43 protein-coding genes and 3 tRNA genes are annotated in these 50,802 nt (G+C 52.9%); 25 read left to right on the forward strand and 21 right to left on the reverse strand.

Features of this window, described 5'->3' with window-relative positions; all coding sequences use genetic code 11:
* The 3 genes from ACESNI_RS03555 to ACESNI_RS03565 form a co-directional block, all read right to left on the reverse strand.
* On the reverse strand, window positions 1-140 hold a 140-nt coding region (locus ACESNI_RS03555; RefSeq protein WP_373085128.1), incomplete at its 3' end, for a GTP-binding protein.
* A gap of 113 nt (window positions 141-253) precedes the next feature.
* A tRNA-Gly gene (locus ACESNI_RS03560) sits at window positions 254-327 on the reverse strand.
* A 56-nt stretch (window positions 328-383) separates the two neighbouring features.
* Window positions 384-468 (reverse strand) — tRNA-Tyr (locus ACESNI_RS03565).
* 167 nt (window positions 469-635) lie between these two features.
* On the opposite strand from ACESNI_RS03565, the gene rlmB reads away from it, so the two are divergent.
* The 6 genes from rlmB (at window position 636) to ACESNI_RS03595 (ending at window position 16,402) form a co-directional block, all read left to right on the forward strand.
* Window positions 636-1,490: a 23S rRNA (guanosine(2251)-2'-O)-methyltransferase RlmB gene (rlmB, locus tag ACESNI_RS03570; protein ID WP_373085086.1), complete on the forward strand. Its 855-nt coding sequence runs from the start codon at window positions 636-638 to the stop codon at window positions 1,488-1,490.
* A gap of 87 nt (window positions 1,491-1,577) precedes the next feature.
* A tRNA-Thr gene (locus tag ACESNI_RS03575) sits at window positions 1,578-1,653 on the forward strand.
* 422 nt (window positions 1,654-2,075) lie between these two features.
* Window positions 2,076-2,489 (forward strand): universal stress protein, encoded by a 414-nt coding sequence (locus ACESNI_RS03580; RefSeq protein ID WP_373085087.1) that lies wholly within the window; start codon window positions 2,076-2,078, stop codon window positions 2,487-2,489.
* 34 nt (window positions 2,490-2,523) lie between these two features.
* Window positions 2,524-4,164: a BCCT family transporter gene (locus tag ACESNI_RS03585; RefSeq protein ID WP_373085088.1), complete on the forward strand. Its 1,641-nt coding sequence runs from the start codon at window positions 2,524-2,526 to the stop codon at window positions 4,162-4,164.
* A 928-nt stretch (window positions 4,165-5,092) separates the two neighbouring features.
* A complete protein-coding gene (locus tag ACESNI_RS03590) occupies window positions 5,093-15,499 on the forward strand; it encodes an amino acid adenylation domain-containing protein (RefSeq protein WP_373085089.1) in 10,407 nt (3,468 codons plus the stop codon).
* A gap of 63 nt (window positions 15,500-15,562) precedes the next feature.
* Window positions 15,563-16,402, forward strand: coding sequence for a class I SAM-dependent methyltransferase (locus ACESNI_RS03595; protein WP_373085090.1), 840 nt, complete (start codon window positions 15,563-15,565; stop codon window positions 16,400-16,402).
* Between the two features lie 24 nt (window positions 16,403-16,426).
* Here ACESNI_RS03595 and ACESNI_RS03600 read toward each other — a convergent pair whose 3' ends face one another.
* A complete protein-coding gene (locus ACESNI_RS03600; protein WP_373085091.1) occupies window positions 16,427-17,227 on the reverse strand; it encodes a type II CAAX prenyl endopeptidase Rce1 family protein in 801 nt (266 codons plus the stop codon).
* 220 nt (window positions 17,228-17,447) lie between these two features.
* On the opposite strand from ACESNI_RS03600, the gene ACESNI_RS03605 reads away from it, so the two are divergent.
* The 6 genes from ACESNI_RS03605 (at window position 17,448) to ACESNI_RS03630 (ending at window position 22,623) form a co-directional block, all read left to right on the forward strand.
* Window positions 17,448-17,978 (forward strand): phytanoyl-CoA dioxygenase family protein, encoded by a 531-nt coding sequence (locus ACESNI_RS03605; protein ID WP_373085092.1) that lies wholly within the window; start codon window positions 17,448-17,450, stop codon window positions 17,976-17,978.
* Between the two features lie 110 nt (window positions 17,979-18,088).
* Window positions 18,089-18,862 carry a glucose-1-phosphate cytidylyltransferase gene (gene rfbF, locus ACESNI_RS03610; RefSeq protein WP_373085093.1) on the forward strand — a complete coding sequence of 258 codons (774 nt, stop codon included), beginning with the start codon at window positions 18,089-18,091 and terminating at the stop codon, window positions 18,860-18,862.
* A gap of 9 nt (window positions 18,863-18,871) precedes the next feature.
* Complete coding sequence (gene rfbG, locus ACESNI_RS03615) at window positions 18,872-19,948, forward strand: CDP-glucose 4,6-dehydratase (protein WP_373085094.1); 1,077 nt, start codon at window positions 18,872-18,874, stop codon at window positions 19,946-19,948.
* Entirely contained in the window at window positions 19,945-21,189 is a 1,245-nt protein-coding gene (locus ACESNI_RS03620; protein WP_373085095.1) for a methyltransferase domain-containing protein, read from the forward strand. Before rfbG ends, ACESNI_RS03620 begins: the two co-directional genes overlap by 4 nt.
* Complete coding sequence (rfbC, locus tag ACESNI_RS03625) at window positions 21,180-21,707, forward strand: dTDP-4-dehydrorhamnose 3,5-epimerase (RefSeq protein WP_373085097.1); 528 nt, start codon at window positions 21,180-21,182, stop codon at window positions 21,705-21,707. Before ACESNI_RS03620 ends, rfbC begins: the two co-directional genes overlap by 10 nt.
* 28 nt (window positions 21,708-21,735) lie before the next feature.
* The gene (locus tag ACESNI_RS03630) at window positions 21,736-22,623 is read left to right on the forward strand and encodes an NAD-dependent epimerase/dehydratase family protein (RefSeq protein WP_373085098.1); all 888 of its coding nucleotides are present in this window, start codon (window positions 21,736-21,738) and stop codon (window positions 22,621-22,623) included.
* Between the two features lie 21 nt (window positions 22,624-22,644).
* Here ACESNI_RS03630 and ACESNI_RS03635 read toward each other — a convergent pair whose 3' ends face one another.
* The 5 genes from ACESNI_RS03635 to ACESNI_RS03655 all read right to left on the reverse strand — a co-directional run bounded on the left by ACESNI_RS03635 (window position 22,645) and on the right by ACESNI_RS03655 (window position 27,463).
* Entirely contained in the window at window positions 22,645-23,427 is a 783-nt protein-coding gene (locus ACESNI_RS03635; protein ID WP_373085099.1) for a hypothetical protein, read from the reverse strand.
* The gene (locus tag ACESNI_RS03640; protein WP_373085100.1) at window positions 23,424-24,668 is read right to left on the reverse strand and encodes a glycosyltransferase family 2 protein; all 1,245 of its coding nucleotides are present in this window, start codon (window positions 24,666-24,668) and stop codon (window positions 23,424-23,426) included. Before ACESNI_RS03640 ends, ACESNI_RS03635 begins: the two co-directional genes overlap by 4 nt.
* An 8-nt stretch (window positions 24,669-24,676) precedes the next feature.
* Window positions 24,677-25,528 carry a cephalosporin hydroxylase family protein gene (locus ACESNI_RS03645; protein WP_373085129.1) on the reverse strand — a complete coding sequence of 284 codons (852 nt, stop codon included), beginning with the start codon at window positions 25,526-25,528 and terminating at the stop codon, window positions 24,677-24,679.
* A 158-nt stretch (window positions 25,529-25,686) separates the two neighbouring features.
* The gene (locus ACESNI_RS03650) at window positions 25,687-26,643 is read right to left on the reverse strand and encodes a GlxA family transcriptional regulator (RefSeq protein WP_373085101.1); all 957 of its coding nucleotides are present in this window, start codon (window positions 26,641-26,643) and stop codon (window positions 25,687-25,689) included.
* Window positions 26,644-26,797: 154 nt separating this feature from the next.
* Window positions 26,798-27,463, reverse strand: coding sequence for a 2OG-Fe(II) oxygenase (locus ACESNI_RS03655; RefSeq protein ID WP_373085102.1), 666 nt, complete (start codon window positions 27,461-27,463; stop codon window positions 26,798-26,800).
* A 164-nt stretch (window positions 27,464-27,627) separates the two neighbouring features.
* Between ACESNI_RS03655 and ACESNI_RS03660 the strand changes: the two genes are divergently transcribed.
* Both ACESNI_RS03660 and ACESNI_RS03665 read left to right on the forward strand, forming a co-directional pair.
* Window positions 27,628-28,659 (forward strand): NAD-dependent epimerase/dehydratase family protein, encoded by a 1,032-nt coding sequence (locus tag ACESNI_RS03660; protein ID WP_373085103.1) that lies wholly within the window; start codon window positions 27,628-27,630, stop codon window positions 28,657-28,659.
* Window positions 28,660-28,696: 37 nt separating this feature from the next.
* Entirely contained in the window at window positions 28,697-29,575 is an 879-nt protein-coding gene (locus ACESNI_RS03665) for a DMT family transporter (protein ID WP_373085104.1), read from the forward strand.
* Window positions 29,576-29,585: 10 nt separating this feature from the next.
* On the opposite strand, the gene ACESNI_RS03670 is transcribed toward ACESNI_RS03665, so the two are convergent.
* Complete coding sequence (locus ACESNI_RS03670) at window positions 29,586-30,305, reverse strand: cell wall hydrolase (RefSeq protein ID WP_373085105.1); 720 nt, start codon at window positions 30,303-30,305, stop codon at window positions 29,586-29,588.
* A gap of 799 nt (window positions 30,306-31,104) precedes the next feature.
* Between ACESNI_RS03670 and ACESNI_RS03675 the strand changes: the two genes are divergently transcribed.
* Window positions 31,105-31,368 (forward strand): ArsR/SmtB family transcription factor, encoded by a 264-nt coding sequence (locus ACESNI_RS03675; RefSeq protein WP_373085130.1) that lies wholly within the window; start codon window positions 31,105-31,107, stop codon window positions 31,366-31,368.
* A 55-nt stretch (window positions 31,369-31,423) separates the two neighbouring features.
* Here ACESNI_RS03675 and ACESNI_RS03680 read toward each other — a convergent pair whose 3' ends face one another.
* On the reverse strand, window positions 31,424-32,419 hold the full coding sequence (locus ACESNI_RS03680) for an NADPH:quinone oxidoreductase family protein (protein WP_373085106.1): 996 nt from the start codon (window positions 32,417-32,419) through the stop codon (window positions 31,424-31,426).
* A gap of 150 nt (window positions 32,420-32,569) precedes the next feature.
* Between ACESNI_RS03680 and ACESNI_RS03685 the strand changes: the two genes are divergently transcribed.
* On the forward strand, window positions 32,570-33,322 hold the full coding sequence (locus ACESNI_RS03685) for a cytochrome c biogenesis CcdA family protein (RefSeq protein ID WP_373085108.1): 753 nt from the start codon (window positions 32,570-32,572) through the stop codon (window positions 33,320-33,322).
* A gap of 397 nt (window positions 33,323-33,719) precedes the next feature.
* Here the strand turns inward: ACESNI_RS03685 and ACESNI_RS03690 are convergent, their stop codons facing one another.
* The gene (locus tag ACESNI_RS03690; RefSeq protein ID WP_373085131.1) at window positions 33,720-34,580 is read right to left on the reverse strand and encodes an RNA polymerase factor sigma-32; all 861 of its coding nucleotides are present in this window, start codon (window positions 34,578-34,580) and stop codon (window positions 33,720-33,722) included.
* Window positions 34,581-34,761: 181 nt separating this feature from the next.
* On the reverse strand, window positions 34,762-36,009 hold the full coding sequence (locus ACESNI_RS03695; RefSeq protein ID WP_373085109.1) for an MFS transporter: 1,248 nt from the start codon (window positions 36,007-36,009) through the stop codon (window positions 34,762-34,764).
* A gap of 211 nt (window positions 36,010-36,220) precedes the next feature.
* Here ACESNI_RS03695 and ACESNI_RS03700 point away from each other — a divergent pair, with 211 nt between their 5' ends.
* The 3 genes from ACESNI_RS03700 (at window position 36,221) to ACESNI_RS03710 (ending at window position 39,041) form a co-directional block, all read left to right on the forward strand.
* A complete protein-coding gene (locus tag ACESNI_RS03700; RefSeq protein ID WP_373085110.1) occupies window positions 36,221-36,898 on the forward strand; it encodes a carbonic anhydrase in 678 nt (225 codons plus the stop codon).
* 105 nt (window positions 36,899-37,003) lie between these two features.
* Window positions 37,004-37,849 carry an AAA family ATPase gene (locus tag ACESNI_RS03705; RefSeq protein WP_373085111.1) on the forward strand — a complete coding sequence of 282 codons (846 nt, stop codon included), beginning with the start codon at window positions 37,004-37,006 and terminating at the stop codon, window positions 37,847-37,849.
* 13 nt (window positions 37,850-37,862) lie between these two features.
* Entirely contained in the window at window positions 37,863-39,041 is a 1,179-nt protein-coding gene (locus ACESNI_RS03710) for a VWA domain-containing protein (RefSeq protein WP_373085112.1), read from the forward strand.
* Between the two features lie 49 nt (window positions 39,042-39,090).
* On the opposite strand, the gene ACESNI_RS03715 is transcribed toward ACESNI_RS03710, so the two are convergent.
* The 4 genes from ACESNI_RS03715 to ACESNI_RS03730 form a co-directional block, all read right to left on the reverse strand.
* Entirely contained in the window at window positions 39,091-39,870 is a 780-nt protein-coding gene (locus ACESNI_RS03715; RefSeq protein WP_373085113.1) for a class I SAM-dependent methyltransferase, read from the reverse strand.
* A 42-nt stretch (window positions 39,871-39,912) separates the two neighbouring features.
* The gene (locus ACESNI_RS03720) at window positions 39,913-40,464 is read right to left on the reverse strand and encodes a hypothetical protein (RefSeq protein WP_373085115.1); all 552 of its coding nucleotides are present in this window, start codon (window positions 40,462-40,464) and stop codon (window positions 39,913-39,915) included.
* A gap of 138 nt (window positions 40,465-40,602) precedes the next feature.
* Window positions 40,603-41,070 (reverse strand): MarR family winged helix-turn-helix transcriptional regulator, encoded by a 468-nt coding sequence (locus tag ACESNI_RS03725; protein ID WP_373085116.1) that lies wholly within the window; start codon window positions 41,068-41,070, stop codon window positions 40,603-40,605.
* Window positions 41,071-41,129: 59 nt separating this feature from the next.
* The gene (locus ACESNI_RS03730; RefSeq protein WP_373085117.1) at window positions 41,130-41,681 is read right to left on the reverse strand and encodes a histidine phosphatase family protein; all 552 of its coding nucleotides are present in this window, start codon (window positions 41,679-41,681) and stop codon (window positions 41,130-41,132) included.
* Window positions 41,682-41,950: 269 nt separating this feature from the next.
* Here ACESNI_RS03730 and ACESNI_RS03735 point away from each other — a divergent pair, with 269 nt between their 5' ends.
* Entirely contained in the window at window positions 41,951-42,808 is an 858-nt protein-coding gene (locus ACESNI_RS03735) for a LysR substrate-binding domain-containing protein (protein WP_373085118.1), read from the forward strand.
* A gap of 18 nt (window positions 42,809-42,826) precedes the next feature.
* On the opposite strand, the gene ACESNI_RS03740 is transcribed toward ACESNI_RS03735, so the two are convergent.
* Together ACESNI_RS03740 and ACESNI_RS03745 are read right to left on the reverse strand one after the other, a co-directional pair.
* Window positions 42,827-43,687, reverse strand: coding sequence for an MBL fold metallo-hydrolase (locus tag ACESNI_RS03740; RefSeq protein WP_373085119.1), 861 nt, complete (start codon window positions 43,685-43,687; stop codon window positions 42,827-42,829).
* Window positions 43,688-43,836: 149 nt separating this feature from the next.
* Window positions 43,837-45,012: a M20 aminoacylase family protein gene (locus tag ACESNI_RS03745; protein ID WP_373085120.1), complete on the reverse strand. Its 1,176-nt coding sequence runs from the start codon at window positions 45,010-45,012 to the stop codon at window positions 43,837-43,839.
* 210 nt (window positions 45,013-45,222) lie between these two features.
* On the opposite strand from ACESNI_RS03745, the gene ACESNI_RS03750 reads away from it, so the two are divergent.
* Both ACESNI_RS03750 and ACESNI_RS03755 read left to right on the forward strand, forming a co-directional pair.
* Window positions 45,223-46,713: an inorganic phosphate transporter gene (locus ACESNI_RS03750; protein ID WP_373085121.1), complete on the forward strand. Its 1,491-nt coding sequence runs from the start codon at window positions 45,223-45,225 to the stop codon at window positions 46,711-46,713.
* Between the two features lie 52 nt (window positions 46,714-46,765).
* Window positions 46,766-47,194, forward strand: coding sequence for a PaaI family thioesterase (locus ACESNI_RS03755; RefSeq protein WP_373085122.1), 429 nt, complete (start codon window positions 46,766-46,768; stop codon window positions 47,192-47,194).
* A gap of 18 nt (window positions 47,195-47,212) precedes the next feature.
* On the opposite strand, the gene ACESNI_RS03760 is transcribed toward ACESNI_RS03755, so the two are convergent.
* The gene (locus ACESNI_RS03760) at window positions 47,213-47,905 is read right to left on the reverse strand and encodes an NnrU family protein (RefSeq protein ID WP_373085123.1); all 693 of its coding nucleotides are present in this window, start codon (window positions 47,903-47,905) and stop codon (window positions 47,213-47,215) included.
* 131 nt (window positions 47,906-48,036) lie between these two features.
* Window positions 48,037-48,282, reverse strand: coding sequence for a hypothetical protein (locus ACESNI_RS03765; RefSeq protein ID WP_373085124.1), 246 nt, complete (start codon window positions 48,280-48,282; stop codon window positions 48,037-48,039).
* Between the two features lie 129 nt (window positions 48,283-48,411).
* Between ACESNI_RS03765 and gpt the strand changes: the two genes are divergently transcribed.
* The 3 genes from gpt to ACESNI_RS03780 all read left to right on the forward strand — a co-directional run.
* Window positions 48,412-48,912: a xanthine phosphoribosyltransferase gene (gene gpt, locus ACESNI_RS03770; protein WP_373085125.1), complete on the forward strand. Its 501-nt coding sequence runs from the start codon at window positions 48,412-48,414 to the stop codon at window positions 48,910-48,912.
* Between the two features lie 5 nt (window positions 48,913-48,917).
* The gene (otnI, locus tag ACESNI_RS03775) at window positions 48,918-49,712 is read left to right on the forward strand and encodes a 2-oxo-tetronate isomerase (protein ID WP_373085126.1); all 795 of its coding nucleotides are present in this window, start codon (window positions 48,918-48,920) and stop codon (window positions 49,710-49,712) included.
* Window positions 49,713-49,813: 101 nt separating this feature from the next.
* Window positions 49,814-50,802: chloride channel protein (locus ACESNI_RS03780; protein ID WP_373085127.1), on the forward strand; the 989-nt coding region annotated here is incomplete at its 3' end.

Raw genomic sequence — 50,802 nt, forward strand, 5'->3', positions numbered from 1 at the left:
AACGCAAACGACTTCCCGCCGCTCGCTTCCGCAAGAACCTTCGTAATCGCCGCCGTCAACGTCGTCTTCCCATGGTCAACATGACCAATCGTCCCGATGTTGCAATGTGGTTTACTACGATCAAATTTCTCTTTGGCCATTTTCCGTCGTCCCGAAGCAGTTAATTTACACAGCCCAAAAAATGCCGAAAACCTGCTTTAAGTCTCCGACACTCTCAAATTCACGGCCTATTTATAAAGCGCTGACCAGCGCTTGGAGCGGGTGAAGGGAATCGAACCCTCGTATTCAGCTTGGAAGGCTGCTGCTCTACCATTGAGCTACACCCGCCTTTTATCGCATCAAACGACGCCAGCCCCATGGCATCTTTCACGCCTGTATGTGAATGGTGGAGGGAGTTGGATTTGAACCAACGTAGGCTTAGCCAGCGGATTTACAGTCCGCCCCTTTTAACCACTCAGGCACCCCTCCATACATACATCGTTCCTTCGACTTTGCCAAAGGTGTCCGGCACTATCGAAAATTCAGACATAAAGTCAACCGAAAAAGAGGATTCAACGCCGATTTTCCGATTTTTTTTCGGCGCCTTCGAAAAAGCTCTCTTGTTGCAGGATACGAAGCACAATATAAGCAACGTCATGTCAAGAAGCAAGCCATCCAGGGACCTGCGTCAAAAGCCGTCGTCAGGCCCGCGACAATTCCGCAACTCGCCCCCCTCGTCCGCCCGCAGTGACCGAAAGGGAATTACCGGCGATACGTGGCTTTATGGCGATCATGCGGTGCTGGCCGCCCTCGCAAACCCGGCCCGAAAAGTAAGGCGTCTGCTTCTGACGCCGGCAAAAATGGCAGGACTTGACGATAATATGAAGGGCCAGATCGATGAAATCGTCGCGGCGGAAATCGTTGACCGTGACATTATCACCGGACTGCTGCCCGAAAATGCGCTCCATCAGGGGATTGCGTTGCTCCCCCACCCCCTCGCCGATACAAGCATCGAGGATCTCCCGGATCGCGAAGATCAAACCGCCATGGTGGTTGCCGTTCTAGACCAGGTGACCGATCCCCATAACGTTGGAGCTATCTTGCGCTCGGCCGCGGCCTTTGATGTCAAGGCCCTCATTGTCCCTGACCGCCACTCACCGCCCATCACCGGTGTTCTGGCGAAAGCCGCCTCTGGCGCCATTGAAACGGTACCGGTCATTCGCGTGGCAAACCTGTCGCGGGCGCTTGACCAGCTTGCCGATAGGGGCTTTTGGCGAATCGGACTGGACGGTCAGGCCGATCAGGAACTTGACGCCGCCGCCGCGACAATTCGCAAAGTCGCTATCGTGCTCGGATCAGAAGGCAAGGGCCTGCGCCAATTGTCCGCACAAAAATGCGATTTGCTGGCAAAATTACCCATCAATCCGAGAATAGAAAGCCTGAATGTCTCGAACGCGGCCGCCATTGCCTTTTATGAACTGGCCCGCCAGATCCGGTCGTTGCCGGACTAAAAATAGAGCTTAAATATCTTTCCATTAAAAACTTTTATTTTTTACTTGTGGACATAGCGCAAGCTGACTATTTTGCGCCCGCACGACGCCGCTATAGCTCAGCTGGTAGAGCAGTTGATTTGTAATCATCAGGTCCCGGGTTCGATTCCTGGTGGCGGCACCACATAAGCCCTTGAAGACATAATGTTTTCGAGGGCTTATCTGTTTATGTATCTTTCACAACAGTTGTCACGGCCAAAGGCCGAACTCACAGCGCGCAACAGTCGCCACACCAGACGCGGGCAAGAAAAACATTGCCACATCGCGGTTGTTGCACCTATGCTGGCCCACGGACCTCGCTACAGGGGGAATGTCGGCAGAAGAGACAGCCCCGCAATTTTTGAGCCACAGATGGCCGTAAAGTGTGGGTTTTGCGTAAATAATGTCGATTTAAAAAAACTGAGCGCCTCCGCCAACACGGAGGCGTCCCGCAACTCGCCGGGCACCGATGGCCCTGCGAGCGACGCCGCCCGCGAACAGGGTGGCAGGCGATGTGTGTCTTGAAGTACGCCATGCCCTATGCGGAAGATAAAAGGAGACAGAGATATGTTCCAACGTATCATGGTTCCGGTGGATCTGGCGCACGAGAAGCGACTGGAAAAATCGCTTGGGCTTGCAGCGGATTTGGCACGACAATATGGCGCGACGGTAATCTACGTCGCGATCTCGGCGGCGACACCCGGGTCGGTCGCCCATACACCTGGGGAATTCGCCGACAAGCTGAGCCGGTTCGCTACTGATCAGGGCAAGGCTCATAACATCGCCACTGAGTCACACGCTGTGACCAGTCACGATCCCAGCATCGATCTCGATCCGGCGTTGCTCAAGGCGGTAAACGAAATCAAGGCTGACCTGGTGGTCATGGCAAGCCATGTGCCCAATATAACTGATTACCTTTGGCCGTCGAATGGCGGCACCGTGGCCAGCCATGCGCCTGTCTCGGTGATGGTCGTTCGATAATCACAAGATATAGCGATAAAAAGGAAGTACCGAAATGACGGATACACCAACCCCTCAAGGCATACCCGCCCCTGAAGGAGTCTCCGACCTGATCGATACCGACTACGAGATCGGTCAGGATAATATCGAGTCGAAGATCGGAATGTTCGGGTTTGACATTCACAACCCGGTCTTTCTGGTCTCTGCCTTGAGTATCATTGCCTTCGTGTTCTACAGCCTGGCCCTGCCTGAACAGGCCGGAACCGCCTTTAGCTGGCTGTTCGACACAGTCACGAAGAAATTCGACTGGTTCTTTATCGCATCGGGCAATATTTTTGTGCTGTTCTGCCTGATGCTGATCGTGACGCCACTGGGCTCGGTCCGGCTGGGGGGTGTAGACGCGAAACCCGACTACAGTTATATCGGCTGGTTCGCGATGCTCTTTGCCGCCGGCATGGGCATCGGCCTCATGTTTTACGGCGTCTCCGAACCCATGAGCCATTTTTCATCCTCGATGGGCGGGGTGACGTCCGAGGCTGGCGCCCGTACGGATTGGGCGCCCCTGGGGGGTGCTGTTGGCAACGAGGTCGAGGCCGTGCGCCTGGGCATGGCCGCGACGATCTTTCACTGGGGACTGCACCCGTGGGCGATCTATGCCGTGGTGGCATTGGCGCTTGCCTTGTTCAGCTACAACAAGGGACTGCCGCTGACGATCCGCAGCGCCTTCTACCCGATCCTGGGAGAGCGCATCTGGGGCTGGCCGGGTCATTTCATCGACATCCTTGCGGTCTTTGCCACACTCTTTGGTCTCGCGACCTCGCTCGGATTTGGCGCAACGCAGGCCAATGCCGGACTCAACGAGCTATTCGGTATTCCGGTATCGTCGACAACGGAAGTAGTCCTTATTACCGGTATCACTGCGATTGCCCTAATTTCCGTGCTGCGGGGTCTGGATGGCGGCGTGAAGCTGCTATCCGAGATTAACATGGGACTGGCCGCGCTGCTGCTGATCTTTGTCCTGCTGGTCGGACCGACGGTGCTGATCCTGACCGGTTTTGTCGATTCACTGGGAGCTTATCTGCAATATCTACCCCAACTGGCAAACCCCGTCGGGCGTGAGGACGTAAACTTCAGTCAAGGCTGGACGTCATTCTACTGGGCCTGGTGGATTAGTTGGTCCCCCTTTGTCGGCATGTTCATCGCCCGGGTTTCGCGCGGCCGCACGGTGCGGGAGTTCCTGGTTTGTGTGTTGCTGATCCCGAGTCTGGTCTGCGTGCTGTGGATGAGTGTTTTTGGCGGTACCGCGATCCATCAGGTGGTGGTTGACGGTTATACCGGCGCGCAAAATGCAGACCTCGAACTTCAGCTGTTCAAGATGCTCGATCAATTGCCGCTGGCCTCCATCACCAGCTTCATCGGGATCGTGCTGGTCATCGTGTTCTTCGTGACCTCGTCGGATTCGGGCTCTCTGGTGATCGATACCATCACGGCCGGAGGCAAGGTTGACGCGCCGGTCCCCCAACGGGTGTTCTGGTGCATCTTTGAAGGAGCCGTGGCCATAGTGCTGCTATTGAGCGTCGGCGGATTGCAGTCGCTGCAAAGCATGGTGATCTCAACGGGGCTGCCGTTCACGATCGTGCTGCTCCTGATGTGCTGGGCGATCTTCAAGGGATTGCTGGCGGAACGAAGGGCCTGATCCCGCAGAGGTATTAAGGTACGCGAGTGTTTTTTTGGAGCAGTATTCCGACGACCCTATTTAACCCCATGAGGACATAATGTCTTCGAGGGGTTATCTGTTTCTGGGTACCCACCCTGTAGCGCAAAGGAAATGCCGATATCAGTTTTTCCACGGTTACACAGAATTGCCGCCCCCCTTGCCGGACACTTTGCACATTCTCAATTAAGGCAAACATTCCGTTTAGCGTGACACAATTTTGGCACAATTGAAGTGGGAATGGGAGATATCCGGCTATTTCAGAGGATAAAACGATTCTCCAAAATTCCTTATTTCAAGGATAGTTTACCGCTATTTTCCTCTCCGAGAGAAGGGCCATCGACCAGTTTAAACGATCACTTGATACAAGGTGATCGGGCACGTAGAATCGTTTAAGTATTTGAAAATAAATAATTTTACATATAATGGTCTGCCTTAACCCACTGTTCGTGAACCCGCGCCCATGAAATTTTGATAGCCCCCCGTTTGCGAATAGTAGTAATCGTTGCGAATATGTGAGAACCTGTATTTTAGGCGTAAACGAGTCTGAACTCTTAATCGGGAAAAGTCATGAGTCGTTCAAAACAGCTCGATACCCGAGAACCGATTTCTCAGGACTTAATATTTTTGCCAGTAGTAGTTGTAGTATTATATATTTTAAGAAGTTACTCGGTTTAAAATTTGAGACAATAGTTGGCATATTCATGTTTTAATCACGTTGAATGAACGCGAATCCCGACGGATATCGACGTAAATGTATTCGTCGTCAGTTAAACAATATTTAACTAAAACACATCAATAATGCCCCGTATTAGAGTAAAAATTGGCGCGTTAGCGCAAGGGGAATGCTGTGAGTGCTAAAAGTAAGGCAATAAACGAGAAGAATAAGACGATGAGCTCGAAAGCAAAAATGAGAAATAGCGCTTACCGTGAAAGTAGCGGCTGGATTCATAATGAAGTGTCCTATGGGAAGAATAAAAGCATTCCCGAGGTATTCCACACCTATGTCACCCAAACGCCGGAAGCCATTGCCCTTATGCTTCCAGGAGCTGGCAGCACGCCAGCCCGAACATTGACTTACGCCGAGCTTGAGGAGCATTCCAGCGTCCTCGCCCGCAAGCTCGTCGCAAATGGCGTAAAGCACGGTGATTGTGTTGCCTTCGCCGCCGCAAGATCATTCGACGTTGTCGTCGCGATGCTCGGCATATTGAAGGCGGGCGCGGCCTACGTTCCCCTCGACCTGACATATCCGGAACAGCGCCTTGAATTTATGCTCCGCGATGCTTCGATTAGTATCGTCGTCATCTCCAAAGGGCTTGACGCGAAACTGCCGGCTCTCGGCCTGCCAACCCTGGTCATCGGCGAGACCACCTCCGATGAGGCGGACGCTCTGCCTGAGGTAAAGGCCATGGATGCGGCATACGTCATTTACACCTCGGGATCGACGGGACAGCCCAAAGGGGTGGTTACGCCGCACCGGGCCGTGTTGCGCCTTGTCAGCGAAGCAACCTATACGAAATTTGGCAAGGACCGCCGGGTTCTGCAGATGGCCCCGGTTTCCTTCGATGCCGCGACGTTTGAAATATGGGGACCCTTGCTTAATGGCGGTACCTGCGTGATATATCCGGATTCAGGCCTGCCTGATTTCAGCCAGTTGCGCAATGTTCTCAAAAATGCCGAGATAAATACGCTGTGGCTGACAAGTTCGCTCTTTAACTCCGTTGTCGACCATGATGTCACGATCCTCGATGGTATCGAAGAATTGCTGGTTGGCGGCGAAGCCTTGTCCCCGGCTCATATTCGCAAAGCCCAGACCAATCTCAAGGCTAATCTTGTCAATGGTTATGGCCCAACCGAAACAACAACCTTTGCCTGCTGCTATCGCATTCCCACGGGCGTGCCGGAGGACCTGCTGTCGCTTCCGATTGGCAAACCGATCGAGAATACATCGATCATTATTCTCGATGAAAATTTCCAGCCCGTTCCCGATGGCGAAAGCGGTGAACTCTGTATCGCCGGAGATGGTCTGGCGATCGGGTATTTGAACCGGCCGGAAATAACCAAGGAACGTTTTGTTGAGGACCCCGATGCGCCCGGCGGACGCTACTATCGCACGGGAGACCTCGTCCGCCTGCTTCCTGGGGGCGACGTGGAATTTCTGGGACGCAAGGATTCCCAGGTTAAGATTGCGGGGCATCGCATTGAGCTTGGAGAAATAGAACACGCCCTCAAATCACATCCAAAATTGCAAGACGCCGCCGTCGCCGTCGATGCGTCGGTTGATGGCGCCCCGAGAATTGCCGCCTGGATCGTGCCCAAGTTATGCACCGATGTCCCCGGCAGCAGTGAGTTGCGCAGCTATGTTGAAAAGCAACTTCCCCGCTACATGTCACCGGCCATTTTCACGACCTTGGAAAAATTGCCCTTGACGACCAATGGCAAGCTTGACCGCAACGCCCTCATCGTCACCAAAAGTGAGCGCCCGATGTTGGAGCAGGCCTATGCCGCGCCGCGGGGCGAAATGGAGCTGTTTGTTGCCAATACCTGGGCCGAACTACTGGGCCTTGACAAAGTTGGCCGTCACGACCGCTTTTTTGAACTTGGCGGCACCTCGCTTCTGGCCATGCGATTTTTGGAGATTTGCCGCCGCGAACGTAACTTCCGGGTAAGCGTCGCCGAATTTTTTGATGGCCCGACGGTCGAAAATATTGCGAAGGTCGCAAACAAGCTCACCGTTGTTGTTGATCAGACACCTGAGCCTATACGCCAGCAGGATAACGACGGACGTATAGCGATCATCGGTATTGCCGGCAGGTTTGCCGGTGCTTCGAATATAGAGAACTTCTGGGACATGCTGCTCGAAGGCCGCTCGGGCCGGGTGGAAGTGACCCGCGCCGATCTTGAAGCGGCCGGGGAAGATCCGGCCCTTCTTGACGATCCCGATTATGTCGCCGCCGCGTTCCCACTTGAAGAAGCGGAAGGATTTGACGCAGCCTTCTTCGGGTTTAACCCGCGCGAAGCCCAGCTTATGGACCCGCAGCAGCGGATGATGCTTGAGTGTGCTTGGACAGCACTGGAAGATGCGGGCTACGACCCGCACCGATCTTCAGATCGGGTTGGAGTTTTCGGCGGTGTTGGCCGCAATGCCTACCTGATGAACAATCTAATGAGCCATGAGGCGCTGCGCGAGACCGCCGCCGAGTATAATATGCTCATCGGCAACGAGCGTGATTTTCCCTGCACGCATATCGCCTACCGGCTTGGCCTTCGCGGTCCGGCCGTAACCGTTCAAACCGCCTGCTCGACTTCCGGTGTGGCCATCCACATGGCCGCACAGAACCTGTTGCGCGGTGAATGTGACGTGGCGCTTGCGGGTGGCGCCAAGGTGCTCGTTCCAAATCGGGTTGGCTATCGCTATGTTGACGGCGGCCCGTTGGCGCAGGATGGACAGTTGCGCGCGTTTGACGCCAATGCCAAGGGTATGGTCCGCGGGAGCGGGGCGGCAATGGTCGCCTTGAAACGCCTGGATGCGGCACTTGAGGATGGTGATCATATCTATGGCGTCCTGCTGGGGTCGGCCGTCAACAATGACGGCGCGGCACGGGCGGGCTTCACGGCACCCAGTGCCTCCGGACAGGCGAATGTCATTGCCGAGGCGCATCGGAATGCCGGCATTACGGCGGACAGCATCTCGCTGATCGAGGCCCACGGTACCGGCACCGTGCTTGGCGATCCGATTGAGGTTGAGGGCCTGACACGGGCGTTTCGCGTTACCAGTGAGGAGAACGGATATTGCGCGCTCGGCTCGGTGAAAACAAATATCGGGCATCTGGACGCCGGCGCCACCGCCGCCAGTCTTATTAAAACCCTGCTTGCGCTGGAAAATGAAGTTATTCCGCCGAGCATCAATTTCACGGAACCAAACCCCCAGATCAATTTCAGCGAGTCGCCTTTTTATGTGGCGGCAAAGCCGGTGGAATGGAAGCGCGGCAAAAAACCTCGCCGTGCCGGTGTCAGTTCATTCGGTTTGGGTGGGACGAACGCTCATCTTATAATTGAAGAAGCTCCCGCGCGACCCGCGTCCGATCCAGCCCGCGGATCGCAGCTTCTGGTTATTTCCGCACGTACCAAAACCGCCCTTGAAAAGCGTTGCGATGATCTCGCAAATTGGCTTGAACGGCATGAAGATGCCAATCTCGCGGACGTTGCCCATACCCTACTCATTGGCCGGCGACGGTTTGAGAAAAGAGTGGCACTTGTCTGCGCCAGCCGCGAGGAAGCGATTGAAAAGCTCCGCCGCCGTGATCCAAGGGAAATCTTGCGGTCCAATATGACCGCCGAGAAACCACCGGTTGCCTTTATGTTTCCAGGTGGCGGCGCGCAATATGCGGGCATGGCACGGGAACATTATAAAAATTCGCCAGAATTCAGGCGGGCGCTGGACGATTGCAGTGTCCATTTTGAAAAACGGACCGGGCAGTCTCTTGTCGATATCATCTACGCCGCCGAAGGAACTCTAGACCAGCCGAGCATCGCTCTGCCAACGCTGTTTGCCGTTGAATATGCCATGGCGGCGCTGTGGAAATCCTGGGGCGTTGAACCCAGCGCAATGATCGGCCATAGCATGGGCGAGTATACAGCCGCCTGTCTTGCCGGTGTCTTCTCCATGGAAGATGCCCTCGATGTCGTGCTCTGCCGCGGCAAGCTGTTTGAAACCCTTGAGGGGGGCTCGATGTTGAGCGTTCCACTGTCGGAAGAAGCCGTTCGCGAGCGTCTAGGCAGTGAGCTTTCCATCGCCGCCATCAACCGCAACGACCAATGTGTCGTCTCCGGACCCATCGCCGCCATCGAGGCTTTAGGCGAGGAGCTGACGAAAGAAGGTGTCGAATCGCGGCGTGTTCATATCAATGTCGCCGCCCATTCAACCCTTGTCGAACCGATTTTGGAAGAATTCCGCGCGCAGTTGAAGCTTGTCAAGCTGAAGGCGCCGACCTTGCCCTTCGCCTCAAATCTCACTGGCGACTGGATTACCGCTGCCGAAGCAACCGACCCGGACTACTGGGTTCGACATCTGCGCTCAACCGTCCGTTTCCTGGATGGCATGGCAAAGCTGTTCGAAGACAACGAAGGCATCGTCATGGAGATGGGCCCGGGCCAGACCCTGAGCACGCTCGCCCGCCAGCATCCGGCGCGCGGCGCCAATCACGAGGTAATTGCCACCCTTCGCCATCCCCAGGAAGATGTCTTGGATGAAGACTTCCTGCTGGGAGCAGTCGGCCGCTTCTGGCTCGCTGGCGGCGAACTTGACTGGAATATGTTTGTTGGCGGATCACGCCGCCGCGTTTCCTTGCCGACCTATCCGTTCGAACGGACCTTGCATTGGATCGATGCGGTCCCCTACGCGTCCAGCGGAACTACGGTTGACCCAACCCTCGCGCTTGCCCAACCGGGCGCAGATGAAGTGGTCAGTGCGGTAGAAGTTGACGAACTCGCTCCCCGACGGGACCGGATTTTAGCGCAACTGAAAGCTATTATAAATAAACTGAGCGGTTTGCCGTTTGATCGGATCGACGAACATGCAACCTTCCTGGAGCTTGGATTCGATTCGCTATTCCTGACCCAGGCCAATGCCGCCTTTAAGAAGACATTCAAGGTCAAATTGACGACCCGGCAATTGATGGAATCGACGCCCGTTCTCGACATGCTTGCGGCGTATCTCGACGAAACCTTGCCCGAAGACGCGAAGCTCGACGAGGCTGCGGCTCCGGTGCGGTCGACTTCGAGCCCAACCTCTACCACTGCCGCCTCGACAACAACGGCTGATACGGGTGAATCCCGTGCCGCCGAGATTAACCCCGGCGACAACCCGGGACGCCCGACGATCAAGAAGGTCGGCACCGATGAACTGACACCCGAACAGGAACATCATATCGATGAGCTGATAGCGACAACGATTGCGCGCACCCCAAAAGCGAAAGAAGCGACGCAGATCTCCCGTGGGGTTCTCGCCGATCCGCGCACGGTTCAGGGCTTCCGCTCGCGGTGGAAGGAAATGGTCTATCCGGTACTTTCAGACCATGCCAAGGGATCAAAAATCTGGGACGTTGACGGCAACGAATATGTCGATCTGGTTGGCGGATATGGCGTAACCATGTTCGGTCATGGACCGCAATTTGTTGTCGATGCCGTTCGCGAGCAACTAGACAAGACACTTGCGATCGGGCCGCAATCGGTTCTCGCCGGGGATGTCGCCAAACTGGTTACCGAAATGACCGGAATGGAACGTGCCGCGTTCTGCAACACCGGGTCCGAAGCCGTTCTGGCGGCGGTCCGGATGGCACGAACGGTGACAGGCAAATCAAAAATTGCCAAGTTCGATGGTCATTATCACGGTATTTTTGATGAAATGCAGGTCCGTGGTGCCGGAACCGGCAGTCGGCGGACAACCTTGCCGAGTGCCCCGGGCATTCCGCAGGAAGCCATCCAGAATACAATCATTCTCCAGTATGGCGACAAGGAAGCCTTCGATGTAATCCGCGAGAATGCCGATGAACTGGCGCTCGTGCTGGTCGAACCCATCCGAAGCCGGAATCCCGATTACCAGCCGCGTGAATATTTGAAGGAACTGCGCCGGGTAACCAAGGAACTGGGGATTCCCCTGTTGTTTGACGAGATTGTTACCGGTTTCCGCTCGCACCCCGGCGGGGTACAGGCGCTGTTTGATATTCGCGCCGATCTCGCAACTTACGGCAAGGTAATCGGCGGTGGCCTGCCGATCGGTATTGTTACCGGCAGCGCGGAATATATGGATTCGCTTGACGGCGGCGCCTGGAACTTCGGCGATGACTCGGTCCCGACCGCAGACATGACCTGGTTTGCTGGCACCTTCGTCCGTCATCCCCTCGCCCTTGCCGCAACAAAGGCGTCGCTTGAACATCTGAAGAGTGAAGGTCCCGCCCTGCAGGAGAAGCTTAATGCGATATCTGCAAATCTGTCACAGCGGCTGAACACATTTTTCAAGAAGGTAAACACCCCCATCAAGTGCGAGCAATTCGCCTCGGTCCTGAGGGTTGGCTTTACCAAGCATCAGGAATATTCCGACCTCTTGTTCTTCCATCTTCGTAACCGCGGCATTCTGACATATGAAGGACGTCCGGCGTTTATGACGACTGCGCATAGCGAGGAGGACCTTGATCGCGTCTACGAGGCGTTTGTTGAAAGTGTGACGGTCCTGATCGATATCGGCCTTCTTGAAGGTTACGATCCGACGGCCGTCCGGCGTTTGCCCATGACGGTTGGTCAGCAGGAAATCTGGGTCTCCGCCCAGTTCAGCATTGAAGCCTCCTGTTCCTATAATCTCTGCAGTACCTTGATGCTCACGGGGGACCTGAAACCGGAACTGCTGCAAGCCTCCCTAAATGATCTCGCCGCGCGCCATGAGGCTCTCCGGGCGTTACCGGAACGCGACGGGTTCCACCAGACAATTCAACCAACCCTCGAATTTCCGCTTACCTTTGAGGATCTTCGCGGGAAGGATGAAACCACTCAGGCGGAAGAAATTGCCCGTGCCAAACGCGAGCAGGTAACCGTCCCCTTCTCATTCGTGGAAGGACCGCTGGTACGGTGCAACGTATTGCGGCTATCCGACACCAAAAACCTGTTGCTATTTACGGCCCATCATCTGATTGCAGACGGTTGGTCCTGCGGCGTCTTGCTGAAAGATCTTGGCGTGCTTTACGCGGCACATATGGAAGGGCGCCCCGCTGCCCTTGAGCCTCCGCAACAGTTGAGCGACTTCGTCAGATTCCTGCATACACCGGAACAGCTCGAAACCCGGCAAGAGGCCCGCGACTTCTGGCTGAAACTATATGATGGCGATCTGCCAAAGGCGCAGATTCCGAGTGACCGCCCGCGGCCGAAATTACGCAATTATTCAGCACAGCGCTTTGAGACCATGCTGGATCCCAAAGTTGTCGCCAACCTTCGGTCAGTTGCCAAAAACAGCGGAACAACGCTCTTCGCTTCCCTTATCGGCGGGTTTGCTGTTTACCTGTCCCGCCTAACTGGCATTACTGACACGCCAATTGGCTTTTCAGCCGCCGGGCAGCCGTTACTCGGGGGTCAAAGCCTCGTTGGTCATTGCGTGAACTTCCTGCCGCTCCGCCTGTCAACGGATATGGAAAGCGGATTTAGCGATCATCTTCGCGGTATCGGTGGCACCGTTCTTGACGCCCTTGAGCATCAGAATTTCGACTTTTTGTCATTCGTGCAAGACCTGCAGTCTGAACGTGATTCCGACTGGGCTCCGCTTGTCTCGGTCGGTGTAAACCTGGACCCATCCTCCAAGGGCATTCATTTCGCTGATTTCGATGTGAAGGCGGGCTCGGTTGGCCGGGCTTATGAACATCTCGATCTGTTCCTGAATTTCGTGGAGACCGGCACTGATATAGAATTACAATGCACTTTCAACATGGCACTGTATGACGAACCAACAATGCGCAGGCGCCTGCAGGAGTATCTCGATTTACTGGCAGCAGCATCCGCCGAGCCTGCCAAACCGCTGAATAGCTTTAGCATCCTTAATACGGCGGATCGTCAAATGCTGCTTTCCGACTGGAACGACACCCGTCGGGACTATCCGCGCGATAAATCGCTCGTGGAAATTTTCCAGGACTGCGCACGAACGCGCCCTGGGCAAACCGCACTTGTCGTGCCCGAAACATCGAATGCATCAGAAGTACAACACCGGGTGAGCTACGCGGAACTTGACCAGGCATCGGACGAATGGGCAGCCAGGCTGATTGACTCAGGTGTAAAACCGGGCGATTTCGTTGTTCTCCTGCTTCCCCGGTCACCGGATCTCATTGTCGGAATTCTGGCAACACTGAAAGCCGGTGCAGCCTATGTACCAATTGAACCCGACACTCCTGCAGCTAGATGCGAATTTATCTTGCATGATTCCGGAGCGACCGCAATTCTGTCTCACCGTGATTTTGTAGATGACATTGCACTTGATGGCATTCCGGTACTGGCGATGGATTTTCCAACAGAGCCGTCAAGTTCTGTGTCAATCAATGTTGCGAACGTCGATGGAAGCAGTCCTGCCTACATGATGTACACTTCAGGCTCTACCGGTGTTCCAAAAGGAGTGGTAGTACCTCATCGGGCGGTCGCGCGCCTCGTCATCAATAGTGAGTTTGCGCAACTGAACGAAAGCCGTGTCTTCGCCCAACTCGCGCCTGCGAGTTTCGATGCCGCAACTTTCGAAATTTGGGGCACTTTGCTCCACGGGGCCACGCTTGTGTTACCGCAAGGTTATGGACTACCCGAACTCTCAACACTCGATAGCATCCTAAAATCGAATGGTGTGACAACGCTTTGGCTCACGGCAGCGCTGTTTAATGCAATTATCGATGAAAGTCCTGAATTGTTATCAAATGTTAAAGAAGTTCTCACCGGCGGTGAAGCGTTAAGCGTTGCCCACATCTGCCGTGCGTTGGCAATCCTCCCGGATACGACATTTATTAATGGATACGGTCCAACTGAAAATACAACTTTCACCTGTTGTTACCGAATTCCGGCTGATTTCAGCGGCTTGTCAGCATCAGTACCCATCGGGCGGCCAATATCGAACACAGAGGTCTACATTGTTGACGATCAGCAGAAGCTGGCACCGATCGGGGTCCCTGGTGAATTACTGATCGGTGGCGACGGCCTGGCACTTGGTTACTGGAAGCGTAATGAGCTGAACGAACAGGCCTTCATACCGGACACATTGTCCGGGGCATCTGATAGCTCTGACGCCCGGCTTTATCGAACCGGTGATTACTGTCGTTATCTGCCCGACGGAAATATTGAATTTCTGGGTCGACGGGACGACCAAATCAAGATACGCGGCTTCCGCATTGAGTTGGGAGAAGTGGAAAAGGCATTTCTAGACCTCAATGAAGTCCAAAAAGCAGCAGTTATATACGAACCAATCGGAGACAGCGGCCGACTGGTTGCATTCGTGGCGCCGGTGGACGCAAACACGACCTCCGCGCATCTAGCACGTTCTCTTCGTGACCGGTTGCCCCGTCATCTCATTCCATCGCGTATCTTGCTGTTATCGGAATTACCTATATCACAAAACGGTAAAGTTGACCGACAGGCCCTGATGCAAATTTCGGCAGAACGCGTTGACGAGATCGAAACTGTCACGCCGGAAACAGACACGGAAAAAGAACTTGTCGCGATCTGGTGCGATATCCTGCAACGGCCGGAAGCGGGCGTGTTGGAAAGCTTCTTTAGTCTCGGTGGGCATTCGCTCATGGCGGTGCGTCTTTTTGACCGTATCCGTAAACGCTTCGGCCCCGACTTGCCTATCTCCACCCTGTTCAGTCATCCAACTATTCGCGACCTGGCCGAGCTTATTGATCAAAAAAATATTCCCGCATCCGGTGCAGTTTCCGCTGCTATGACATCTGAGATGGACTGGGATACATCAATCGTCATTCATCCTGGCCCCGGGAAGAACAGACATGCGCTGTTCATCGTCGGAGGCGCGGGCGGTAACGTAAATAATCTGGCTGACTTCGGCACTGCCCTTGGGGTGCATCGGTCCGTTGTCGGTTTTCAAATGCGCGGTATTATGGGCCACCAACCCCATGCGACAATAGAGGAAATGGCCACTGAAAATATCCGCTACATGCGTCAATATCAGGCGAGCGGCCCATACCTTCTTGCTGGTTATTCTGCCGGCGCACTGACGGCTTTCGAGATGGCACGTCAGCTCTCTTCCAATGGCGAAACAGTGGCCGAACTCTTCGTGCTTGACACTTTTGCACCCGGTTTTGCTGCCAGCTTCTCCCTTACCGATACGTTCGCGATTCCTGTAACGCTTACATGGCAACAACGTTTCACGAGTGAATTACGGCTTATTCGTGACCACGGCAGCACGTACCTGTTTGAACGCTTGCGCGCAAAGCTTGCGGGGAAATTTTTGCACGGAAAAGTGCTGGACTGGATTGCTATAACGCACCGCCCACTTGCCCGCAGATTGCGAACCCAGGAAGCATGGTTCTCAGCTGCGCGGAAATATGAGGGAGGCCCCTACCAAGGTCGCGTCAGTCTGGTTTTATCACGACCCGACGATATGCGTGAAGAAGTGCTTATTGCCGAGCATCCGTTGCTGGGGTGGGACAGACATATTAAAAATGAGCCCATCGAACGTTACACCATCAACGGTCGACATCTGGAAATTGTGCAGGGAGGCCATGCTGAGACATTGGCGGTTTTCATTGAGGGACGGATCAATGCCGCTGATCCCACGCTGTGAGGCTCTTGTTGTCAACGGCTGTCCGAAACAAAAATGTATAATTCGCAGAGTAAGTAACATCAGATGAACCGCATAAAAGACACATTAAAGCACGCAGTCGGTCAGGTAGCAGAATTAGCCTTTCCGTATTTGGGAAAAGATATCGATAATGCCCGAAATACAACACGGGCACCCAGACTAAAACGCGCTATTATTCATGCAAGGTTGCAGCGGGCCAAAGCGTCGGGCGATCACGATGCAGTGGAAAAGGCGCTTTCCACCTTTTGGAAAGGAAATCCGGGAGATGCTTTTTTTAGTCGGCACTCGGATGCCCGTTTTCAGCTTTTTCTGGATCATCATCTGGTCATTATCGAAGCGCTTCGTGATTTTCTCGAAAGTGACAGAAGCGGGTTTCATCGGATTGTCGAGATTGGGTGTGGTGAAGGACGGGCTTTGGCGCATTGCTTTGGGCAAATGCCACATATAACGTCAGCTGTCGGACTTGATATCAATGCAACCGTTATCAATCAGGCCTCGGCCGAGCATGCTGATAATAAAGAATTGTCATTCATTGAGGCCGACGGCACCGACTGGTTGACTGCCAACCCTTCCCCCGGCACAGTCCTCTTCGTCAATGGCGGCGTACTGGAATATTTCTCCCCGGAAAAACTCGAAAAACTCCTGAATACGCTTGCCGCACATCCATCGGCGGCAATTGTTCTGATCGAGCCTGCAGCTCCCGGTCATGATCTCGAAAATAATAATGACTCGATTGTATTCGGATATGAAAACTCCTTTTCCCATAACCACCGCTATCGTCTGACGCAAGCGGGGTTCGAGATTCTGCATACAACAGAATTACAGATCGGACAGGTTCGCTGGATTCTTATGCTCGGCGTTTGTCCGGGCCCCTCCAGCCGCTAAAGGGTAGGCACTTCCCTTCTAGACTCAGCAAGCAACCTTAGCGGTTTTTCCAAACAGAGGCTTCGGACCGAACATCGCAAAAAGCAAAATAGCGAACAAAAGCTTGCCGATTATAAACGTGATATATGTCGGCACGTCAGAAAGATGCGGCAGAATCGGAACGATGAGAGAGACCGAATTCGTCAACATCTGCATCAGGGCGACGACCAGTCCACTCTTGGTGAAATAATACACCCAGGCGCAGGTTGCGGCGATTCCGAGATAATGTAACCAGAGAATGGAAACCGGAACACCCGGAACAACCGCCTGACCATAGAGAATGACCGGAACCCACCACAGATACCAGAAAACCCCGAGAATTTGGCTGGACACCAACGGCGTAAATCTCTTTTGCAAAACCGTCAAGATCAGGCCGATCCAGACAATTTCCTCAATAATGGACGCGAGAAAGATACCCTTAAGCAGAGGAAAATTATTCAGCATCGTAAATGTCAGGGGAATGGCAACAATACCATTTCCATTGATCAAATTTTTGACAAACAATATTGCCAAGGCAAAGACGGTGAGCCAGGTAATCGCGAACACATACCACCAGATCGAAACCCGCCAGACCAGCATGGGACGGATCAGGTCCCAGATGCCCCCAATACCTCGGTCCAATACCGTATAAATGGTTGCTAGGATAAACAGGATATAAAATCTGCCCATGGGATAGTGATCTACGGACAAATACCCGTTCGCCACGCCATACACGAATACGGCCTGGGTGCCAACGACACATAAGAGAAAAACCCATATATTATGTCGTGATTTAAGTACCTGCATGGATGGATTGTCCTATAGTATCCCAGTTTACGTCGTAGAATAGCACGGCGTTCGGATAAAACCAGAATTAGAGGTTATACACAAGTAGCCCTGCTAAAATAATCCGATAGTTCAATAACATGAAGTCGAGGAACCCTTCAACGATCCGTATTTTTTTTCTAATCCAATGTTGCTTCCCGTCTTTCAGGAATTTCTCGGGAAGGATTGCATTCTATGGGCGGTGAGCTTGGTCGTCTCTTTTCCGAGGGCTCCTGATCAATTCCTTCCTCGCGATACCAAGGCCATATTCGGCGATGACTATACGGTTGATATTGATATCCCGCCGTATGCCATAACGATGCTCATTCCGCTCGTCGATTGCACCCTGGAGACCGGATGTACGAGGGTCTGGCCAAAAAGCCATTTAACCAAAACCGATGACGAAGCCCAGAAAGTCGGGAGCATCGATTCAGAGGTGAATGTCGGCTCCGTCCTGATCACCAACTCGAAGCTTCTCCACCGGGGCGGCGTCAACCAGTCCAAAATCATCCGTCCGCTTCTATACCTGATCTACCAACGAAGCTGGCTGCGTGACTTTGCGGGTTATGAGGAACGCCCCCCGGTCACTATCGGCAACCGGGAACTCGAAAAGGTACCCGGCGAATACAGGCATATGTTCACCTGGACGAAGGATCTGTACCGGGTTATCCGGATCAAGAACTGGCTGCGCCGTGTTCTGCCGGGAAGTCTCAGGCAATTACGGCGAGGCTGAAATAAACCCGGCCCTTCTTGACACCCCCTCGTGATATTGAAATAAGTCTTATCAATCGAGGACCGCTTCCCTACAATGCTGGGAAGGATGGATGAAATGAGGGGACGTCGTTGAAAGCAGTTATTCTAGCTGGGGGTCTGGGAACCCGCATTTCAGAAGAATCCCACCTGCGGCCTAAACCCATGATCGAGATCGGCGAACATCCGATCCTCTGGCATATTATGAAGATATATGCCCATCACGGTATCCATGATTTCATTATCTGCCTCGGCTATCGAAGCTATGTCATCAAGGAATATTTTGCGAACTACTTTCTCCACCGTTCCGATGTTACCTTTGACCTTGAAACCAACCAGATCACCTATCACGCTGCAAAGGCGGAGCCCTGGCGGGTGACGCTGGTTGAAACCGGCGCGGAAACAATGACCGGCGGCCGACTCAAGCGGGTGGCCGGATATCTCGACCCCGAAGAAACATTCTGCATGACCTATGGCGACGGCGTTGCCGATGTCGATATCACCAAACTGATTGCCTATCACAAATCCGAGGGGCGCGAGGCAACCCTTACCGCTGTCGCCCCTCCCGGCCGGTTCGGGGCAACAATTATCAAAAACGGGGCGGTGACGGAATTTGTCGAGAAGCCCGCTGGTGACAATGGCCTGATTAATGGCGGCTTTTTCGTTCTGGAACCGTCCGTTATCTCGCGTATTGCTGGCGACACTATCCCGTGGGAGCGGGAACCTCTTACCGGTCTTGCCACCGACGGACAGCTTTCTGCTTACCGACATACCGGGTTCTGGCAACCGATGGATACGTTGCGTGAAAAAACATATCTCGAACAGCTTTGGAACAACGGAAAGGCTCCCTGGCATGTCTGGGGTTAGGTGCTAAAAATGACAGGTTCCGCGGCCGTAGATCCCGGCTTCTGGAGAGGACGCCGCGTCCTTCTCACGGGGCATACAGGCTTCAAAGGCGCTTGGGCCGCGGCATGGCTCTGCAAAATGGGCGCAATCGTCACTGGTATTTCCAGGGCGCCGGAAGGTGACTTTTCGCTGTATAACAGCCTGTCCCATACCTTGGATCTGTCATCGCATCTAATTGACATTCGCGATTCGCAGAAGCTGGCCGCCGCCATCCAGGAAAGTAACGCCGAAATTGTCCTTCATATGGCCGCCCAGTCTCTCGTCCGGCGGTCTTACCGGGAACCGGTCTATACCTATGAAACCAATGTCATGGGGACAGTGAACCTGCTCGCCGCTTTGCCAGACCTTGCCGACCTCAGCGCTGTTCTGGTCATTACAAGCGATAAGGTCTACCGGAACATCGACGATGGCAGGGCGTTCTCGGAAACCGACCCCCTCGGCGGTGACGATCCCTATTCCTCGTCCAAGGCGGCGTGCGAAATTGCAACGGCATCCCTCGCCAAAAGCCTGTTTGCGGACAGCAATATCCGGATTGCAACGGCGCGGGCCGGAAATGTCATCGGCGGCGGAGATTTTTCCGAGGACCGGCTGATCCCTGACATTTGGCGCGCCGCAAGAACCGGAAAAACCGTTACCCTCCGCTATCCGGAGGCAACCCGCCCCTGGCAGCATGTCCTGGAATCAATATCAGGGTATCTGGTGTATCTGCAGGCCCTTGCCGGTGACCGGGCAGGCACGCTGCCCACAGCATTGAATTTCGGCCCGGAGAAAAGCCAGGGACTTTCTGTGGGCCATATTGCGGCGCAGGTTCAGAAGGCCTTTGGCATTGATGGCGACTGGGGGCTCGTCAATACCCGCCAGCCGCCCGAAAAATCCGCCCTCGCCCTTGATCCATCTCTTGCCTTCAAAACACTTAACTGGCGGACCCGATGGGATGCGGCAAAAACGCTGGACAGAACGGTGGACTGGTATAAAGCCTTCAGCGATAATCAGGACGTTCCGGCCTTGACCCTGGCCCAGATCGAAGAATATGAGACCAACTTATGAGTAACCCTCTTGAATGCCGCTTTTGTCATCAGGAATTGACCCAGACCCTTGTTGATCTCGGATCAATGCCGCTTGCCAACAGCTATCTTAAGGACAAGGGTAGCATTGCAACCGAGAAATCCTATCCCCTGCATGCGCGGGTATGCGAGAATTGTTTTCTGGTGCAGGTGGAAGAGGTTGTGCCGGCGGAAGAAATCTTTTCCGATTATGCCTATTTCTCCTCCTTTTCGGCCAGTTGGGTGGAACATGCCCGGAAATATGCCGATCGGTTAACGGCAAAGCTCAATCTTGACCGGAATTCGCTGGTGATGGAAATTGCAAGCAACGACGGATATCTGCTCAAGCATTTTGTCGACAAAGACATTCCCGTTCTCGGCATCGAGCCCGCAGCGAATGTCGCACGGGCCGCGGAGACGGCCGGTGTAAAAACCGAGGTCGCCTTTTTCGGGCTGGATACCGCCAAACGGCTTGCAGACACCGGTATCAAGGCGGATCTGATGGCGGCGAATAATGTCATGGCCCATGTGCCAGACATTAACGACTTTATCGGCGGATTTCCAATTTTGCTGAGCCCAACCGGTGTTCTGACCATTGAGTTTCCGCATCTTCTTAACCTCATTGAAAAGGTCCAGTTCGACACTATCTATCATGAGCATTATTCCTACCTGTCACTGCTGACGGTTGAAAAGATACTGACCGCCCACGGGCTCCGGGTTTTTGACGTCGAGGAACTCCCAACTCATGGCGGATCGCTGCGGATTTATGCCTGCCATCGGGACTGTGAAACATACAGTGAGGGCGATGGATTGATCTCGGTGCGGACGAAAGAAAACGCGGCAGGTCTCGCTTCCCTCACGGCCTATCAGAACTTTACGCCAAAGGTCGAGACGGCGCGCTCCTCCCTGCGCTCCTTTCTGAAAAAAGCGAAAGCGGAAGGGAAGACAGTGGTCGCCTATGGCGCCGCCGCCAAGGGAAATACACTGCTCAACTTTTGCGGTATCGGTCCGGATGACATCCGTTTTGTTGTCGACCGCAATCCTGAAAAGCAGGATACCCTGCTCCCCGGCAGCCATATTCCCGTGTTCGCGCCGGATAAGATCTGGCAGGTGAAACCGGATTATGTGCTGATCCTGCCGTGGAACCTCGCCGATGAAATTGCCAGCGAAATGAGCGCAGTGTCAGACTGGGGCGGACGCTTCGCCATTCCCATTCCTGAACTTCGATTGCTCCCATGCAAATAACCGAGACAGATATCCCCGGTGCCTTCCTGATCAAACCGAAGTTCATCGAGGACGAGCGTGGATATTTCGCCCGCGCCTACTGCCAGGAAGAGTTTGCCGCTCGCGGGATAGATTTCCTGCCCGTGCAGTGCAACCTTTCCTACAATAAATCCGCATATACATTACGAGGAATGCATTATCATGCATCGGCCTATGCGGAGACAAAACTGGTCCGCTGCAGCTCCGGGCGGATGTTCGATGTGGCGGTCGATTTACGTGAAGGCTCGCCCACCTACAAGAAATGGATCGGCATCGAGCTGAGCCGCAAAAACGGCTGCGCCCTCTTCATTCCTGCCGGCTGCGCCCACGGCTTCCTGACACTGGAGGATGACACTGAGGTTTTCTATCAGATGAGCCCCGCCTATGTGCCGGGTCATGAATGCGGGTTCCGCTGGAATAGTCCGGAAATCGGAATTGACTGGCCTTCGGAACCGCGCGTTATATCGAAGAAGGATCAGGCGCTTGACGATCTGAAATAGCGCCGCTGCGTGAGAAAACGGGGTCAACTTGAAAAACTGTATTGTCACCGGGTCAACCGGATTTATAGGGCGCCATGTAGTTAAGCAGCTTTTGTCGCACGGCTGGCATGTCATCGCCGTCGGACGCTCTCCCTCTCCTTATACCGCCGACGAAAATCTTACCTATGTTGAACTTGACTTGCATGATCCGATAAGTGTTGGCGCCTTTTTCAAACGCTATCAGGCGCGCCACCTCATTCACCTCGCCTGGGAGGCAACACCCGGTAAATTCTGGCATTCAACGGAGAATTTCCGCTGGATCTCAGCGAGCGCGCTATTCCTCGATTTATTCACCCACCATGGCGGTGAAAAGGCGGTCCTCGCTGGCAGCTGTGCTGAATATAAGTGGGAAAACACCATCCTAGAGGAAAACAAGTCTCCTCTTAATCCCACAACTTATTACTCGGCAAGCAAGGTCGCGTTTGCGATGCTGTCAGACATCATTGGCCAAAATATCAATCTTGTCTGGGCCCGTATCTTCTTTCCCTATGGCCCGGATGAGGACAAAACCAAGTTGGTCTCCTATATTCTCCGGGAAATTTCAAACAACCGCCTTCCCGAGTTCCAGAACGCCGGCCGCGCCGTTGACCTGATCCATATTGAGGATGTCGCCATCGCTTTTGAGGCGCTCGCATCGACAGACGTTACCGGGACTGTCAATATCTGCTCCGGCACCGCCCTCCTTCCGCATGAGATCGCGCTCGAATGCGCAAAATTACTGGGGAAAAAGGAATTGGTGACTGCTTTAAGGAGTGCTTCTCAACTGACCGTGTCGGAAACATCGGTGTACGGATGTAACAAAAAGCTCCTGCAAGCCTTCCGGCCCCGAAAACTCACATCTTTAACAGAAGGCCTTGCTTCTTACTTTGATAAGTGATGCCGATGGTTAGCCAGTTCCTTAGCCAAGCGTGTTCCGCGTTTTTACAAAAAGCGGATCATCCTGTAAACTCGGGTAAAAATCCATCATCCGAAGTAGTGCCTTTTTTGCGGGGTTTGAGAGAAGTTCTCCTCGACCAGAGGCGCCAACATTGAAGCGTGTCTGCTGTTCCCGCACACGGCCAAGCGCCTGCTGTATTTCTGATGCCGGCAGATGAGTTGTGGCTTTGGCAAGAATCTCGCCCATCACTTTCTCAGGTTCAGCCGTATATTCATCAAAATCATAAATTGAAATATTTTCCGCAGCCTTCCAGCCCGCATAAAAATTGATATACCAGGGGATCGCAAGACGGACGATCGCCTCTTCAAACTCGCTATTTGACATGGCGAGATGTGACTTATCAAAATAGGCTGTCGGGCCCTCCCCTGGCTCCTTTTGAAAATGTTCACGAATGCTGATGGCACAATCAGCAAGATTGCGAACGAGAACGATGGGGGTTAAATTATATTGCGTGATCAGATGCTGCGTCCATTCACTGTTGCGCAGATGGTGCTGAGACACATATTTCCGCCGGTTATAGCGCGACAGGCGTATCGAGCATAATTCCTGCTCCCGCGCGCCCCAATCAGGCGTCAGCCGGTATCGGCGAAATCCAGGCAATTCCGAAATTGCGCTCGCCAGAAACGTCGAAGCCGATTTAGGCATGCAGGCAATAAGGATATGGGGACGTGTGGGCAGCAAGCGGCTAAATGCACCGTCAATGGCGACATATCCAGCATTCAGAAAGCGATTATTTTTTTTCATGTCTTCTCTATGAGCTTAACATTGCGGCACATTTCTACGGACTTGGAAATTTGCTCAATAAACGCAACTAAAGGCCATTTTTTTGGATAATAGGGCTTACCTGTGACGGACTGAAGCCAGTCCACCACCGTCGCAACATTTTCAGTATATTGCGGGTCAACATATTTTTTTCGCTTCTTGGGGCGGCCGGGCACTGCGGGTTCTTCCTGAACGGCCTCCGTGATCGGCGGCTTTGGTTCGGACAAATTCCTGATTTCATATGCCGGGTCGGCGGTTTGAAAGAACGCCTCAAGGACGGACCAGCATCTATTTTCTGGAGGGTATTTACGCATGTCTTCAATAATGCGCTGCCGCCACCTTTCGTGATCGATTTGGCAAGAGCCGTCAAGATGGTCCTGATTGACCCGCAGCAGGTTGGCATAGGTATAGGCGGGAATGGACCGGATTCTGAGATCGAGTTCGGCGACGATTTTGTCCTTTTGTGCAAGAGACGTGAAGTTAGTTGCGATTTCCTTCTGTTCCGTTGTGGTTTTCCCAGAGGAGTTCAGCGCTATCCCGTTACTTTTCCAGCCCTCGCCAGCAATTGTCACAGGGTTACGAACCCATAATATCGACTTCGCGGCGGTCAGGTTTGTTATTGACGTGTTGACATCGGGAATCTGCCCTTGGAAATATTCCCCGCCCTTTTTCTTGATTTTCTCAATGATCTTGCGGGACACACAGCCATGATAGATATTCGCGCCATCGCGATAATTTGTCAGTTTTGCCTGACAGAAATCGGACAGAATTTGCACCGGGTCCAAATTGTAAAACGGTCCGCAAAAATCCCGGTACCGAAATTTCAACAACCCATCCTCGGGCAGCGGGTCCGGTTTTGGCCAGATGTATGTGATATGGCGCCAGGTAACGATATCCGGGTGATAGGTTTCAATCAGATACCGCAATGTGGCAATGCCATTCGGCAAAATCCCGTCATCATCCCCAATGAATATTATATAGTCGCCGGTTGCCTTCGACAGCGCAAACTCGAAATTCTGCCGCATGCTTAAATCCTGGCCGGGATTATGGTAATGAAGCCGTTTGTCGACAAAACTTCCGACGACGTCCCTGGTGGCATCTGAACTGTTATTATCGCTAACAACAATCTCAATGCCGTCATCAGGAGACGCGAGGCATGTTTGCAGGCAATATTCCAGAAATTCAGATCGGTTACGGGTCGGGATTACAATACTTATTTTCATGAAACCGCCTATCCAGAGGCTGAATTTTTCGTCTGTACCCGTTTCAAAAAGCCGTCGGGCGTAACCGAAAAGAACAGCTTGTCTTCGACCATGTGATCGTTCTCGAACTGAAGCCGCTTTCCGTCCGACCCTGTAATCTTTTCGCTTTCAAGCTTCTTAAGATATTCAAAAACGGCACTTTTGGGGCTGTTTCCCGGATGCCAGGGCCGATCCGGATAGAAATCCTCCGGCATATCCTCAACAATGGTATCAAACACGAGACAATAGCTTCCTATGCTGGTGAGCGGCGCATAGGCCTCAAGTTCGGCAAGGACATGATCATGAGTATGGTTGCTGTCCAGGCTGACGAGAACCCGTGAATAAGAGGCCGCAACATCCGTTACTTGTTTGATCACACTGGAGTCTATGGACGAGCCTTCGATCATATCAATCCGCCCGGACATCGGATGATCCTTGATTGCCTTCAGGTTATGCGCCCGAATATCGATATCGATTCCCAGAACCCGTCTTATCGGTGATTTGGGATCGAGCATGACCCCGGCCTCCACCGCATCACAATAATCGAGCATGGCCAATAGGGACGCGCTTTGGATCAGGGAGCCGCCATGGGCAATGCCGGTTTCGATAATTAAGTCTGGCTTCACGTCCCAGACAATTTCCTGAAACGCCACCATATCGGTGGGCAGTTGAATGATCGGGCGGCCGAGGCTTGAAAAATTATAAACGTAGCGCTTTGCAAGTGCCTGCATAATCCAGTCATGCGACAGTTTTTGCCAGTCCGTCTCATTGCTGTAGCCCTTGATCGTTTGCTGAACTTCTTCCCTGAACTGGGCGGCAGCATCTGGTTTATCTGACGGCATTTTTTTCCTTTTGCGTTTGGAATGAGCGACGATCACGATCGGATTACCGAAAAGGTGGCTCATGCCATAATTTCTACCCGTCCTCGCCCATCAAAACAACAGATTTACATAATTGCGCCCTGTTCTGACGAAATTCCAGCGCCAAAATCGCTCATTTTTTAAACAAATCGCGGTTTTCTCTCGCGGCTGGGACTGAGGCCATAATATTCACGGTAGCTCTTGGCGAAATGGGAATGGGTAGAGAAGCCCGAGGCAATATAAATCTCGGTGATTGACATGCTGGTCTGCAGCAACAGCAAGCGAGCGTGCTCAAGTCTCAGTTCCATATAGTAGCGCGCAGGCGATCTTTCCGTATGTTGACGAAAAAGACGCTCGACCTGTCGAATTGAAATCCCGACTTCCTCGGCCAGTTGCTCGGGCGAGATCGGGTCCTCGATATTCTGCTCCATAATCTCGACAATGGTGAGAAGTTTTTGGGATTTCGCCGCCAGCTGCAGCTTGCGGACCACTTGCTGTTTGTCGCTATGGGTCCGGATCCGGTCATGCATGAATTGCAGGGAAATATCATAGGCAAGTTTATCGCCATGCGCCGTCCCGATCATATGCAACATCAGATCGATGGCTGACGTCCCGCCGGCGCAAGTATATCTGTTGCGGTCAATCTCGTAGATGCTGCCGGTAAAAATAGTCTTCGGGTAACTTTCCTTCAGGCTGATCGCCGCTTCCCAGTGAATGGTGCATTGGTAGCCGTTGAGCAAACCCGCCGCGGCAAGGATGAACGTACCGGTGCTGAGCGCACCAATCCCGGTACCATGTTGCACAATCCGGCGAAGTTCAGCAAGGAGATGCTCATCCCTGATTTTATCGGTGCCGATACCGCCGCACACGAATAAAATATCAAGACTGGATGCCTCTTCAAGCTTCATGTCCGGCAGGATGCTGATGCCGCTGCTGGTGCGCTCGCTTTTTCCATCGAGTGTCAGGATATTCCAGTCATACAGATGGCGGCCGCTCATGCGGTTGGCTGAACGCAAAGGTTCGATGGCGCTGCTGAAACAAATCATGCTGCATTGATCGGTCAAAAGAAATCCGTATTTTTTAGGAACTTCCGTCATGCAGAGTTATTGGGCTCCCTTGGCCGTCGACAGGGCAATACAGCCATAACAAGGCGTGCCGCTCAGAGGACAGTAGTGGAAAGATATGCGATTTAAAAGCGAAATAAGTCCGACCGGATATCCCCTCTACAGGTAGGGTTTGGCAGCGCTGAAGCTATGCGGCGTCGTGGAATATCACACCGAGGGTAAAGCGGTGGCCACGCCGGACGTCACTGACCCCGTGACGCATTCGGGTCCTGATGAACCGGGACTTCCCCATGACCGGCCGTTCGTTGACGGCAAAGATAACGGCGTCGCCCTTTCGCAACGGAATGACCGTCGCCCTCGACTGTTGCCGCGGTCTCTGTTCCGTCAGAATGAATTCGCCACCAACGAAATCCGTGTCCGGATCGCTGAGCAGGATTGTCATCTGCATCGGAAACATCAGTGATCCATATAGATCCTGATGTAGACGGTTATAATCCCCGGTCTCGTATTTCAAGATAAGCGGCGTCGGCTTTATTTGCCCGGCTGCACGGCAGACCCGGGTGTATTCCGCCAGTGTTTTCGGATAAGCGATACCTGTGCGCAACTGATCTGACCAGCGATTGGCGAGCGGCGCCAGCGCCGTATAAAATTCCTCGCGCAGACCGGCGATAATGTCTGGGAGCGGATAGTCGAAATATTTATACTCGCCCTGTCCGTATCCATGACGCTGCATGATGATATGGCGGCGATAAAGGGTCCCCGTATCAAAACCGCTGATTAGCGTCCGGCATTGATCGTCATCAAGCAGGTTTTTAATACAGACATAGCCGCGCCCGTCTAAATCCTGTTCCATCTCCTGCCAGTCCACCGCGGTCTCCCTTCCTCATTCCTTCACATCCAGATGCATGGGTTTATCTTGATTTCACTGTAGTGCCTTCCCGGATATCGTTACAGAATTTTTACTCTCTCCCGGACAAAAGTCGGCTATGGTGACGCCACAGAAATAAGGGATGATTAATGAGTGACAAGCAACTGGTAATCGTAACCGGCGCATCAGGGTTCATCGCCCTGCATGCCATCACGCAATTACTGGCGGCGGGGTTCGCGGTGCGCGGGACTTTGCGTGATACCAGCCGCGCTGAAGACCTGTCAGTGGCCCTCTCCCGGCATTGCGACATCTCAGCTCTCAGCTTTGCCGAAGCGGATTTATTGGACGATGCGGGTTGGGACGAGGCCATGGTCGGGGCGACATATCTTTTGCACATGGCATCCCCACTGCCCATCGCAACACCGCGAGACGAGAATGATCTCATCGTGCCGGCGCGGGACGGCGCCTTGCGGGCCATAAGGGCGGCGGCCAAAGCTGGCGTTACCCGAATTGTCATGACCTCCTCCATCGCGGCGATATATGGTGGACAGGATAAGAATATATTCCTCGATGAAAACTACTGGAGCGATGTCACCCAGTCCATAGGCGCCTATCCGAAAAGCAAGACAATGGCCGAGCAGGCAGCGTGGGAGTATATCCGCTCCCTTGACGACAAAACCCGGCCGGAGTTTGTCTCTATCAACCCCGGTTTCGTTCTCGGCCCATTAATCGCCGCAAAAACCAGCGCCTCACATGAGGTAGTGAGACGATTGATTGCTCGCGAAGTTCCTGGCATCCCCGATATCGGCTTCAACCTTGTCGATGTCCGGGATGTCGCAAGCGCTCATGTTGAAGCGCTCCGCCGGGATGCGGCGCCGAAAAACCGGTATATTTGCATTACCGAACTATTATCCCTCCGGCAGATCGCCGAACAGCTCCAAATTCATTTGGGACCGCGCGGGTATAAAATACCAACGCGTCACGTCCCTGACTGGGTCATCCGACTAATAGCGATATTTAACCCGTCGCTGAAAGTCGCGGCCGAACGGCTCGGCCCCTCCCATCGGTATGACACCTCCCATGTCCGATCTGACCTTGACTGGCGTCCCATCCCGATGCATCAATCAATTTTGGATACCGCTGACAGCCTGATTGACCTGAAAATCATCGACCCTCAATAAACATGCATCCCTAAAAATCGAGATCGAGACCGCGCCCATGGCAAAATTACCGCCGCATCTTTTCGGCATTCTGATCACCACGACCGGAGTTATCATCCTGTCGCCGGATGGACTTCTGATTCGACTTGTGTCAGCCGATAGTTGGACAATCCTGTTCTGGCGCGGGCTGTTGTTTGCCATCGCTATCACCGGATTTTATATGACAAGACGAAAGCAGAGTATCATCGCCCGGCTCAAAGTGATGGGAAGACGCGGGATGCTGGCCGCTGCCCTGTTTACGTTCAGCACGATCTTTTTCGTGCTCGCCATCACTCATACCTCGGTTGCCAACGCACTCGTCATAATTGCCACGGCCCCGCTTTTTGCGGCGCTGTTTTCACGGCTGTTCCTGAACGAGATAATTTCCCGGTCAACCTGGATTGCAATTTTGGTTTGCGTCGGCGGGATCAGCCTTATTTTCATCGGCAGCCTGGGTGGCGGCAGTCGCCACGGAGACATTTTCGCCATCGTCTGCGCCTTCGGGCTCGCAGGCCAGATTACGACAGTGCGTCACGCCCGCGACATCGATATGGTGCCCTCTCTCGCGCTCTCGGGACTGTTGACGGCGGCCGTCACCTTGCCCTTTGCCGCCCCGCTCGCGATCAATGGCTCGGATTTTGCCTATCTGGCCTTGCTCGGGCTGGTGATCGTGCCGGTTGCTTTCGGCCTAATCACGGTCGGCCCGCGATATATTACCGCACCGGAGGTCAGCCTGCTCATGCTGCTGGAGAGTATTTTCGGATCATTCTGGGTCTGGCTGGTATTGAACGAAACGCCGAGGCCCGAAACCCTTGCCGGCGGGGCACTCGTCATCACCACCCTGGTGATCCATTCCATCCTGGGATATAAAAGGAAACCGCCGTTACCGCTACCTTAAGGCCGTGATCCTAGATCACTTCTTCGCGATAGAATATATGGCTTCCCACCTGTCCGAGTTTGCTGAGATGGGCACTCCATTTTGGCGAGACGTAAAGCGCGTGATAGTGAGTGGCCCGCTTGGCGATGCCGCTTCGCTCCCCATTCATAACAAGGGCCACTACCTTCAGCGCCGTCTCCCAGGAGCTTGTTTCCTTCGGCCTGTCGGACAAACCGTCACAGGCAAAGGAAAACTGACATCTGTTAGGCATATCCTGGTTTTGGAAAACAACTTTGCACGCCGTGTCCGGGTAGCGCCGGTCGACGATGCGATTGAGAACCACTTCGGCGATGGCGACCTGTCCCACCAACGGCTCGCCGCGGCCCTCAAAATAGACCGCCTGAGCGAGGCACATTTCCTCCTGGCTAAATGTGCGGCCAAACAAATCGACCGACTTATAGGTTTTATCCAGGCTCAGCAGGTCCGGCATATCCATATCAACAATGGACGCCAAAGCCCCCGGAGTGGCCCATAACTCCCCGGCCTTCTGCTCAAGCTGAGTCAGTTTCGCATATTTACCAGCGTTAAAGTAGGCCAATCGGTCAGTCGCATTGGCTGCTGTCCCGACCTGGAACAGCAAGGCTAAACTGACCAGCATCGTCGTTACGATGGTTGTGCCGCCAAGGACCAGACCAATTTCATGAGACCGTGATTTTGTCATATTGAGGATTTTATGCCATCGCGTCTGCATTGTCACTTTTCCAATATTGCTATCTATAAAGTCGTCTGCCCAACCTACACTGGCTATTCACCTATAATACCAATTTACAGGGGCGGAACTCATCACCCGGACATGGTAGGAACGCGACTTTTTTTTAGCTTTCGTTAATCATTAACGCCGATTTATGGTTAACAAAAACTTAAGCATATTTTTCGAAAGTTCCCTCAAAACTGTAAAAACAAATCGTTAAAACAGAGAGTTAGGCCATCACTCGCATTACCTTGGCGCGATAAATGACACCCGTGACGTTCTTCACCCGAATGAGGGATAACGATTTCTATCCATCACCCAAATGATACGCTCATTATGGAATAACAGTCTCATTTACAAAACCGGTTACTGGAAACAGGGATATCGACTCTTAAAAACACTGGTAAGGCTTTTTCCGTACCAGACATCCGGACATTTCACAACAATTTATGCATCGTCTCTACCATTCGTCCTTTTATGGACGGATGGGTACTGGGCGTGTGAATTTAAAACAGAATTCTCTCTGTATATATTTGTGTAATCCCGGAAATTTTCGTAAATTTGAAGTTATAAAATTACTTATCTGCTGCCTATAACGCAACATCTTGAAAAAAGCCTTGTACTGGCCAATTTTTTAGCTTTTTTGATCCTTTTTTCAAATTGTTTTGCTTGCAACAATTGTTGGAATTGTTATATCAGCTATTGAGAATTTTCCTTTTAATAGAACTGTATGGTTTCATTTATGAATATAACGTCCCTTCAAGATAAGGCGCCCGACGCAAGCCGTTTCCTTAAAGCAATGTCAAACAAGCACCGGTTACTTATTTTATGTAATTTGGTTGAAACGGAGCGCTCTGTGGGCGAGTTGGAGAAAATTGTCGGATTAAGTCAGTCGGCGTTATCACAGCATCTCGCCCGACTTCGCAAAGAAGAGGTTGTAAAGACACGTCGCGATGCGCAGACAATTTATTACTCTTTGCAAAATGAGAATGTCACGGACGTTCTTCAGCTTTTGCACGACATTTTTGTCGGTGATCAGGACAAGCTTGCAGAAGTCGCCTGAATGAGTTGATATATTTACGAGTGGCGTTATTTTGCGTCACTCGTAATCCCCATGATTACTTCCCGATTAGAACGACCTGTTTCCCGGCAATCTCCCGCCTTTCCATTGCCTGCAATGCTTCCTTCACCTGATCAAGCGGCCAGCATTTATGGATGATCGGCTTCAAGTTCTTTTCTTCGGCGAGCCTACATACATCAGCGAATGCCCGTCGTCCGGCCTCGGGGTCACGACGACCGAATTCCCCCGCCCGTACACCGAGAACCGAGCATCCTTTGCGCGATAGTATGTCCGCCTTAAGAACGCCGAAAACGCCACTTGCAAAGCCGACGATCAATATCCGTCCGGCCCAGGCGATACAGTCAAGGCTGTCCTCAAAATACGTTCCGCCCACCGGATCGACAATCACGTCGGCACCGCGGCCATCGGTAAGGTTCATTACTTCTCGCCGAAAATCCTGACATCGGTAGTTTATCAGGCAATCGGCGCCGCTTTCCCGTGCGATGGCGAGCTTTTCCGCTGAACTGGCAGCGGCAATGACGGTTGCCCCGAGGGCCTTGCCGAGCGCAACCATTGCCTGGCCGACACCTCCCCCGGCGCCCAGAACCAGCAGAGTTTCCCCGGATTTTATCTTTGCGCGCTCAACCAGGGACACATGGGCCGTCAAAAAGGTGACCGCGAAGGCCGCCGCCTCCTCGAATGATAGATGTCCAGGCATCGGGTCGAGTTGGGCAGCACGCACCGTGATATGTTCGGCGAAGGCACCTGTTTTGCCTTTAACCAGCACCTTGTCGCCGGACTTAAAAGGCGCGGAAGCCCCGTTTGTTTCCTCAATGACCCCCGCCCCTTCCATTCCGAGGATGAACGGAAGTTCGGGCTTAAACTGGTATTTGCCATAGGTCATCAACATATCGGGGAAATTAAGGGCGGCGGCCTTCAGACGAACCCGAATCTCGCCGGATTCAAGCGGTAAAAGCCGCTGCTTTTCAATGCGCACCGCCTCGGGCCCGGCGAGCGTTTCACAGATAGCTGCGGTTGATAGATAATCCGTCATTTTTATTTTTTGGCTCTTCTGCTTCCTTGCTACCCCATTCCGCGACGATTTGCCCGGATATTATACTATCTTGTGACTGGATTGAGAGGTGGAAAAGAGGTATCCCATGCGTAACGATCACAAGTTTTACTGGAAGTGACGACCAGAGACATGACGCCTGGCCTTGAAATCTCATATCTTGCGGCTGCTGGCGGCGGCCTTATCAGCTTTCTCAGCCCTTGCGTCCTGCCGCTTGTCCCCGCTTATCTCTGCCTGGTTGCCGGGACTAGTCTAGACAAGCTGACCTATGAGGAGGATGAAGCCACCCCGCGGGGAATCAACTGGCAGGTCGTCTCCATGGCCGTCATTTTCGTACTCGGCTTTTCAACAGTCTTTATCCTGCTGGGCGCCTCGGCGTCCTTTATCAACCGCCTGATTATTGGCCATCTCGATCTGCTATCGAAAATTGCCGGGGCCGTGATTGTCATTTTCGGCATCCATATGACAGGCTTAATTCGAATTCCGCTGTTGTATCGCGAAGCCCGCTTTAACGATGTCGACAAACCGCAGAACTGGTTTGGCTCCTATGTCATTGGACTGGCATTCGGATTTGGCTGGACGCCCTGTATAGGGCCTATCCTCGGGACAATTCTTGCCATTGCCGCCAGTGACAGCTCGCTCGGGTATGGCGTTAGCCTGCTCGGCGTTTACTCCCTTGGGCTTGGCATACCCTTTATTCTCGCGGCCTTCGCCATCAACCGATTTTTGAAATTCATGCGCCGTTTCCGCAGACATTTCAAACTGGTCGAGGTCGGTACCGGCATTATCCTGATTGCCACGGGTATCTTGATATTCTCAGGAGAGTTTCAGATCCTTGCCTATTGGTTCCTCGAAGCGTTTCCGGGCCTCGCCAATCTGGGCTAATTATGTCTCAGGTCTATACAAATATGGACACCAATCCCAAAAAACCGATGAGCATAACTGCGATAAACCACATAGCTCCTATTTCGTTTCCCATTTTCCTCACCCCACAAGCCGCGAGCAGTTTCAACTCTTGGCAGTTTCCGTTCCTTGCAATAGCATGCAAGGTTGAAGGTGAGTTATTTGTTCAAGGAAGGTGGATCAAGACCATGGGGTCATAAATCGGCAATAAACGACTGTTTATAATGGGATTATGTAGCCATGGTCACAATTATGAACAGGTTTCGGGCAGTCACGGGCGGCAGGGATTAGCCGTGCATGACCGGTTTAGCCCAAATACTCCAGCGCAAAGCGGTAATCTCTTATAGAGAGGATGTGCCGTTCTCGGGCAGGTTGAGGCTTATTCCCGGCTGATCCGGGCCATGGAAAACCTGAGTTTCTCAAATGCCTTATGCTCAATCTGGCGCACCCGTTCCTTTGTGATGCCTAGACGGTTTCCCAGAACTTCCAGCGTTGTCTTGTCATCCTGCAATCGCCGTTCCCGGATAATTATCTGCTCGCGGTCGGACAGTTCCTGCAACGCAGTGCTCAGCCATTTTGATCGCACTTCACCATCAATTGAGCGCATGGTATACTCTTCGGGGGTCGGGTTTTCATCGGGCAGAAAATCTTCAAGACTGTCATCCCCATTTTCCCCAATCGGCGCGTTCAACGACTGGTCGCGGCCGGAAAGCCGGTGGGCCATGACCTCGACATCCTTGATCTTGATATGCAGCCTGTCGGAAATCGCCTGAAGGGTATCGGATGAGAAGGCGTTTTCATCCATATTCTGGATCTTGGCGCGAAGCCACCGCAAATTAAAGAACAGGGATTTCTGTGTCGCACTCGTCCCCGACCGCACGATCGACCAGTTGCGAAGCACATAATCCTGCATCGCAGATTTTATCCACCAGCTCGCATATGTGGAAAAGCGGATCTCCCGTTCCGGCTCGAACTTGAACGCTGCCTGCATCAGCCCGATATTGCCTTCCTGTACAAGATCGCTCATGGACAGGCCATAGTTCCTGAATTTAGAGGCCATGGAAACAACCAGCCGCATATAGGCCGATACCAGCTCATGAAGTGCCTTCTCGTCATCCTGTTGCCGCCACCGGTAGGCGAGTTCAAATTCCCTCTCCCTGCTCAACAGTGGTATGGACATTGCCGTTGATACAAAAGCGCGATTACGCTTAAAGGCATTCGTTGTCTCATGTGTAGCCATCATATTTCCTCCGCCATATTCACTGGGGAACAAATTTCAGAATCGACGAGAATATCATATCATTTAAGTTTAATATATTGCGCCAAATGATACAATTAATCCTTTGAAATCTGACGTAAACGTGACCCCCAACTCTTCGCATTAGTTCCGTCTAGATGAAAGTCAAACGCGAGCCGTGGAATTAAGTTCCCTCGGGCTCCTGTTTAAGGGGGTTCGCACTCGATCTCGTGTAGAGGATGAGGGCAACGACGAGCATGCCGGCGATAACAAGAAAGGATCGCTGATATCCATTGCCATCGCTGACCGCCAGAATCCAGCCGAACAACGATTGCATGAAGCCGACCCCGGCGATGCAGATCAGGTTGAGTGTTGAATTGGCGCGGCCGACAAGATGATCGGGAAAGGAGGATCTGCATTGAGCGGCTAGCACGACATAATATTGCTGGACGAAGACAATATAAACGAAAAGACCTATCACCGCCCAGAGCGGTAGTTTATCCGTGAGCCCGAGGATGACGAAAGCGGTAAGTTGCAACAGCACGGCACATATCACAATTTTCTTGCGGCTCTTGAAATAACGATCGAGCGGTCCGAAAAACAGACCGCCGATGGGAACAGAAATTGTCATGAACAGCAATATCTGTCCCCGCTCCACCCCGTCGAGACCGTAGATGTCTTCAAGGTAGGGGCCGCCCCACATGCCGAGCAGCGCCACCGCCGGGCCATAGGCGACAAACCCCATCGCCAGGAGGTAAAAGAATTTCGGATGCAGAAGGACGCTCATATACCCGCGGATGCTTTGCCCCATTGTCACGGGTTTTGACTTGTCATGGAGATAGCCGGGCGGCACGTCGCGGATAACATAAATCCCAATGAGCAGGACCAGCACGGTGAGGCCTCCAACCGCGGCAAAAGGCATTCGCCAACCGTAATGGTCGATTATATAGGCAAGCGGCGCTGAGGCCATCATACCGCCGAAGCTCGATGCCGCGAGCAGCCAGGAGGCCACGGTCGCGAATTTCGTCGGAGGAAACCATTTGGCGAAAAGAACATAAGCCGACATCATAGTCGCCGAGAAGCCAAGCCCAATTAAAATCCGGGCCAGCAGCACGTCGTTGAAATCGGTCGCAGTCGCCAGAAGAAAAGATCCGCCAACCGCGAGAATAGTCATACTGGAAATGACAATGCGCGGACCAAACCGGTCCAAAGCCATGCCGATAGGGACCTGCACCAGCGCCGCTGCAAAAAACAGGGCCGCAGCCGCGATCCCGAGCCGCTCGACGGTGATACCAAGATCACTGGAAAGCGGGAGCATAATCACCGCCCCTGAATAGCGATTGAATTGCCCCAGACCAAACAAAACGGCACAGACAAGAAAGATATAAATTGCACGTCTTTTGACCGCAGGCGGCCTGACTTCCGGGGACATAATGCTCGCTTACCAACGATTTCTTTTACCGGTACGGTCTACGCAAAATGATTTATTGTCAATTTAATTAGGGGTTAAGCACCTGTGTCGGGGGCCATGAGTGTAAAATTGTCATTAAACTGTTTCCCTTGCTGTAATTTACGACTAAAACTCGCGGCAAGCTGTAGATTTAACTATTGTGGCCGGAGTCTGAAGGGCAAGGATTGGATCGATGGAAGAATTTAAAAAAATATTTGAAAAGAACAAGGCTTGGGCGGCCAGCACGACAAAGGAATTTCCGGATTTCTTTGAAAGCCTCGCCCATCAGCAGAACCCGGAATATCTCTGGATCGGCTGTTCCGACAGCCGCGTGCCCGCGAACCAGATCATGGACCTTCCCCCCGGCGAGGTTTTCGTTCACCGAAATATCGCCAATATCGTCGTCCCTTCGGATCTCAACTGCCTGTCGGTCCTGCAATATGCAGTCGAAGTATTGAAGGTGCGCCATATCATAATCTGCGGCCATTACGGCTGCGGCGGAATCGCGGCGGCGCTGTCGGAGCGCAAGAACGGTATGATCGATAACTGGCTGCGCCATATCCGCATCATCCAGCGGCTGAACGAAGAGGTAATTGCCAAGACCACCAGCCCTCAGGAATTGTCTGATTTGATGTGCGAGTTGAATGTGATCGAGCAGGTCCGCAATGTCTGTGCGACTACCGTGGTACAGGATGCCTGGGACGGAGGACAGGAATTTTCCGTCCATGGCATTATCTATTCGATCCGCGACGGACTCCTCCGCGATCTAGTCCATTATGATCACGGCAACAACGTCGTGAGAGGTCCCGACTATCCCAAGTTGCTTGCTCAACACTTGGCGCAGGGCGTAGATTTGCCACCAACGAATTGACATTTTGTCAAAATACTTGATCATTGTCCTCTGCATACATATTTTCTAGCGGACAGCGCGTCCCGATAGAAACAGAAATAAAAATAAAGAAATTGAGAATACGGCATGAAATTTAAAGGCACTGATACATATGTTGCGACCGAAGATCTGATGATTGCGGTCAATGCCGCTCTCACGCTGGAGCGGCCGCTGTTGATTAAAGGGGAACCAGGGACCGGCAAAACGGTTCTGGCACAGGAAGTCGCCAGCGCCCTCGGCAAACGGTTCATTGAATGGAATATCAAATCAACGACAAAGGCGCAGCAGGGCCTGTATGAGTATGATGCCGTCTCGCGCCTGCGCGATTCGCAACTCGGCGACGACAAGGTCCATGATATCTCCAACTATATCCGGCCCGGCAAGATGTGGGAGGCTTTCACTGCGGAGGAGAGCCCCGTCCTGCTTATCGATGAAATTGACAAGGCCGATATCGAGTTTCCGAATGACTTGCTGCAGGAACTTGATCGTATGGAATTCTTTGTCTACGAGACTCAGCAAACGATTAAAGCCAAGAACCGACCGCTGGTGATCATTACCTCTAACAACGAAAAAGAACTGCCTGATGCCTTTCTCAGGCGCTGCTTTTTCCATTATATCTCCTTCCCCGACAAAGAGACTATGGAGAAGATCATCGATGTCCATCATCCGGATGCCAAGCGCGAGCTTGTCCGCGACGCCCTCAAGGTCTTTTTCGATGTACGTGAGACCCCCGGTTTGAAGAAAAAGCCCTCGACCAGCGAGCTGCTCGACTGGCTGAAGCTGCTGATGAGCGAAGATTTGCCGGAGGATGTCCTGAAATCAAAAGACCCTTCCAAGCTGATCCCGCCGCTACATGGTGCCCTGCTGAAGAACGAGCAGGATGTCCATCTGTTCGAACGGCTGGCGTTCCTGTCCCGGCGTGAGCAACGATAGGCGGAGAGCGCTTATGTTCACTAAATTCTTTTTCACCCTGAAAGAAGCGCAAGTTCCGGTCAGCCTGCTTGAGTATATGACGCTGATTGAGGCGTTGAAGGCGGGATGCGCGGAATATTCGGTGAATGATTTTTATTATCTCGCCCGCACGACGCTGGTGAAGGATGAAAAGAATCTCGACAAGTTCGATCAGGTGTTCGGCCATTGCTTCAACGGCATCGAGTTTATTGCCGATGACCAGACGGTGGAAATTCCGGATGAATGGCTGAAAAAGCTTGCAGAACTCTCCCTGACTGACGAGGAAAAGGCACAAGTCGAAGCCTTGGGCGGCTGGGAGAAGCTCATGGAAACCCTGCAGGAGCGCCTGAAGGAACAGGAAAAACGGCATCAGGGTGGCAATAAATGGATTGGCACTGCCGGCCGGTCCCCCTTTGGCGCCTATGGCTATAATCCGGAGGGTGTCCGGATCGGACAGAAGGAAAGCCGTAACCGCCGGGCGGTCAAGGTCTGGGACAAGCGCGAATATAAGAACCTCGATGACAGTGTCGAGCTTGGCACCCGCAATATCAAGGTCGCGATGAAACGCCTTCGCCAGTTTGCCCGCGAGGGCGCGGCCGAGGAACTTGATCTCGACGACACCATCCGCTCAACGGCGCGCAACGCCGGCTTTCTTGATCTTAAGATGCGTCCCGAGCGGCACAATACCGTCAAGGTGCTGATCCTGTTCGATATCGGCGGCTCTATGGACGACCATATCAAGGCCTGTGAGGAGCTTTTCTCCGCAGCCCGCAGCGAGTTCAAGCATCTCGAATTCTATTATTTCCATAATTGTATTTATGAAAAACTGTGGAAGCAGAACAGCCGCCGTCATACGTCTTTCATGCCAACCTGGGATGTGCTGCATACCTACCCCGCCGACTATAAGCTGATCATTGTCGGCGATGCCACCATGAGCCCCTATGAGATTGCCTATGCCGGCGGCAGTGTCGAGCATTGGAACGAGGAAGCGGGACAGGCGTGGATGGAACGGGTGCTGAATATCTATCATAAAGCGGTCTGGCTTAATCCGGTACCTGAGAAATACTGGGATTACACCCCGTCGGTACAGATGATGAAGCAGTTGATGACCGATCGCATGTTCCCGCTCACCATCGGCGGCCTTGAAGGGGCGATGAAAGAACTAAACCGATAAATATAAATTAACCGGTTTATAATTTATATTGACAGAAAAGCCGCGCCTACTATTTCATTTTCGCAAATACCATCCATTTGCCGCCGAAGGCGTTCCATAGCTTGGTATAGTCCGGGTTCATGTCTAGCAGTTTGTGGTGCATCGGGTTGTTATATAGAAAATATATCGGCTCCCGTACATCCGCAAGATCGGCCGAAATCCCGTCAAGCACGGCTTGCAATACGTCCGCGCCGAAGGCATTAAAAACATAAATGACATGGGGACACGGGGGCAAAGCATAGCTTGTTGCATCTCCGTGAACAGAAGTGAGAGATGCGGCACGAACCCTGTCCTGCTGTTTCACCGTCTCAATATTCCGCAATGCGATCTGATGCATCTCGCCGCTTAATTCGACGCCCGACACCGACTTGAAAGGATAACGCGCCGCTGCGGCATGAATCGCCCCTTTGCCGGAGCCGTAGTCGATAAAGTTATAGGCAGGATAGTCGATATGAAGCTTTTCCAGAACATGGCGGAATTCAAAATCCGACGCCGCCTCATACCGGCTGGCAGAGGATCGCATTCCATCAGGAATATCCAGCTCATCCAACTCAACAATCCCATCCGTGTCGAGGCCACTCTCGCGCCTATTTTGCTTAAAAAACCGGTATTCCTCTAAAACAGGAAGCCCCACTTTCGCGCAAATAATCGCCAAGACCCCTAATATGGTCCGCCAGAACCCGCGATATTTGAAATTGACGATCAAGGTTTGCACATTTCTCTGAAATTGATTGTGCTCAACCTCCAGCCCAGGGTAACGTTCGGTTTTCGTAAAAATAAATTGTAGCATCAGCGCCCTCTTACGTTATTTCGACAAAATGCCAGACATTGATTAATTTCCCGTATCATTGACAAATTTAACGGCGTTGATCATTGGAAGCAATCGAAGCAACACCAGCTTCGAGAGGGTAACAGCCACCAAAAGATAGAGGATGGCAAAATGAAGAAAGCTGTCCGGCGCCCGTTGAATGAAGTAAATTGCGGCGAGGACCGAGCCAACGGCGATGAACCAGAAATTGCCAAGCTGTTTCAACAGCTTGGCTTTTCGAAGAAATTTAGGGTCCGCCAATTCATGCTTGTACCAAAGATCAAACGCGGTTGAGAGCAGGAAGACCGGGAGCAACAGGGTGACGGCCAACGTCATGACGGCCGCGGCGCCCTGCCCCGCCTCCAGTAATGCCACCATTCCACTTAATACGGAGTAAGTGCCGTCAAGCCCTAAAAGCGCGTTGGTAGTGACTATCGGTTCTGAGACCGCCAGTCCGAGCAATGCCGCAGAAACCGTCAGCAGGAGCCCCAGATATTTGTCCATCCCTCTCGCATATTTCGATATTGTCTGCCGATCCGTCCTCCCGACGAGCAGATGTTCAATCGCCCAATGCATGCCGCTACAACCCTTTTCCCGATGTTTCTGCCTATTTATACCCATTTTGTGAAAGCGCGGGTATCCGATTGTGAAGCGATTTGCGTTTAGCGGAAATCCGCCCCCTTGAACCCCCGGATCTGTACCGGACGGAAATTGCTAACTAATCTTCTTGAGCAGCTCGATAACCTGTTCCTGCTCTTCGGGCGTGAGGGTGGCCAGGGTTTCCTCCGACAGCTCAATTCCATGAGGAATGAGATCATTCGTCAATTCCAGCCCGGCTGATGACAGGCAGAGCAATGTTCGCCGACGGTCGGACTCGTCGGGGCGAGTCTGGATTAAACCCCGGTCTCTGAGACGGCGGATAACGCCCAGAATGGTTGCCGGGTCCATTGCCGTCAACCGGCCGAGATGATTTTGCGATAATTCGCCTTCATCCTTCAGTTTGGCCAGGGCCGCAAATTGAGTCGGCGTGATCTGTTCATGCCCCATATGCGATTGGAATATCGCGCTGGCCTTCTGATGGGCGCGGCGTAACAAATGCCCTATTTGCGCCTCTACCCTATAATTCTCTATCTTTTTCACATCTGAGGGCCTGGCATTCGTCAAATCAGGTTCAAATTTCATGTCTTCCCTTTAGGTCAGCTTGCCGGCCCGGCCTGAAAAACAGCAATCACCGGGAAACTTTATTTCACGACTGTAACAGCTTCGGCCCCTTTTTCAATCATGCTCAATTCTCCGTTCTGGAGCCGGATCTTTGTCACCGAACAATGATCGGGGCGGAATACCACCAACTTGTCACTCTTCTCAATTGCCCCGACAATGGCATTGATCACAACAAAGTGAGTGACGAAAATGGCATCCCTTGTCTGCCGTTTTGCAAAATCGAGAATAGTGGCGCGCCATACCTGCAAATCCGGTGACTGATCCGGCCAGTTCCCTTCAAGCACGTGGGTAAGCCAGCGTCGACGATCGCCAAAATCCACTCCCGCCGATGGTACTTCCGATAATTCTGGAGCAATTTCAATGCCCTGACCCCATATGTCTCCGAACGGCTGGCTCGTTTCGCGGGTTCTTCTAAGGGGGCTGCTGAAAAGCGCGACAGCTGCTTCAGTCTGAAAACGGCTTGCGGCAACGCGTGCCTGCTCATGTCCGCGCAGACTGAGGCCAGGGTCCAGCTCGTTTTCCCAGGAACTCGCCGCCTCTCCATGCCGCAAAAGATAAATATTTATACTCACAAATGTTCCCTTTTTATTTAAATGTGGTAATGTTCACGGGTAAATATCTTTACATTGAAATATATATCGTAGAATAGAGATAAATATCCTTCTGATTGATAATAATAGGTAAGTAAAAAAATAATACTATCTATCAGTGTATAGCAACAATAAATTTCAATTGACAGCTGTCTATTTATAACCTATGCGTCAATAACAATAGTTTAACACACTATTGAAGTGATGCAGAGGTGCTTTATCGCAATATGACCGTAGTGGAAAAATAGCGAATGAACCATGCACAATTAAAAGCGTTTCACGCCGTGGCCGAAAATGGAGGCTTTTCTGCCGCCGCTAAAACTTTGGGTCTTACCCAGCCAGCAATCACGCTGCAAGTTCAGGCGCTGGAACAGGTTTACAACACAAAATTATTCGTGCGGCGAGGACGACGGACCGAAATCACGGCCGCGGGCAGGATGCTCCTGAGTTTATCGAAAAGAATATTTAATCTCGAGAATGAAGCCCATAGTCTGCTGTCGTCTCTTGATAAGCTGGAAATAGGGGAATTGAAGATAACGGCAACCTCATCGTTGCAATCATTCCCGCTTCTCGCAGCATTTCAGGAAAAATATCCAGCCATTCACCTGTCTTTCACGGCCACAAATAGTCGGCAGTTGGAAAATCGGATTCTCGATTTTCAATCCGATATTGCCATTAGCGAAGCCCCTTCGAAAGACAAGAGGTTTTTCAGCCTGAAGCTCGGGGACGCCCCTTTGAAACTTGCCGTCTCCATCAACCATCCTTGGGCGATCAAACAATCCGGCTCATTGGGGGATATTAAGGATCTGAGGCTTGTTTATCCGTTTGAAGATGGCATGGACGCCGCATCGGGTCACTGGTCACATAAGCTGGATCATGATCCAGCTAGAATTATGAGGCTTGAAAGCAAGGAAATCAGGCGAGAGGCGGTTGCCCATAATTTGGGAGTTTCGTTGTTCACCGAGCAGGAAGCCGTAGCAGACAGCCGTATCCATCTACTTGATATAGAGGATGCAAATCTGAAGGAGTCGATTTATCTAACCTGCCTGAAAGAGGTTCAGCACTCGCGTCTCATATCGAGTTTTTTTACGGTCGCTGCCGCTCATTAACGCGACTTATTTGCGCTATTAATATGCGAGAGAAACGTTTTTCAGTCTATCTGACTTAACAACTTCCACAGTTGTTCCTTCCTGGGCGACAAAAGTATTCGGCCAGGCGTTTTTCGCATTCTTCGCGACCTCATCCATAAAATCATCATTATGAGACGGGTCATGATGGAATATCGCCAGCTGTCCCACATTCGCCGCCTTGCAGAGCCGAACGCCCTCCTGCCAGGTTGAATGTCCCCACCCGGCAAATTTTGGATATTCTTCATCCGTATAGGTCGCATCGTAAATCACCAGATCCGCGCCCTCGATCAGGTCGAGAATATTTTTATCGGGATGGCCAATGATATGCTCGGTATCCGTAATATAGCAAAGCGATCTTCCGCCTGCGTCTATCCGGTAGCCGGTGCCACCGTCGGGATGCCGCAATGGGGCTGTCCGGACGAAAATGTCATTATCGAGGGAAAAGGAATTGCCCGCCTTGAAATCTGTAAAGTTCAAATTCGCCGCGAGTTCGGCGAAGGGCACAGGAAAGGTCGGATGGCACATCTGCGAGGAGAGGACCTTCTTGATGCCGCCAGCCTCACTTAGATGGCCCGCCATGATCTTGATATTAACATCGCTGCGATATACCGGGCTGAAGAATGGGAAACCGTTGATATGGTCCCAATGAGTATGGGACTGAAGAAACAGGTAATCTTTCAATCCCCTGTCCATCAGACATTCGCCAAGCAATCTCACACCTGTCCCGGCATCCAGAATGATAATGCGATCATTAACAATCACTTCCACGCAGGAGGTATTGCCACCATATTTCATATGGTCGGCAGAGGGTGTTGCGATCGATCCCCGCACACCCCAGAATTTTACACGCATACTCATTTCAATATGTATCACTTCCTATCTGAGAACGATCTTACATACTGAATGTGTCTGTAGAACCGACTAACACCAACATAAATCCGGCCATATTGTAATCGGCATCACGAAAAGTTGCCCAGAATTGACCACATTTCCTGCGTAATCCCCGTTTACGATACTTCCGGTCCGAGAATCCGTTCTGTCAGCTGTACCCAATAATTAGCGCCGAGGGGCAGAATTTCATCATTAAAGTCGTAATTCGGGTTATGGACATGGCAACTGCCTTCGCCGGCGCCATTGGCAATCATGATGTAGCAGCCGGGACGCTCCTTAAGCATCCAGGAGAAATCTTCCGCGCCCATTACCGGCGTCACATCCTTGTTCACGCCCTCGTCGCCAACCAGATCCACGGCGGCGGCTATGGCCTCATCCGTTTCATCGGCGGTGTTGATAGTCGGCGCGTACCGGCGATCATATGTGAATTCGGCCTTCGCACCATGGGCTTCGGCAATTCCGACGACCAACTGCCGCATCCGCTGTTCGATCATACTCTGGATATCGGGATCGAAGGCGCGGGTTGTCCCGGCCATCACAACTTCCGCCGGAATGACGTTGCCGGTATGGCCACCATGAATCTGCGCAACTGTAATAACGGCGGAATGAAGCGGATCGACATTGCGGCTGACAATCGTCTGCCAGGCCTGAATGATCTCCGCGGCAATGACAATCGGATCGGTGGCGAGATGCGGAAAGGCACCATGGCCGCCGTTCCCGATGATTCGCGCCTCGAAAAAATCGGCGGACGCCATGATCGGCCCCTTGCGCACCGCAAAGGTGCCAACGGTATGCCCGGGCATGTTATGCATGCCGTAAACGCTGTCGACGGGAAATTTCTCGAACAAGCCGTCGCTGATCATAACCCGACCGCCCGCGACATTTTCTTCTGCCGGCTGAAAAATGAAGCGGACCGTTCCATCAAAATTCTTTGTCGCCGCCAGATGTTTCGCGGCGCCCAGCAGCATGACCGTATGACCGTCATGTCCGCAGCCATGCATCTTGCCGTCGACCTCAGAGCGATAATCAAACTCATTCAGTTCCTGAAGGTCAAGGGCGTCCATGTCCGCGCGCAGGCCAATCGCCCGATTGCCGCTGCCTTGGGTCAAGGTGCCCACAACCCCGGTTTTTCCGAGTCCCCGATGAACTTCTATCCCGAAACTTTCCAGCTTTTCAGCCACGAAATCAGAGGTTTCATATTCTTCAAACGCTGTTTCCGGATGCTTATGGATACGATGGCGCCACTCGGTCATTTCTTTATGCAGGTCTTTCAGTTCCGGAAGTATTTTCATTTTTCTGTTCCTTAAGGGCGGATGCAGATCCGTCTGTTTATTCTGGTCTCAGCCTACCACAGGTGGTGCTGTAAATAAAAGCAGGATGAGAAATTCCCATCACCTGCCCGGTAGAAATATCCTTTTCTTATGGGCCTGCGTAGACTAGTAAGCAGGAAGTTTCTATGACAGATTTATGTCGCATCAAAAAACGCAGGCACGGATAACAGCATGGTGAAGCAAACACTCGATAAAGACCTTGGCCGCATCGAGAAAATTGAAATCGAGGCGTTGAAATCCAGCGGCGGCTATAAAGCGCTGGCGCTGGCTGTCTTGTTCCTGCTGATCGTCTGGGCGTTTTCAGCAAGCATCACCACATCCGGGGAACATTCGGTCCTGATCATCATCGCCGCTATCATTGGCGGCTACATGGCGCTCAACATCGGCGCAAATGATGTTGCCAACAATGTCGGGCCGGCGGTCGGATCCCGGGCGTTGACAATGCTCGGCGCGCTTATCATCGCCGCGGTATTTGAGGCGGCGGGTGCCATTCTTGCCGGCGGCGACGTCGTCAATACCATTCAGAAAGGCATTATCGATCCCGCCGCCATGCAGAGCAGCCAGGTCTTTATCTGGGCAATGATGTCAGCCCTTTTTGCCGCCGCGCTCTGGGTTAATATCGCCACCTGGGTGGGCGCCCCGGTGTCGACGACCCATGCGGTTGTCGGCGGCGTCATGGGGGCCGGTATCGCCGCCGCCGGATTTGACGTCGTGCATTGGGACAGGATGAGCGCCATTGCCGCCAGTTGGGTAATCTCTCCGGTTATGGGCGGTGGGATCGCCGCCCTGTTTCTTGCCTTTATCAAATTCAACATTATTTATCGCGAGGACAAGGTTGCTGCGTCCAAGCGCTGGGTTCCGCTGCTGGTCGCCGTCATGGCGGGCGTATTCTCCGCCTATCTCGTAACCAAGGGCCTGAAACGCCTATGGCAGCCGGATGCCACCACGGTGTTCCTCCTTGCCCTCGCCTTCTTTGCCATCACCTTCGCAATCGTCCGGCCGATCATCCACAAAGCTGCAGTCGGCATGGAGAATCGCAATAAATCCGTCCGCGCCCTGTTTTCCATCCCGCTTATCTGCTCCGCGGCGCTTCTCTCCTTCGCCCATGGAGCCAATGACGTGGCCAATGCCGTCGGCCCTCTGGCGGCAATCGTCGGCACCTCAACCACCGGCGATATCGGGGTCAAGGTCGGCATCCCGCTCTGGGTGATGTTGATCGGCGCGGCAGGCATCAGTGCTGGTCTTTTCCTGTTCGGCCCCAAATTGATCCGCACGGTCGGCGAGCAGATCACCAAGATGAACCCGATGCGCGCCTATTGCGTTGCGCTATCGGCCGGGATCACCGTATTGATCGCCTCGGCTTTTGGTCTCCCTGTCAGTTCAACTCATATCGCCGTGGGGGCGGTTTTCGGGGTCGGGTTTTTCCGGGAATGGGACACGGAAAGACGGGCAAGGAAGATGCGGGCGACCTTGCAGGAAGAAAAAATACATCCCGACAGCAACCTGCCGGAGACAGACGAAGACGTCTCCAACAACCGCCGCAAGAAACTTGTCCGCCGCTCGCATCTTATGACCATCGTCGCCGCCTGGATCATCACGGTTCCATGCGCCGCGTTGCTCGCCGCCGGAATATTCCTGCTGATTTCCTATTTTGCCCGATGAGGTAAGTTGATGTTGAATATGAACATGACGACCAAAAGACAGGAGCTGTAAAATGGCTAAAAATGACATGACCGGACTTCAACAGATGCAAAGCCTGATTGACAATGGCACACCTCCCCCCATTTCAAAAACGCTGGATTTCGACCTTGTCGAAATTTCTCCGGGTAAAGCCGTCTTTAAAGGCCGTCCCGCCGAAAATCATCTCAACCCCATCGGAACTGTCCATGGCGGCTATGCGGCGACACTTCTTGATTCGGCCCTCGGCTGTTGCATTCACACGGTTCTGGAGCCGGGCGAGAGTTATACGACAATCGATCTGAATATTAAATATCTACGGGCGATGAAGCCCGGCATGGGAACCGTGACGGCAACGGCGGAAGTCGTCCATAAAGGCCGCAAGATTGCGACATCGGAAGGCCGCCTGATTGGCGAGGACGGCAAGCTCTACGCAACGGGCAACACGACCTGCGCCATTTTTTAGAGGCATCGCAACGCGGCCCTAATAGGGCGCTGGCGATCCTCCAAATATGAAGGCATGGAAGTGAAAAAGGACAAAAAACAGGACGAGTCCCAGCAATATCCGCCACCATAACGGCTTCAGCGACAGCTTCGCCCGCCCCTCGATCAGTGCCAGGAACGGTATGTTGGAGGTACGGGCCTTATAGACATTCCATCCCTCTCCCAGTTGCCGCCCCTTCTTGGCGTCAATCAGGAAGGTGCCACAAAGCGCCAAAAGCCCGAGCCCGCCGAAGAACACAAGCCCGCTGCTGTCGCCATTATTGATCAGATGCACTATCGACCAGAGCGTAATTGCCCACATCAATGGATGGCGGGTAATCGCATTAATACCGCGATAGGCGCTTTCCTTCTCCAGCAGCCTGGCCCCGCCGATAACGGTAGGATTGGGGCTGGTATAGGAGGAGACGAAAAAAATTGAGGAAATCAGCATCAGGACAATCCCGATATACCGCCCGGCATTGCCCGGATCCCAATATCTTTCGCCGGTCGACGTGGCACTGTAGGCAAAAATCAACCAGACAAAAACGACGATCGACAGGATATTGAAGAACGCCATATAGCCGCCCATGCCGATCCGCCCGATCATACGCTCGCGCAGAAAGCTGGACGGAATGATATGGATTGCGAGGAACGCCAGCATGGCCAATATAAGCTCGGTTAGGGTGCCTGTCATTTTCTTGCCTCCCGATTGAAAAGATAGGATGCGAGGAGTTTGCCATTAATCCGGCATTTAAATAAAGATCGAAAAGTGGGCGCGAACCTTCTTGCGACCGCCGTCACAAAAAATCGCCAACGGGGTCTAATTCAGTGGCGGTCCGGATATTTATCAACGGTTTTAAGGCCTTCATTCGTCAGCTTGCAAACCACCCAGTCCGGCTTGATCGGGTTGGCGAACCAGTGACGCACCCATCCCTTGCGGAGGCAGCTGTTTATTACGACCGAGCTGATTTGCTGGCCGTCGGCATCAAATAACGGAAGTTTTCCGCCCGGTTGAAAACGTCCAAGCCTCAGATATTTGAGCTGTGCGATGGTGGGGGTTTTTACGGCCATGACACCAATGTTACCCGATATCATAACCGGTTAAAAGCATCATCGGCCCGATGTCGAAAAGGAAGCTTTTATTCTACGGGGCGGCAGGGTAAAAATATCTTCTGGTATCAATTGGGGGAAATAGACGCGATGGCAGAAAACGCCGATTATACGAAGTACTTTCCTGTCTCCTGGGAGGAGCTTCACCGGAACGGGCGGGCACTGGCCTGGCGGCTTATGGAAAAGGCACCATTTAAAGGGGTGATCGCGGTGACACGCGGCGGGCTCGTGCCCGCGGCCATCGTCGCCCGCGAACTCGATATCCGCCATATCGACACGGTCTGCATCTCTGCCTATCGCGATGATAAATCTGTGGGCGAGGTAAACCTTGTGAAGGGAATCGAGCTGCCCGACGGCGGTGAAGGATGGGTGATTGTCGATGACCTGGTGGACAGCGGCATTACCGCGCGGCATGTGCGAAAAATGATCCCAAATGCCCATTTCGCAACGATTTATGCGAAACCCAAGGGACTGGATCAGGTCGACACCTTTATCACCGAGGTCAGTCAGGACACCTGGATCCTGTTTCCCTGGGATCAGGCCCCGTCCTTCGTCAAACCAATTGTCGAGGAAACCCGGATAAGAGGATAGCAAATATGCCACGCCTGAAATTCGCTGCCAATCTCAGCTTCCTGTATCAGGACATCCCGTTTCCGGAGCGTTTTGCGGCGGCGGCGCGGGATGGATTTCAGGGGGTCGAATATCTTTTCCCCTATGACTGGGAGCCCTCGGAATTGAAACAACGGCTGGATGATAACGGCCTCGCACAGGTGTTGTTCAATGTCTGGCCCGGCGACTGGGACAAGGGGGAGCGCGGGCTTGCAAGTCTTCCCGGACGATCGCAGGAATTCAGGAAAACGCTCGATCAGGCGCTCGACTATGCGGGCGCTCTCGGCTGCACGCGGCTGCATGTGATGGCCGGGCTCTGCGACGAAAAAGTTTCACGTGAAACACAAACGGACATTTACCGGGAAAACCTTGCCGCTGCCGCGACGGAATGCGCGAAACATGGGGTCACCGCCCTGATCGAGCCAATCAACATCAAGGATATGCCCGGGTTCTTCCTTACGAACGTCACCATGGCCGCGGGTCTGATCGAGGAGATCAATCACCCGAATCTCAAGCTCCAGTTTGATATGTATCACGTCCAGAGGACCGACGGCGATATCTGCCTGCAATACCAAGCCGTTGCGCCGCTGATCGGCCATATCCAGATTGCCAACCCTCCGCACCGGTTCGAGCCGGACAACGGCGAGATCAACTACCCCTATGTCTTTGATATGCTGATCGAGAGTGGGTATGACAACTGGATCGGCTGTGAATACAAGCCCTCAATCGGCACCTCTGAGACACTGGGATGGGCCCGTGACTATCTTCTCCGCCAAGCCTAACAGAATTCAAATCATTGAAACTTAAGCCCATTAGCGTTACACCTGAAAAACAGAAGTAAAATCATCTGTCTATATCAGTCTACTGGACCCTCGGCTAAACCATGGCCTTCACCAAACTCTCCCGTACCGGGGACAAAATACTTAATCCGATCCGAAGTGCCACAAACAGCATGCCGGTCAAACTGGTCGCCTGCGCCATTGCCATCGGGCTTCTTTCCGGATACGGCGCGGTCGGCTTCCGGTTGGCCATCAGCGAAATTCAGAAATTTTTTTACGGCTACGGCAGTCACGATATTCTGGGGGGCATTGACAGTCTGCCGTGGTGGCAAATCATGATCATTCCGGTGATTGGCGGTTTGATCGTCGGCCTGTTCTGGAAATTTGTCTTGCCCAAAGGTCGCGCCGAGGGCGTTGCCGATGTCATGGAGGCCGTGATCGTCAATCGCGGGAAGATGAAACTCTTACCCGGTCTCGGCGCTGTTTTCGTCAGCGCCCTGACCCTTGGTAGCGGCGGATCGAGTGGCCGGGAAGGCCCCGTCGTTCATTTCTGCGCCCTGATCGCCAGCCAGCTCGGCCAGCGGTTGCGCCTGCCCTCCCGCTATTACCTGACTTTGATTGCCTGCGGTGTCGCGTCCGGGGTGGCGGCCTCGTTCAACGCGCCGATTGCCGGGATGTTTTTCGCGCTCGAGGTCGTCGTCGGCTCGCTGGCGACACAGGCCTTTGCCCCGATTGTCATCGCCTCGGTCATCGGTACAGTCATCAGCCGGGCCTATGTCGGCGATTTTCCCGCTTTCATCATTCCACATTATGACATTGTCTCGCTTTGGGAGTTTCCGGCGATTGCGCTGCTGGGGGCCGTCGCCGCGTTGGTTTCGCTGATCTTCATCTGGAGCATCACTTTCGCCGAGGAAACCATTGACCGGTTTCATATTCCGGAGGTGCTCAGGCCGGCGGCGGGGGGGCTCGTCCTCGGCGGGATCGCCATTTTATTTCCACAGATAATCGGCGTCGGCTATGAGGCAACGGATACCGCCCTCAAAGGGAATTACCCGTTGATGCTGTTGCTGATATTGATCGTGATGAAGACAAT

It is taken from the genome of Sneathiella sp. (genome assembly GCF_041689005.1).
GTDB lineage: Bacteria > Pseudomonadota > Alphaproteobacteria > Sneathiellales > Sneathiellaceae > Sneathiella.

Bases quoted from the DNA above. Each gene is read 5' to 3' on its own strand.
- rlmB (WP_373085086.1), top strand. From the start codon at position 636: ATGTCAAGAAGCAAGCCATCCAGGGACCTGCGTCAAAAGCCGTCGTCA.
- ACESNI_RS03580 (WP_373085087.1), top strand. From the start codon at position 2,076: ATGTTCCAACGTATCATGGTTCCGGTGGATCTGGCGCACGAGAAGCGA.
- ACESNI_RS03585 (WP_373085088.1), top strand. From the start codon at position 2,524: ATGACGGATACACCAACCCCTCAAGGCATACCCGCCCCTGAAGGAGTC.
- ACESNI_RS03590 (WP_373085089.1), top strand. From the start codon at position 5,093: ATGAGAAATAGCGCTTACCGTGAAAGTAGCGGCTGGATTCATAATGAA.
- ACESNI_RS03595 (WP_373085090.1), top strand. From the start codon at position 15,563: ATGAACCGCATAAAAGACACATTAAAGCACGCAGTCGGTCAGGTAGCA.
- ACESNI_RS03600 (WP_373085091.1), bottom strand. From the start codon at position 17,227: ATGCAGGTACTTAAATCACGACATAATATATGGGTTTTTCTCTTATGT.
- rfbG (WP_373085094.1), top strand. From the start codon at position 18,872: ATGACAGGTTCCGCGGCCGTAGATCCCGGCTTCTGGAGAGGACGCCGC.
- ACESNI_RS03620 (WP_373085095.1), top strand. From the start codon at position 19,945: ATGAGTAACCCTCTTGAATGCCGCTTTTGTCATCAGGAATTGACCCAG.
- rfbC (WP_373085097.1), top strand. From the start codon at position 21,180: ATGCAAATAACCGAGACAGATATCCCCGGTGCCTTCCTGATCAAACCG.
- ACESNI_RS03635 (WP_373085099.1), bottom strand. From the start codon at position 23,427: ATGAAAAAAAATAATCGCTTTCTGAATGCTGGATATGTCGCCATTGAC.
- ACESNI_RS03640 (WP_373085100.1), bottom strand. From the start codon at position 24,668: ATGAAAATAAGTATTGTAATCCCGACCCGTAACCGATCTGAATTTCTG.
- ACESNI_RS03645 (WP_373085129.1), bottom strand. From the start codon at position 25,528: ATGCCGTCAGATAAACCAGATGCTGCCGCCCAGTTCAGGGAAGAAGTT.
- ACESNI_RS03650 (WP_373085101.1), bottom strand. From the start codon at position 26,643: ATGACGGAAGTTCCTAAAAAATACGGATTTCTTTTGACCGATCAATGC.
- ACESNI_RS03655 (WP_373085102.1), bottom strand. From the start codon at position 27,463: ATGGAACAGGATTTAGACGGGCGCGGCTATGTCTGTATTAAAAACCTG.
- ACESNI_RS03660 (WP_373085103.1), top strand. From the start codon at position 27,628: ATGAGTGACAAGCAACTGGTAATCGTAACCGGCGCATCAGGGTTCATC.
- ACESNI_RS03665 (WP_373085104.1), top strand. From the start codon at position 28,697: ATGGCAAAATTACCGCCGCATCTTTTCGGCATTCTGATCACCACGACC.
- ACESNI_RS03670 (WP_373085105.1), bottom strand. From the start codon at position 30,305: ATGCAGACGCGATGGCATAAAATCCTCAATATGACAAAATCACGGTCT.
- ACESNI_RS03675 (WP_373085130.1), top strand. From the start codon at position 31,105: ATGTCAAACAAGCACCGGTTACTTATTTTATGTAATTTGGTTGAAACG.
- ACESNI_RS03680 (WP_373085106.1), bottom strand. From the start codon at position 32,419: ATGACGGATTATCTATCAACCGCAGCTATCTGTGAAACGCTCGCCGGG.
- ACESNI_RS03685 (WP_373085108.1), top strand. From the start codon at position 32,570: ATGACGCCTGGCCTTGAAATCTCATATCTTGCGGCTGCTGGCGGCGGC.
- ACESNI_RS03690 (WP_373085131.1), bottom strand. From the start codon at position 34,580: ATGGCTACACATGAGACAACGAATGCCTTTAAGCGTAATCGCGCTTTT.
- ACESNI_RS03695 (WP_373085109.1), bottom strand. From the start codon at position 36,009: ATGTCCCCGGAAGTCAGGCCGCCTGCGGTCAAAAGACGTGCAATTTAT.
- ACESNI_RS03700 (WP_373085110.1), top strand. From the start codon at position 36,221: ATGGAAGAATTTAAAAAAATATTTGAAAAGAACAAGGCTTGGGCGGCC.
- ACESNI_RS03705 (WP_373085111.1), top strand. From the start codon at position 37,004: ATGAAATTTAAAGGCACTGATACATATGTTGCGACCGAAGATCTGATG.
- ACESNI_RS03710 (WP_373085112.1), top strand. From the start codon at position 37,863: ATGTTCACTAAATTCTTTTTCACCCTGAAAGAAGCGCAAGTTCCGGTC.
- ACESNI_RS03715 (WP_373085113.1), bottom strand. From the start codon at position 39,870: ATGCTACAATTTATTTTTACGAAAACCGAACGTTACCCTGGGCTGGAG.
- ACESNI_RS03720 (WP_373085115.1), bottom strand. From the start codon at position 40,464: ATGCATTGGGCGATTGAACATCTGCTCGTCGGGAGGACGGATCGGCAG.
- ACESNI_RS03725 (WP_373085116.1), bottom strand. From the start codon at position 41,070: ATGAAATTTGAACCTGATTTGACGAATGCCAGGCCCTCAGATGTGAAA.
- ACESNI_RS03735 (WP_373085118.1), top strand. From the start codon at position 41,951: ATGAACCATGCACAATTAAAAGCGTTTCACGCCGTGGCCGAAAATGGA.
- ACESNI_RS03740 (WP_373085119.1), bottom strand. From the start codon at position 43,687: ATGAGTATGCGTGTAAAATTCTGGGGTGTGCGGGGATCGATCGCAACA.
- ACESNI_RS03745 (WP_373085120.1), bottom strand. From the start codon at position 45,012: ATGAAAATACTTCCGGAACTGAAAGACCTGCATAAAGAAATGACCGAG.
- ACESNI_RS03750 (WP_373085121.1), top strand. From the start codon at position 45,223: ATGGTGAAGCAAACACTCGATAAAGACCTTGGCCGCATCGAGAAAATT.
- ACESNI_RS03755 (WP_373085122.1), top strand. From the start codon at position 46,766: ATGGCTAAAAATGACATGACCGGACTTCAACAGATGCAAAGCCTGATT.
- ACESNI_RS03760 (WP_373085123.1), bottom strand. From the start codon at position 47,905: ATGACAGGCACCCTAACCGAGCTTATATTGGCCATGCTGGCGTTCCTC.
- ACESNI_RS03765 (WP_373085124.1), bottom strand. From the start codon at position 48,282: ATGGCCGTAAAAACCCCCACCATCGCACAGCTCAAATATCTGAGGCTT.
- gpt (WP_373085125.1), top strand. From the start codon at position 48,412: ATGGCAGAAAACGCCGATTATACGAAGTACTTTCCTGTCTCCTGGGAG.
- otnI (WP_373085126.1), top strand. From the start codon at position 48,918: ATGCCACGCCTGAAATTCGCTGCCAATCTCAGCTTCCTGTATCAGGAC.